The following is a 57,671-nucleotide window of genomic DNA, read 5'->3' as shown; positions in this document are numbered from 1 at the left end:
TTCACTGGAAGATAGAATAGTAAAACATAAATTTCGAAATCTGGCAAAAGATTGTACCTGTCCACCGGACTTTCCAATCTGTGTCTGTGATAAAAAAGCGCAGGTTAAGGTTATAACAAGAAGTCCAGTTCAGGCTTCTAAGGAAGAAAAAGAGGAAAATCCACGTTCAAGAAGTGCGAAAATGAGAGTAGCAGAGAAGATTTAAGAATAAGGAGGTAGTAAAATGTATACGGGACCAGGTTATGGAAGCGAAGTTTCTCAGAGCAATTATCTCAATGAATCATCCTATAATTTTACTAATGTAAAAAAACAGGCCTTCACAATATTATATATATTTATGATGGTTTTTATTAGTATTTCTATTTTGTTATATATTTCTCAAGTTTTAAATATTAATCAAAGTAGTTCTAAATTGCTGCAGTTAGAAGAAAGATTAGAAACTATTAAGTCCAAAAATGAAAGACTGGAAGTAGAATTGGCCAGCAAAACATCTCTGGCAGAAGTTGAAAAAATTGCAAAAACAGAATTGAATATGATTGAAGCAGATAAAAAAGAAACCCTGGTTTATAATAATCAAATCAAAAAAGAAGAAAAATTTATGGCTGATCTTCCAAAAGAAAAGTTTTTCTTAGCGCAAATTTATGATAAAATAATAAGAGAAGTTACCACTGTTCAGGCAGAATCTCTTGAATAGGAGGAATAAATTTGCAGCAACTTGAAAAGAGTGTCAAAAATAGAGTGATCTTCTATTTTGCAATTATATTTATATTATTTATTATTTTGGCTTTAAGACTTGTCTGGATCCAGGTAATAAATAGTGCAGAATATGAACATAAAGCATTAAATCAGAGGGTTAAAGAATTTGTAGTTAATTCAGAAAGAGGAATAATTTATGATAATACCGGCAGGAAACTTGCAGTCAGCTTACCAGCAAAGACTGTGGTTGCTCTGCCGGATAATATTATTAATCCAGAAAAAACCGCTTCAGAACTTGCTGAGATTCTGGATAATGATTATAATACTATTTATAGACGAATCACTTCTAGTGCAGCTGCAATTTTCTTGCAGCGCAAAGTTAGTGAAAAAACATATCAAAAAATTGAAAACAAAAATCTTAAAGGGATTACTTTTACCGAAGAAAGTAAAAGATATTACCCAGAAGGAGAGCTTGCTTCTCATATTATTGGATTTACCGGGGTAGATAATAATGGTCTTAACGGACTGGAACTTTCTTATAATAACTATTTAAGCGGTAAAGCTGGAAAAATGATTGTAGAAAAGGATGCTGAAGGCCGAACAATTCCTAATGGGATAAGAGAGGCTGTTCCAGGTAGGGATGGCTACAATGTCCACTTAACCATCGATGAAGTAATTCAGTATATGGCAGAAAAAGAACTTAAAAATGCTGCTGAAACATTTGATTTTTCGGGTGGGTCAGTGATTGTTATGGATTCGTCGAATGGAGATCTGCTGGCAATGGCTAATACTCCTGCTTATAATCCAAATAATTTTGCTGATTATCCTGAAAAAAACTGGCGCAATAGAGCAATTAATGATGTTTTTGAACCTGGATCTACTTTTAAAATAATTACAGCAGCTTCCGCTTTAGAGGAAGGTGTAATTACTGAAAATGATATTTTAACTGATCCAGGTCATATTTATGTAGAAAATGAAGAAATAAGCTGCTGGAGTAATGTAGGTCATGGCAGCCAGAGTTTTGCTGAGGTTGTAAAAAATTCATGTAATCCTGGCTTTGTAGAAGTTGGTCTAAAAATGGATAAGGAAACCTTTTATTCCTATATCAAAGCTTTTGGTTTTGGAGAACAGACCGGGATTCGGCTGCCGGCAGAAGCAGCAGGAATTATCCCGGAATATAAAAGGATTGGTCCTCTGGAACTGGCAACTTTTTCTTTTGGTCATGGTCTTTCTGTAACACCTATTCAGCTGGCTTCAGCTGTGTCAGCGGTCGCCAATGAAGGTAAATTAATGAGACCACGCCTGGTAAAAAAGGTCGATACAGGCAGTGATTCTAAAAATATAATCAACGAGCCTCAGGTGGTGAGGCAGGTTATATCTAAAAGCACTGCTGACAAAACAAAAGAATTATTAAAACAGGTAGTAGAAAGTGGAACGGGAACTCAGGCTGCTATTGAGGGCTATGAGATTGGTGGTAAAACGGGTACAGCAAAACATTATAATGAGGATATTTATGATTCTTCATTTATTGGAATTGTACCTGCAGAAGGTCGGGATTTAGTTATTTTAACTATTTTATATGATATTAAAGGTGAAACTTATTATGGTAGTCAGACAGCCGCTCCTGTTTTTAGGAATTTAACAGCTAATATTTTAAATTATTTAAATATCAAGCCTGACCGCAATAACGACTTTAATTATAAACAGGAGCAAAGAAAAATAATGGTGCCTGATTTAATAGGAACCGAATTTTTAGCTGCAGAAACAAGTTTGAGAGAAAAAGGATTTAATGTTAAACTAATTGGAGATGAGGGAGTAGTAAAAAATCAGCTTCCTGCGTCTGGAGTAGAAACAAATTATAATTCTACAGTCTGGCTTTTTAGTGAGAAAAAAAGCAGAGAAAATATGATGATTTCAGTACCTGACTTTAGAGGTATGACAGGTATTGAAGCAGAAGAACTTGCCGGGAAAAAAGGTCTTGATTTGATTTTAGATGGTTCTGGGGAGGTAGTTGGCCAGTCAGTTTATCCTGGCAGTAGAGTTAAAAGTTCTAAAAAGATAAATTTAAAACTCCAGTAGTTTAATCTAATAATTTGACCAATTAACTGTGGAGGTAGCTTTAAGATGAAGTTAAAAAAATTATTAAATAATATAGATTTTAAATTAAAAAATGGAAATTTAAATAATGAAATTACGGAAATCAAATATGATTCCCGGGAAATTGAAAAAGACAATTTATTTATTGCTATTTCTGGTTTCGAAGTGGATGGACATCAATTTATTGACCAGGCTATCAAAAAAGGAGCCACAGCAGTAGTTATAGAAAAAGAGCTTTCTAATTATCAGGATGGTATCAGTTATATCAAGGTAGATGACAGCAGAAAAATAATGGCTCAACTTGGTAAAACTTTTTTTGAGAATCCACTTGCAGATATTGAGTTAGTTGGAATTACCGGAACTAATGGTAAGACAACGACTGCCTATTTGTTATATAAGATTTTAAAAGAATACAGCGGAAACGCAGCTCTTTTTGGTACTATTAAAAATATCATTGGAGACCAGGCACTTGATTCAAGCAGAACAACTCCAGAATCAATAGATTTATACAGATATTTCTCTCAAATGAGAAAAAAGGGAGTTAAATACGGGGTAATGGAAGTATCTTCTCATGCTCTGGATTTATACAGAGTAGAAGGTATGGAATTTGCTGGAGCCATATTTACTAATATTAGTCCCGAGCATCTGGATTATCACAAAAATCTGGAGAATTATCTAGCAGTTAAATCTCAATTATTTGCTCAGTTAAATTCAGATCAATATGCGGTGATTAATCTTGATGACCCGAATGCGGATTATATTCAGGAAAAATCAGGGGCAAAGAATTATTTTTATAGTTTATCTTCTTCAAAAGCAGATTTATATGCTTCTGATTATCAACTTCATCAAAGGGGTATGGAATACAGAACAGCCGGTAGAGTTGAGACCCTATTTAAACTGAATTTAGGTGGAGTTTTTAATATTTATAATTCTTTGGCTGCTATTTTAACAGCTGATCTGCTGGGAGTTGACCAGGAAACTATCAAAAAAGCTTTAACTAATATCTCTGCTGTGCCAGGACGTTTTGAAATTATAAATGCAGGCCAGGATTTTCAGATAGTTGTTGATTATGCTCATACTCCTGATGGGATGGAAAATGTCTTAAAAACAGCTGCTGCAATGGATAAGAATAAATTAATTGTTCTTTTTGGCTGTGGTGGAGATAGAGATCACAGCAAAAGAGCTGCAATGGCTGCTCTGGCAGAAAAATATGCTGACTATACAGTTATCAGTAATGATAATCCACGCAGTGAAGATCCAGCAGAGATTTTTGCTGAAATAGAAACTGGCTTTAGTAAGGGATTTAATAATTATGAAATTATTGCTGATCGCATAAAGGCAATTAAAAGAACGATCAAGCTGGCTGAAAAAGACGATTTAGTCATGCTTCTGGGCAGAGGTCATGAGAGGTATCAAATTTTTAAAAACAAAAAAATAGAACTTGATGATCGAAAAGTTGCCTATCAGGCAGCACAGGCAGCAGCAGAAGTGAAAGGGATTTAAATGGAGAATTTAAATTTAAATAAAATAATTGATTTTTCTGGAGCAGAATTACTTCAGGGAACTGGGGAGCAGACAATAGAAGAAATTGTAATCGACAGCAGGGAAGTTAAGGATAATTATTTGTTTATTGCAATTATTGGTGAAGATCAGGATGGACATCTTTATCTGGAGGATGCTGTGAAAAATGGAGCCAGGGCAGTGATTGTTGATCGGGAAATTAAAAGCGATTTTTTAAAAAAATCAGAGGTAGCTGTATTGAGAGTCTCTGATACTACCGAAGCCCTGCAGAATATTGCTCATAATTATAGAAAAAGATTTGCTGATTTAAAAGTGGTAGCTGTAACCGGAAGTGCTGGCAAAACTACTACTAAAGATTTGATATATTCTGTACTATCTCAAAAATATAATTGTTTAAAAACTGAGGGAAACTATAATAATCATATTGGACTTCCTTTAACTCTATTACGTTTAACAGCTGACCAAGAATTTGCTATCCTGGAAATGGGAATGAGTGCTCTGGGAGAAATTGAACTGCTTGCCAAAATAGCAAAACCAGATTTTGGGATTGTAACAAATGTCGCTGCAGCTCATCTAAAACAGCTGGGCAGTCTGGAAAATATTGCCCGGGCAAAAAAAGAGTTAATTGATCAGCTCAAAGAATCTGAGACAGCTATCTTAAATTATGATAACCAATATACCAGAAATATGGGAGAAACTACAGCAGCAGAAGTAATATATTTTGGTTTTGAAACTGGGGCAGATCTGCAGACAGTAGATTATTATTTTGATAAAAAAAAAGAAAGCTTAAATTTCAAAGTAGAATATGGTGATGAGGTTTATAATTTTAAATTTAATAAAGCCGGTAAACATAATGTTTATAATGCAATGGCAGCTATAATTTTAGCATTTAAACTAAATCTTAGGGTATCTGAAATACAGCAGGGGCTCTTGCAGACAAAGTTTTCTTCCAATCGAATGGAGTTTATTGAACTAAATAATGGGGCCCGAATTATAAATGATAGTTATAATGCAAATCCGCTGGCAGTAAAGGCTGCTCTTGATGTTCTAGCTGAGTTAAAGGCAGAGAGGAAAATATCTGTTCTGGCTTCTATGCTGGAATTGGGTTCTGAAAGTAAAGTTAAACATCAGGAAATTGGGGCTTATGCTGCAGCAAAAGAAGTAGATTTATTGATAACAATTGGTAGTCAAGCCAAAAATATCGCAGCTGGAGCCGAGACTAAAATCCAATCAAAAAAAATTATAATTCTGAATAATAATCAGGAATGCATTGATTTTCTTGCTGCTGAAATAAAGAGAGATGATTTAATTTTAATTAAAGGTTCAAGAGCCAATAAATTGGAAGAAATAGCAGCTGAATTACAAAATAAGGAGCTCTAAAATGCAATATATTCTAGCATATCTTTTACCATTAGTTTTAATAATTATTAGTGGTAATCTTTTTATTAATTATATAAAAAAAATTAATTTTGGTCAGCAGGTGCGGGAGTATGGCCCTAAAAGCCATTTAAAAAAGGCAGGAATTCCAACGATGGGTGGGCTTTTAATTATTTCGGTATTCTTACTTATCTCGGTTTTTATTTTGCCGCTAAATTTTGAAATGACAGCAATTTTGCTGACAACTTTTATAATGTCTTTAACCGGTTTTTTAGATGATTTTTTGAAAATAAAATTTGAACGATCCCTGGGGCTTCGGGCCTGGCAAAAAATTGTGCTGCAGACAGCTGCAGCAGCAGTAACAGCAGTGGTGGCTGTTTTTGTAGTTAATCAACACAGTATATTGATTCCTTTTTATGCTTCTTATAATTTAGGTACAGCTGCTAAATTTATACTGGCATTTATTGTAGTTATTGGCAGCTCTAATGCAGTTAATCTTACTGATGGACTGGATGGTCTGGCAGCTGGAATAACCACTGTGGTTACTCTAGCTTTTGCCCTGTTATTATATTTGATTAACCTACCAGAATACACTCTTTTGATGCTGATTATGGCAGGGAGTACAACTGCCTTTCTCTGGTTTAATGCCAGTCCAGCATCAGTATTTATGGGAGATGTCGGTTCACTGGCAATTGGTGCTTTGCTTGGAGCAGCAGCAGTTTTTACAGCCACTGAGCTTTATTTATTAATTATTGGTGGTATTTATGTTATCGAAACTCTTTCTGTTATAATTCAGGTACCATACTATAAAATTACAGATGGTAAACGAGTTTTTAAGATGACCCCAATTCATCATCACTTCGAATTAAGTGGACTGGCAGAAAATAAAATTGTTTTTAGATTTGTGATTATTACAATTTTATTATCACTTTTTGCTCTACTTTCTTTAGTTTAATAAAAATTCAAACTTAAAAAAGGAGTTAGATTCTATTGTCTTTAGATTATAAAAAAGTTGCTGTGTTGGGTTTTAGCCCCCGAACCGGCCTGGAAGTAGTAAAATATTTATCAAAATTTGATTTAAAAATTATTGTTGCTGATTCAAAAAATAGAGAAGAATTAAAGGATTTGATAGTTCAGGTTGAAAGTAAAAAAACAGAATTTGATCTGGGCACTAATGGAGAAAAAATTTTAGAAAGCGAGTTAATTATTTTAAGTCCCGGGGTTCCTTATGACTTAGAGATATTAAAAGAGGCCAGAAAAAAGGGGATTGAAACTATTAGTGAGATCGAATTTGCCTTTAGACAGTCAGAAGCCGAAATTATAGCTGTTACAGGGACCAATGGTAAAACTACCACCACTGAGCTGCTGGGGGCAATGCTGAGTGACTTAGAGGGCAACCAGGTCAAAGTGGCAGGGAATATAGGGATTCCTTTTATCTCTATTATTGATCAACTGCAGCCTGGAGAAAAAGTTGTTCTGGAATTAAGTTCTTTTCAGTTAGAAGCGGTTGAGCAATTTAAAGCAAAAATAGCTCTTTATTTAAATTACAGTCCAGATCATCTGGATCGACATCAGACTGAGGCTAATTATCAGAAAGCCAAAAAAAATATTTTCAAAAATCAAAAAGAAGATGATTTTGCGATTCTTAACTATGACGATCCCTATCTTTTAAAATTAAAAGATGAACTAAAAGCAGATGTTTTAGGTATCAGTTCTGAATTTGAAGCTGCTGATTTATTGATTAATCAACAGCAAGCTTATTTTCGGAAAGAGAATCTTAGTCTGCTTAATTTTGATAAAATTGATTTACCAGGAGAACACAACCGCAAAAACGCTGCTTTCGCAGCTCTAGCAGCTTATCTTGCCGGTCAGAAAATAGACAAAATACAGCAGGCTGCGGAAAATTATAAACTACAATCACATAGAATGGAAGTTGTAGGAAACCAAAAAGACTATTTAATTATTGACGATTCAAAAGCAACTAACCCTGATGCAGCTTTAAAAGCACTTACAAGTCTTGAGCAGGATGTTATTCTAATAGCTGGAGGGCAGGATAGAAATGCTGATTTTTCAAATTTGTTACCTGTGATTAAAGAGAAAGTCAAGACTTTAATTTTACTGGGAGAGACTGCAGATAAAATAGCTTCTCTTCTGACTGACTCCGGTCTGGAAATAATAAAAGCTGAAACAATGGAAGCTGCTGCTCAAATTGGAGCAAAAAAATTATCTCAGGATAAAATTTTGCTTTTATCTCCTGCCTGTCCCAGCTGGGATATGTATTCCAGTTATAAAGAAAGAGGTAATATTTTTCAAAAGAATGTTATAAAAAATATTGATTAAGGAGAAGTTATGCGAAAAAAGCTGCCTGATTTTATTTTGTTATTTACAATTATAGCTCTTGTTTTAAGCGGATTAATAATGATTCTTTCAGCCAGCTCTGTTAAGGCTGAGCAACTTTTTTCTAACAGCTATTACTTTTTTAATAATCAGCTTAAGTATTTAGGAGTAGCACTGGTATTAGCTGCAGTCATTTACAAACTAAAGTATAAAAAATTAAAGGAATTAGCTCCTTATCTGCTTTTGATTTCCCTGGGCACTTTGATTCTGGTTTTAATTCCCGGGGTGGGAACAATGGCCGGAGGGTCCCGGAGATGGTTACCTTTAGGACCAATTAGTTTTCAACCATCAGAACTGGCCAAATTTACTGTAGTTATTTATCTGGCTGCTTATATAGATAAAAATAAAGGTAAAATGAAAAATTTTAAAAATGGGATTTTTCCACCTCTGGTAGTAATCAGTTTAATATCGTTTTTAATTTTACTGGAACCTGATCTTGGTACAGCCGTTACTCTGGCTGCAGTTGCGGCCACTATGATATTTATAGGTGGTATTAAAATTTCTACCTTCATTGTTCTGGGGATAGTTTCTTTGTTCTTATCACTGGCAGCAATCATGGCTGAGCCCTACCGGAGAGAAAGACTATTTACCTTTCTTAATCCCTGGCAGGATCCGCTGGATAGTGGTTACCATATTATCCAATCTTTGCTGGCACTTGGATCCGGTGGATTATTTGGAGTAGGTGCGGGTAACAGCCATCAGAAATTTTTATATTTGCCAGAGCCGGGGACTGATTTTATTTTTGCAGTTCTTGGAGAAGAATTTGGACTGCTTGGAACCTTATTTATTATCAGTCTCTATTTTTTACTTGCCTGGAGAGGTTTAAAAATTGCTACCCGAATTGATGATACATTTGGTTCAATTCTGGCAGTAGGTATAACCTCAATGATTATTATTCAGGCTTTAATAAATATAGCAGTTGTAACTTCATTGATGCCTGTTACTGGTATTACTTTGCCCCTAATTAGTTACGGTGGATCTTCTTTAGTTATTAATTTAGTAGGGCTGGCTCTATTATTAAATATTTCGCGATATGTTGAAGGATGAGATAAATTATGAAAGCAGTAATTACTGGTGGAGGAACAGGAGGACATATTTATCCGGCACTTGCTGTAGCTGAAGAGCTGCAGAAAAGAGGCTGGGAGATTTTATATCTTGGCTCTGATCATAGAATGGAAGCTGAAATTGTGCCAGGAGCTGGATTTGAATTTAAAGCTTTTTCTGTGAGACCCCTACCCAGAAAAATGTCAACAAAGATTTTTAGTTCTTTATATTTTAATACCAGAGCTTTTTTCAAAGCTTTAAAAATAATTAAAGATTTTAAAGCGGATTTTGTTATTGGTACCGGAGGTTTTGTGGCTGGACCTGTTGTTCTGGCCGGAAGTTTGCTGAGAAAAAAAACAATAATTCACGAACAAAATGCCTATCCAGGTATTACAAATAAGCTGCTGGCCAGAGTAGTTGATAAAATCTGTCTGAATTTCTCCGAAGCAGCAGATTATTTAAAGGTGGAAGAAGATAAAATTGAAATTACAGGTAATCCAGTCCGTCCCAGAATTTTAAAAGTTAACCGGGATAAAGCTTATAAAGAATTAAAATTAAATCCAGAGCTAAAGACTATTTTAATTACAGGTGGAAGTCTGGGAGCAGAGATAATTAATCAAAATATTATAGCTCTATATAAATATGCAGTTCAGAATAAGATTCAAATTTTGCATTTAAGCGGCAAAAAAAATTATAGTCAGCTGCTGGCTAAACTTAAAAATAATAATTTAGAACCAGAGAATTCATTATTAAAGATTATTGACTATTTAGATGAAATGGAATATGCCCTGGCAGCTGCTGATTTAATTATTGCCAGAGCTGGGGCAACTGGGCTTGCAGAAATAACAAGCTGTGCAAAGCCCTCTATTTTAATTCCTTTTGCAGCTGCTGCAGAAAATCATCAGCTTGTTAATGCCCAAACACTTCAAGAAAATAATGCAGCTCTAGTTATTGAAGAATCTGAGTTAAATGATAAGCTGTTATTGGATAAAGTAAAAACAATTATTGAAGACACAGAAAAATTAAAATCTATGTCAGCAGCAGCAGAATCAATGTCACAAAAAGATTCTCTGGCAAATATTATTAAAGTTATAGAAAAACTGATTTGAGAAAATTACTGCTGCATTTATAATAAAATTTGATTTAGGGTGATAATTTTGTTAAATAAAAATTCGCATATTCATTTGATCGGTATTGGTGGAGTTTCTATGAGTGGTATAGCAGAAATACTGGCCGAAAGAGGATACAAAGTAAGTGGTTCAGACTTAAATGAAAGTAAATACCTGGATCTGCTTAGAAAGTACCAGGTCAAACTTTTTATAGGTCATGCTGCTTCTAACATTGATGGTGCTGATCTAATAGTAAAAACCAGTGCTATTCCCGATAATAATCCTGAGATTCAGGCAGCCCGAAAAAAAGGTTTAAAAATAGTTAAAAGAGCAGAAATGCTTTCCTATTTAATGAGAGATAAAAAAACTATTGCAGTTGCTGGAACTCATGGCAAAACAACTGTTACAGCGATGCTGGCTGCAATTTTCAAAAAAGCTCAAAAAGATCCTGCAGTAATGGTAGGTGGATTTCTCAAAGAATTAAATGGAAATATGGCAGATGGTGCTGGAAAATATTTTATAACCGAAGCTGATGAGAGTGATGGATCTTTTCTCTATTTTAATCCAGATTTATTATTATTAAACAATTTGGAGCTTGACCACCCTGATTATTATCAGAATCTGGATGAATTTATGAAGATTTTCAAAAGATTTGCCGATAAAAATGACAAGCAGGCATTTCTATTATATAATAAAGACGATAAAAACTTAGATTCTATTTTTTTAAACAGAAATAAATGCAGTAGCTTCTCCTTAAAAAAAGGGAAATTTACAGCAAAAAATATTGAATACAATAATTTTAACAGCTGCTTTGATTTTTATGATTCAGAAGAATTTGCTGCTTCAATTGAGCTTTCAGTTCCGGGAGAATATAATCTTTATAATGCTCTGGCTGCAGCAGCCGCGGCCCGGCATTTAGAAATAGATATTGAAGCAATTAAGACTGCTCTTAAAGAATTTAGTGGGGTTGGTCGCAGATTTGATTTTAAGGGGAAAGTTTTAAATTCTGCTGTTGATATTGTTGATGATTATGCACATCATCCAACTGAGATTAAAGAGCTTTTAAAAACAGTAAAAAATATGGATTATAATAAAATTAGAGTTGTTTTTCAGCCGCATAGATACAGCAGAACCCATAAGTTTTTAGAAGAATTTAGTCATTCATTTATTAATGCAGATCAGGTGTATCTAACAGATATTTTTTCTGCATCCGAAAAAATGAACTATGATATATCTTTAACGGATTTTGCAGAAGAAATTGCAAAAAAATCTGAGGTTGAATGCTGCTATCTGGATGATTTTAACAAAATAGCGGCCAGATTATTAGCTGAAGCTGAAGCGGGAGATATTATTTTAACTGTGGGAGCAGGCGATATTACTGAGCTTCCTGATCTGATTTTAAAAGGTTATTAAAACATTGGAATGACTCAATTTTGTGAGGGATGATTAATGGAGAAAAAATATCAGATTGTGCTGATGCTTCTATTTTTTATATTTTTAACTTTTTTATCTTTTCTTTTTTCTCCTTTTTTTCATGTCAGGGATTTCGTTTTTCATTCCAGAACTGAGATGAACAAAAATGAGTTAAGATCAAACATTACTAAATTTTATGGTAATAATTTGTTGTTTTTGAATGAAGAGGAGTTAAAAAATGATTTATTAAAACATAATTTGATATCTTCTGTTCAAATAGAAAAGTCATTTCCCTCAACAGTTCATGTTGTAATTGAAGCAAGAAAAGCAGTAGCCTGGCTGAAAAACAATGAGCAGAAATTAATGTTTTCTGCAGATGGCATTATCTTAAGAGAAGAGGATTTAGCAGCAGAAATAAATTTGCCACAGCTTGAGGGTTTTGCCTATTATTTTGATAACCATAAAATTCTATTACCTCCTGTGACAGACGATATTTTAAATATTTTTAATAACCTTGATCCAACCTATTTAAAAAAGATAAAAAAAGTTATTTATCAGGATAATGTTTATAAATTATATTTGGAAGAAGGCGGCGGGGTCAACTTAGGTAGAAATGAAAATTTGGAAGAAAAATTTGCGATTTTAAACTCTATTTTAAACAATAATCAGGAAGCTGAAATTGATTACATTAATTTGCAGGTTACAAAACACCCTGTAATTAAGTTAAAATAAGGAAAATTTTTATGAATAATAAAGGAATAACAAAATTTATATTGAATTATTTAAATTGAGCCTTATTAATTAAAAGAAGATAAAAAAAGAAATGTTTGGATAAGAAAGGAGGTAGACTGTTGTGAAAAGAAGAAAGATAGTTACCGGACTTGATATTGGTACTACCAAGATATGTGCACTAATAGCAGAAGTAAGTGGAGATAATAATATAGAGATTATAGGAATTGGTTTAGCTCCATCTAACGGCCTCCGCAAAGGAATTGTAGTTGATATAGATAAAACCAGCCATGCAATTAAAAGTGCTATTCAAAAAGCAGAAAGAATGGCCGGTCAGAAAGTTGATTCTGCTTATGTTGGTATTGCTGGTTCACATATCAAGTCTATCAACAGTCATGGAGTTGTTGCAGTTACTGGAGACGAAAAGGAAATTAAAGAGAGTGATATAAAAAGAGTTATTGATGCAGCAAGAATAATTCCTGTATCAGCTGAGGAGGATATTTTACATGTTCTGCCCAGAGAATTTATAGTAGATGGTAGTCCCGGGATTCAGGATCCTTTAGGGATGTCTGGAGTTCGGCTTGAGGTCGAAACTCATATTATTAAGGGGGCTTCAACCTCAATTCAAAACCTGGTAAAAAGTGTTTTGAGAGCCGGTTTAAGTGTTGATGAGGTAGTGTTAGAACCTCTGGCTTCCAGCCAGGCAGTACTATCTGATGATGAAAAAGATTTAGGAGCTGTTTTAGTGGATATTGGTGGTGGAACCACTGATGTAATTGTTTTTCATGAAGGCAGTATAGCCCATACAGCAGTTATACCTGTTGGGGGCAACCATGTCAGCAATGATATAGCAGTTGGTTTGAGAACTCCTGTTTCTGAAGCTGAAAAAATAAAGATAATGCATGGATCAGTTTTACCATCAGAAATTGATGAAAGCGAAAAAATTGAGGTTCTGGCCGCAAGCGGAAAGGAAAGAAAGAAACTTTCACGCAAAATGCTCTGTCAGGTAATTGAGCCGCGGATGAGCGAAGTGTTTTCACTGATTAAAAAGGAACTGGATAGTGCTGGTTCTGCTGATTTGACACCTGCAGGCATGATTTTAACCGGAGGAGCCTCTTTATTGGAGGGTTCTGAAAAGCTTGCATCTGATATTACAGAATTACCGGTTAGAATTGGAGAACCTGATTATGTTAGTGGGCTGTCTAATGTTATTGATAATCCCGTATATATAAAAAAGGGTGATACTATACCACGAGCAATATTCTCTACAGCAGTAGGTCTGATAGAATTTGCTCTAGAAAATGGAGATGCCAAGAATAGTAAAGTAAGTAGTAATAGCAATAATAATAGTAAAGAGATTGTAAGTGGGTTTTTTACAAAATTAAAAAACTGGTTTAGTGAGTTTTTTTAATAACCGGGAAATTATTTTCTAAGCTTACATATTATCCTTAACGGGGAGGGAATATTAGTGTTTGATATTGGAACAGAAATTGAACAATTTGCAAATATAAAAGTTGTTGGTGTAGGTGGAGGCGGTAATAATGCCGTCAATAGAATGATCGAAGAAGGTCTGGATGGGGTTGAATTTATTGCAATAAATACCGATGCTCAGGCTTTAATGGCTTCCAATGCTGGAGTAACAATCCGAATTGGTGAGAAAATAACCAGAGGTCTGGGGGCTGGTTCAGACCCCGAAATTGGTTTTGAAGCAGCTGAAGAAAATAGAGAAGAAATTGCTCAGGCCATTGATGGTGCAGACATGGTATTTATAACTGCTGGAATGGGTGGTGGAACAGGTACTGGAGCTGCCCCTGTAGTTGCTGAAACAGCAAAGAAACAGGGAGCGCTAACTGTTGGTGTTGTAACTAAACCGCTGACAGTAGAAGGAAAAAAAAGAATGAATAATGCTATTTCAGGTATAGAAGAATTAAAAAATAAAGTAGATACTTTAATTGTAATCCCTAATGATCGTTTGTTAGAAGTTGCCGAAAAACAGACAAGTTTAATGGATGCTTTTAAAATTGCTGATAATGTACTAAGACAGGGTGTGCAGGGGATTTCTGACTTAATCACAATTACTGGTATTATCAACCTTGACTTTGCTGATGTAAAAACTATTATGACTGATGCTGGTTCTGCATTAATGGGAATTGGAAGAGCAGATGGTGATAATCGAGCAACTGAGGCTGCAAAACTGGCTATTGCTTCTCCACTATTAGAAGCTTCTATCGATGGGACTAGAGGAGTATTAATTAATATTACCGGTGGACTGGATCTGGGAATCCATGAGGCCAATGAAGCGGCAAGGGTTATTCAGGAGGTAGCTGATCCTGATGCGAATATTATTTTAGGGGCTGTAATTGACGAGGAATTAGACAATGAAGTTAAAGTTACAGTCATTGCAACCGGCTTTGATTCGGGATCTTCTAAAAAAGAAATAAAAAATACTAAAGATAAAGAAATGCCGGAAGAGGACTTTGAAATGGAAAGTTTTTCCGGTGATGATCTTGATATACCGGCTTTTTTAAGAAATAAAAAAGGATAATAATAATTAAATCCTGATGTAAAACACATCAGGATTTAGATTATCTCTTTCTTTTAAGGTGATGCTGATGACAAAAAAAAATGATACTAATTTTAAACCTTTTGTTATAATCTTTATTTTAATAATTGCTTTTATAATAGGTATTCAGATTTTTGGAGCGGCAAGATTTGAAACAATTCTGGCTGCTCAGGGAGAAGTTATAGACGGTTTTTGGTCAGAAGCGATGATTGTTAGAGATGAAAAAGTTATTAAATCTCCAATTTCAGGTAGAGTAGAGCTTCTGGTTGGTGAAGGAGATCGACTTGCTTCCGGTAGAAAACTGGCAGAAATTGAATCCTCAAATCAACAGCAAAAAATATTTAACAAAGAAGCAGGGATAGTCAGTTTTGCTGTTGATGGTCTGGAAAGTGAAGTTAATGTTGATAATTTAAATCAGATCAACTTAAATAATTTTGCTGATTTGAATGGAAATTATGAGCATCTTTTATCTGGAGATAGGATTAAAAAGAATGAAGCACTGTATAGAATAATTAATAATTTTGAACTTTTCTTGCTAGTTCAGGTTCCGGATTCTCAAGTAGATAGATTTAGAATAAATGAATTATTATTTATAGAACAGAATAATTCTGATGAACTTTTTGAAGCCAGAATTGTTGACATTCGCCCTAATCTAGAAGCCACTTTTTTCTTAATTGAGCTGGAACAGTTTATTCCTCAGTGGACAAATAGAAGAAGAATTGAACTAAATATTATCAAAAATATTTATAGAGGTATTAAAATCCCCCGTAAAGCAGTATTTAATCAACCATCTGGACAGGGGGTCCTAAAGGTTAGTGGCTATAATAAATATGAATTTCAGGAAGTTGTCATTTTAGATGGAAATGACGAGTATGTAATAGTGAGTGGGTTAGAAATTGGAGAAGAAATAATTACGAATCCTGAAGACTTTGATTACGGCAGGGAGGCTTAAGCTTATGCAGAAAGATAAAATAATATCTAATTTAAATAAAGTTAAGGAAAATATAAAAAAAGCAGCAGCTGCTGTAGATAGAGATCATACTGAAGTAAAGCTGCTTGCTGTAAGCAAAAATCAAAAGGTAGATGCTATAAAAATTTTAAATGAAGCAGGAGTTAAAATTTTTGGCGAAAATAGGGTTCAGGAATTAGAAGAGAAGAATGATAAATTTATCTCTGAGAATATTGAACTCGACTGGCATTTTATTGGACATTTACAGAGAAATAAAGTAAAATATCTTATGAGGATGGAAAATTGTAGGATGATTGAATCAATTGACAGCTTAAGACTTGCTAAGGAAGTAAATAAAAGAGCCAGAAAAAATGAGAGAAAAACCTCGGTATTAATTGAAATTAATATTGCCAGTGATGAAAATAAATTTGGTATAACTCCTGACCGGGCAGAGGTTTTTTTAAGGAAGATAATTAATTTTGAACATTTAAAAGTTGAAGGATTAATGACTGTTCTTCCCTATTTAGATAATCCAGAAAAACTCCGCTCATATTTTAAAGATATGAAAAAATTATTTGATCAACTTTCAGAGGATGTTATTCAGTTAAAAGAGCTGTCAATGGGTATGACAAATGATTATCAGATTGCTGTCGAAGAGGGGGCAACTATAGTCCGGGTTGGTACAGCAATATTTGGAGAAAGAGAATACTAATTTTGGAGGCAAATCAATGTTTATATTAGTAAGAGTAATAAGTGCAGTTTTTGAGATTTTAAATTTATTAATTATTGGCCGGGTAATTCTTTCCTGGATTAGACCTAATCCCAGTGATATGCGCTGGCAAAAAGTAATTAAATTTATCTACGATGCTACTGAGCCGATTTTAGGTCCGATTAGAGAGTTATTGCCCCAGGGTGGAATTTTGGGCATTGATATATCACCATTGATCGCAATCTTTGCTTTACAGATTATTCATGGTTTTATTAGAGATATTTTAATTAGTCTAGCAATTTAAAGGTGGGAATCTATGTTTGATCAAGATAAATTGTTAAATCATTTACACAGAGAAGAAGATAGAAGGCTGGGTTCACATGTTTTAGATAAGTGTGAACAGGTTTTAAAATATCATAAAACTCAGGCTACGGATTTTTTGAATCCCTATCAAATAGAAATAGCTATTCCGTTAATTGAGCAGCTTGCAGATATTAATTTCAAAAAAGAAGGTGGCTATCCGCAGGCTGAAAGAAAAAGATTGGTAATTTTTCCAGAATATCTTTTTCCTGATTTAGTTGAAAAACAGATTAAGATTTATCAGCTTGATGGAAATTTTGCTTTTCAAAAATTAAGCCACCGGGATTTTTTGGGTGCTCTAATGGGGCTGGGTCTGCAGAGAAAAGTAATTGGTGATATTCTTGTTCATTCAGATTTTGCTCAGATTGTAGTAGCGGCAGAAATTGAGGACATTATTGAACTAAAATTGGACAAGGTGCATCAGGTTCCGATTGAAGTTAAAGAAATTACTGAATCTGAGATAGTAAAACCTGTACAGCACGAAAAAGAAATATTAACCACAGTTGCTTCTATGAGGCTGGATTCAGTTGCCAGTTCTGGTTTTGGTGATTCTCGCAGTAAAATGTCCAGAGATATAGAAAACGAAAAAGTTAAATTAAACTGGAAAGTAGAATCAGACCCTGCGGCAGAAGTAGAGATTGGTGATTTGATTTCGGTTAGAGGCAGGGGTAGAGTCAAAGTAGAAGCAGAAAGAGGTATTTCAAATAAAGGAAGAATTAAGTTAACTTTAAAAAGATTAACTTAGTTGTAAAGGAGGGATATTTTGAAACTAAACCCGCTTGATATCTATAACAAAGAATTTAAGAAATCAACTTTTGGCTATAATACAACTCAGGTTGATGAATTTTTAGATGATGTAGGAGTTGCTTATGAACGTTTACTTAAAGACCTAAATAATCTTCAGGAAGAGAATCAAGAACTAAAAGAGAAAATTGATAGTTATGAGGATATGGAAGATAAACTCCAGAGTACCCTTGATTCAATTCAAGGAACTGTTTCTGAAAGAATAGAACAGGCTGATAATGAGGCCCGAATGATTAAAAAAGAAGCAAGAATGAAGGCAGAAGAAATCAAGGAAAATGCTAGAAATCAGGTGGCTTCGGAAAAAAGGAAACTGGAGCAGCTGCGGGAACAGAGAAATTTCTTTAAAATTCGCTTTCAAACTTTACTGGAAAGTCATCTGGAAATGTTAAATGAGGATCAGGAAGAATCTCTAAGAGGAGACTTTGATGATTCTAATTTGGAAATAGAAAGCGAAATTGAAAATAGTAGAGATTCTGAAGAAAATAATTAAAATTTTTATCTATCTTATCAATTTTTAATAAACAATATCTAAGAGTGAAACTTGACTTATTTTTAATGATAGTTTATAATTGAGAAAAATGTTATATAATTAAATTGATTTTGAAGGGGAAAGTATCAAATTTCAATTGTTTTTAGCGAACCGGGTCTGGTGGAAGCCGGGAAACAAGAAATTGAGAAGATCACCCTGGAGTCGGTATATGAACAGAGTAGTATACCCGTATTTCTGCGTTAAAGATTGCTAAGATAAAATTAGTAATTTTAAGTTTATTAAATTTTGATTACTGATTTTAATTAGGGTGGTACCGCGGTCTCTCGTCCCTTACAGGACAAGAGACTTTTTTTATTTTTTAATATATTTTTTACAGGAGGTTATAAAAGTAAATGAGTTATAAAGAGACAATTAATTTACCTGATACAGATTTCCCAATGCGGGCAAATCTAAGTGAAAGAGAAGTTGATTTTCAAAAATTATGGCAGGAAAAAGATATTTACGAAAAAGCAGTAGAGAACAGAGAGGGTAATGAATCTTTTATTTTACATGATGGACCTCCCTATGCAAATGGGGATATCCATATTGGTCATGCTTTAAATAAGATTTTAAAAGATTTTGTGACCCGTTTTGCTACCTTAAACGGTTATTATTCTCCTTATGTACCCGGCTGGGATACACATGGGTTACCAATTGAGCATCAGGTAACCAGTGTAATGAGTGATCAGGAGAGAGCAGAACTTTCTATCTCTGAATTAAGAGAAAAATGTACCAATTATGCTTTAAAATATATTGATCGTCAGCGAGAGCAGTTTAAACGGCTTGGTGTCTGGGGAGAATGGGATAATCCTTATCTAACTTTAAATAAAGAATATGAAGTAAAGCAGATAGAAGTTTTTGGAGAAATGGCTAAAAAAGATCTTTTTTATCGAGGTAAAAAACCTGTTCACTGGTGTCCACACTGTGAGACAGCTCTGGCTGAAGCAGAAGTAGAATATGGTGAAGATCGTGCTCCTTCTATTTTTGTTAAGTTTCCAATGCTGGATCAGGTTGAAGTTGGTGGAGTTAATTTAAGCAGTGAAGACAGTTATATTGTAATCTGGACAACTACCCCCTGGACTATTCCTTCTAATATGGCTATTGCTTTTCATCCTGAATATCCTTATGTTGTTGTAGAAGCAGAAAGAGAAAAATTGGTAATGGCCAAAGAACTTGTAGATTCAGTGATGTCTAAATCTGGAATTGAAAATTATGAGATTATTAGTGAAGAATTTAGCGGCAGGGAACTTGAAAATAAAAGAGCTAAACATCCATTCTTTGATCGAGAATCACTTTTAATTCTTGCAGATCATGTAACCTTAGAACAGGGTTCGGGTTGTATTCATACTGCTCCCGGTCATGGACATGATGACTTTATAGTGGGACAGGAGTATGACCTGGAAGTTTATGCCCCGATGGATAATAAGGGTTACTTTACCGAAGAAGCTGGAGATTTTGCAGGTAAACATTATGATGAAGCTAATATTATGGTCACAGATAAATTAAAAGAGAAGAATTTATTGATGAACCTTGACTTTATTGATCATCGTTATCCTCACTGTTGGCGCTGTAAAAATAATTTGATTTTTAGAGCTACAGATCAGTGGTTTGCCTCAATCGATGCAATTAAAGAAGAAACCCTGGCAGCAATTGCAGATGTTGACTGGTATCCTGCCTGGGGTGAAGAAAGAATGACCAATATGATTTCTGAGCGTTCAGACTGGTGTATTTCCCGTCAGAAAAAATGGGGTGTACCTATTCCTATTTTCTTCTGTGATGATTGTGGAGAGGCAGTAATTAATGATGACACTTTAGATTCTGTTAAATCGATTTTTGCAGAAAAAGGTTCAGCTGCCTGGTACGAGCTTTCCGAAAAAGAATTACTGCCAGAAGGGTATAACTGTCCCCATTGTGGAGGCAATAACTTTACTAAAGAAGAAGATATCATGGATGTCTGGTTTGATTCTGGTTCCAGTCATAAAGCTGTCTTAGAAAATAGAGATAATTTAAACTGGCCAGCTCAGGTTTATCTTGAAGGTACAGATCAGTACCGTGGCTGGTTCAATTCATCACTTCTAACAGCTGTAGCTACAGAAGGAACAGCCCCCTATAAAGAGGTAATTACTAATGGGTTTACAGTAGATAAAAAAGGTAATAAAATGTCTAAATCCAGAGGTAATGTAGTTTCTCCCCATAAAGTAATCGACCAGTATGGTGCTGATATTTTAAGACTCTGGGTTGCATCTTCTGATTTTAAAAATGATATTAGAGTTTCAGATAATATCTTAAAACAGAGTTCTGAAGCTTATAGAAGAATTAGAAATACCTATCGTTTCATTTTAGGTAATATCAGCGATTTTGATAGTGAACAAAATTATGTAGAATATGAGGAGCGGAGAGAATTGGATCGCTGGATTATGATCCGGCTGCAGGATTTAATTGAAAAAATAACTTCAGCCTATGAAAAGTATGAATATCACAGGGTTTATCATGATGTTCACAATTTCTGTACTGTAGAGATGAGCTCGCTTTATATGGATATTACTAAAGATCGTCTTTATACAGACGGAACAAATTCTTTAAGCAGACGTTCTGCACAGAGTACTCTTTATGATATAATGATGGCTCTAGTTATTACACTTGCTCCGATAATTCCTCATACATCAGAAGAGGTGTGGCAGTTCTTACCTGAGAAAATGAAATCTGAAGAAAGTGTCTTTTTAACTGACTGGCCAGAGGTTAAGGAAAATTACTATGACCAGGAATTGATTGCTAAGTGGGATAAGCTGCTGGCAGTTAGAAAAGATGTCTCAAAAGCTTTAGAATTGGCAAGAGCCGACAAGAAAATTGGTAATTCTCTAGAAGCAATGGTAGAACTTAAAGGAGCATCTGAAGATCAGCAGCAGTTATTAATTTCAGAAATTGAACAATTAGCTGATCTGTTTATAGTTTCTCAGGCTGAACTTAATGATAATTTAACTGCAGAGAATGCCCATCAGGGTGAAGAAAGTTCTGTTTTAGTTAAAGTTAGTGAGGCCAGAGGAGAAAAATGTGACCGCTGCTGGAAGTATGACGAAACAGTTGGAGAACTTGAAGAACATGAGGATATTTGTCAGCGCTGTGCTGATGTTATTGAAGCAGAAAAGTAAGAAAATAATTGGATATAATCTAAAGTATATATTAAAGCAGTCCTGAAATTTCGGGACTGCTTTTTTTTAATCATTTTTTAATTTTTTGCTGCTATACTCATTGAGTAACAAATGATTGGATATTAGAAATCTACTATTTTAATAGCTAAAAGAGAAATTATTATATTTGCTGTCTAAATATTTTATTTATATTTTTTAGAATACGCTTTAAATTTAGCAAAGGAAGTGTTTTAATGAATATCTTAATTGTCGAAGATGAAAAAGATCTTGCTAAGATAATAAAGAAAAGATTGGAACGAGAAAATTTTACTGCAGAAATAGCTTATGATGGTGAAGCTGCAGTGGACAAAACTATAATTAATGAATATGATTTAATTATCTTAGATATAATGATTCCCAAAAAAGATGGACTGGAAGTATTATCGGAACTTCGAGAATGGAAAGATAAAACCCCCGTATTGATTTTAACCGCTAGAGATAGTACCGAAGATAAAGTGCAGGGGTTAAACATGGGGGCTGATGATTATTTAACAAAGCCCTTTGCTTTTGAAGAACTAATAGCCAGAATAAAAACGATTTTTCGAAGAGGAATTAAAGAACACAGCAATACATTAAAAAATGGAGATTTGATTGTAAATACTGTAGATTATACAGTCAAAAGAGGAGAAGAAATGATTGAGCTGACCAGTAAAGAGTATGCTCTTTTAGAGTATTTAATGCGAAATAGAGGTAATATTTTAAGTCGTTCCCAAATTGAAGAACATGTATGGGGATATATGAGCGGCAATAATACTAATATTGTTGATGTTTATATCAGATTTCTCAGAAAAAAAATTGATGAGGGACATGAGAATAAGTTTCTGGAGACAGTAAGAGGTCGTGGATATCGGATGAGGATTATTAAAGATGAATAAAAATTTTAATTATAAAAAATATCCTTTAAAAATCAATCTAACAATCTGGTATATGGTTATTTTATTTCTAGTTTTAATTTTTTTCAGTTCTATATTATATTTTTATCTGGAAACTCAGCTTTTTGAAGAAGTAAAAAGTATATTAGAGATAGAGATGCAGAAGCTTAAATCAGAAATTGGTGAAACTGATATTAATTCTAATTATTTAATAAATAGTGTAAACAAAGAAAATATAAGCATTTTTGTTTACAACAGTCAGGGAAAATTAATAAATAAAAATTTGGAATCTGAATTTATGCAGGACATTATTTCAGTGGCAGTTAAGAAAAATAAATTCTTTAAAATAATAGAATATAAAAATCAAAAATGGGCCATGCTGACAGCCGCTGTCAATTCAGATACTGATCAAGATTTTACTCAAGTTTATTATATAAATCTTATTTATTCCTTTGCTAGAGAACAGAAAATGCTAGATAATTTAATACTTATTTTACTTATTATGATTCCGCTGACTTTAATTTTAGCCAGTGAAGGAGGGTATTTTTTGGCCAGTAGAGCTTTAAAAGCAATTGACTTGATTTCAGTAACTGCAGAAAAAATAAGTCAGAGTAATCTCTCTCAAAGAATAAGGATTAATAAAGGGAGGGAAGATGAAATAGGCAGACTTGTTAAAACTTTGAATAGCCTTTTAGATAGATTAGAAAACTCTTTTTATCGTCAAAAGCAGTTCAACGCTGATGTTTCGCATGAACTTAAAACTCCTATTTCTGTTATCAAGGCTCAGATTGAAGAAGCTATTGATTCAGAAGAAAAATTAACTTCTGATCAAAAAAATATTTTATTGACAATAAAAAAACAGATAGATCAGATGAATCAATTAGTTTCTCAAATGCTGCTTTTGGCAAAAGTAGATGGAAAAAATATTAAGCCTAATAAAGAAGAATTTGATTTAAATGTTGTAGTAGACACGGTAATAGAAGAAATGAATAATTTAGCTTCTGAAAAAAATATTTCAATCAAAAAAGAAATAGGAGAAGGCAAGGATTTCAAAATAAAAGCAGATTTAAGTCTGATTACTCAGCTTTTATTAAATTTAATTGATAACGCTCTCAAATATAGTAAAGATGGTGGAAAAATAAAAATAATTTTAACTAAGCTTGATGGTTTTTATAGATTAAATATTATTGATAATGGGATAGGCATCGCAGAAGAAGATTTAGATGATATTTTTAAACGTTTTTATCGAGTTGATAAATCAAGATCCAGAGAATATGGAGGTACTGGTCTGGGGCTTTCTATCTGCAGCTGGATTGTCAAAATTCATGGTGGAGAAATCAATGTAAAAAGTTCTTTGAAAAAGGGTAGTGACTTTGAAATATTGCTGCCTGAAGAATAACTGGAGGTGATTGAATTGCAGGAAGAATTAATTGAAAAGGTTGTAAATATTGAGCAGCAGGCACAGAGATTAAAGGATGATCTTACAGTGGAAATTAAAGAACTGGAAGAAAAGTATGAGAAAAGAATGGCCCGGGAAGAGAAGGTAAAGATTGAAGAAAGCACAAAGAAAGGCGAAGAGATAGTGGCAGAAAGCAAAGCAGGAGCAAAAAAATTTGCAGCTAACTTAGAGGAAGAAAGTAAAAATGAGATCAAAAAAATTGAAAATGATTATCAAAAAGTAAAAGCAGATTTATTAAAGAAATATTTTGATAAAATAATTAGTTCAGGAAGGTGAAAACAATGCCAGCTTTTTTTCAATACCCGGCTGTAAATGCAAAATTAAAAGCTTTAAGTAGTAATATGCTTAAAGAAAAAGACTTTCAAAATTTAATTGAGTTAAATTCTGTTCAGGAAGCGTTTAATTACCTTTATAATAATACTTATTATCAAGAACATTTAGAGAAATTTTCAGGTCAGGAAATTCACAGACGTCAGCTTGAACTGAATCTTAAAAAAAGCCTCGTGCTTTCTGAAGATATTATAAAAAAGTTTTCTAGTTCTGACTTGAAAACTTTTATTAAGCATTACTTCAAAAAATTTGAAATTGAAGATTTAAAAATTATTTTGAGAACTATTTTAATGGAAAGCGAAGAAAATTATCTGACTGATAATTTAATTTATATAGATCGAAATAAAAAGATTAATTTTAATAATCTTATTCAGGCTTCTTCTTATAATGAGATTAAAAAAGTACTAAAAAATCTCCATTATGCTGAAATTTTAGATGAATTTTCGGACCAGTACCAGAAAAACAAAAACTTATTTCCAATTGAGATGACTTTAGATTTTTATTATTTTTCTGAACTCAATAGACTGGCTGAGAGCTTTTCTAGTAAAGATAAAAAATATTTTGATGAAATCATTGGAACCCACATAGACTTACTTAATCTCCAGTGGATTTATAGAATTAAAAGATATTACAATTTATCTTCCGGTGAAATTTTAAATTATATTATTCCTTACCATTTTAAAATTAATAGAAAAGAATTACAAAGTATGAGTCAGGAAAACAAATCGGAAAACTTAGTAAAACATATTGCCTATCAACCATATCAACAGCTTCTAGAAAAAGCGATTAAAGATGAAAATGTTATTTTTGAAAGATTCTTTTTAAATTATATATTTAAAAAATTGCATCAGATTAAAACAGAAAGTTTTTTTACTATCTCTAATATACTTGCATATTTATATATCAGGGAATATGAATCAAGGGATATAATAACTGTTCTGGAAGGAATTAGATATTCACTTCCAAAAGACAGGATTAAAAACTTTTTGATTCGAAAGGAGGTGTGATCTTGGGAATTAAAATTATGAAAAAATTTCAGATTCTTGGTTTGAAAAGAAATATTGATTCTATAACTGAGGAGATGATGAGGAACAAAGAGATAGAACTTTTAAAAACTGAAAAATATCATGAAAATTTCAAAAGCAGTCAAATTAAAAACTCTTATAAATCATGTTTTAATAAATTAGATAGGATTCTGGATAGCTTAAACTTAAATAAAATAATTGAAAATATTAATTTCGATAAGTTAAATAAAGTTGATCTGGAAAAGTTCAAAGATTTTATTAGACCAATTCAACAAAAAATTGATAAACTCGAAAGAATAACAAAAAAATTGGATGCAGAGGAAAAACGTTTAAATAATCTTATTAAACATGTTTATGTAATGAGAAATATTGATATAGAACTTCAGAGTTTAAAAAATTTATCTTATATTACTCTAATCTTTAGTAGCTTAAGTCAGGAAAGATATGAGCGCTTAATTGAGAATGTTACTGAGGTTCCTGTGCTTGTTCTTGAAGTTAATAGAGATCAAGATAGAGTATGGTTCTTTACATTTGCTAAAAAGAATTATCAACAAAAAGCACTTGATATTTTGAACTCAGCAAATTTTCAGAGGATTGAATTACCTGAGAGAGTCAAAGGGCAGCCTCGAGAGATATTAAATCAGGCCAGACACAGGCTTAATAAGATAGAAATTATCAGAGATCAAATCAGTTTAGAATTTAAAAAATTAAAACATCGCCATCAAAGTCAGTTATTAGATTATTATCAGCAGTTACTGGTTTTTAATAAAATTACAGATGTTAATAATGATTTTTATGGTAAAAGTGATTATTTTTTTATTACAACTGGCTGGATAAGTGAAGAAAATGAGAAAGAATTTGAAAAACTAATATCAAATAAATATAAAAAAGTAATATATAGCAGCCAGGAAGTTAAAAATGTTGAAGAGGAGAATCCACCAACAATTATTGAAAATCCAGAGTGGATTAAATCATTTTCATCTCTGGTTAAACTTTATGGTCTTCCGAAGTATAACGAAATTGATCCATCGCTATTTTTTGCTTTGAGTTATATTTTATTATTTGGAATTATGTTTGGAGATTTAGGACAGGGCTTTGTATTTGTCAGTCTGGGGTTTGCTATTTATAAAAATAAAATAGATTTCATTAAGAATAAGAATGCAGCCTATATTCTGATTTCAATTGGATTTTCTTCAATGCTTTTTGGTACATTTTATGGCAGTCTTTTTGGACTGGAAGATCTGATACCTGCTCTTATTATTAGACCGATGGATAATATTATGTTTTGGCTCGGTTTTACTGTGATGATTGGTATTTTGCTTTTAATTACCTCGATGATTTTTAATTTATTTAATAGTTTTAAAAATAAAGATTATACAGAGGCATTATTTTCTGATAGTGGTTTAAGTGGTTTAATATTATATCTATTTTTACTTGTAAATTTAGCTTTTTATGGAATCCAGAGTAAACTCTTAATGCCGGCATCTGTTATAGCTGCTGTGTTTATAATATTATTACTGCTTATATTTCTTAAAGAACCACTTGGCAATTTATTAACTGAACAGAGGTTTAGTATAGATAAAAAAATATCTGAGTATATACTGGAATCTGCATTTGAACTTTTTGATACAGTTTTAGGTTATTTGAGTAACACCCTATCTTTTTTAAGAGTTGGAGCCTTTACTTTAAATCATGTTGGGCTGTCTATGGCAGTAATTATTTTATCAGAAATGATAAATAATTACGCTGGTAGTCTTCTGGTTTTAATTGTCGGAAACATTGTTATTATGGTTCTGGAAGGTGTAGTAGTAGGAATTCAAATTTTAAGGCTGGAGTTTTTTGAGATATTTGCTAAATTCTATAGTGGTAGTGGAAGAGAATTAATACCACTTAAGATTAAATGATTTTTAGGATTATTTAACTTTTTTTAAAAAACTCGGTAAAGATTATAAATATTATAATGGGAGGAAATAAAAATGATTTTAACATTAGCTTTATTAAGTTTATTTATTACAGCACTTATAGGGGGAATAATTATGTTTAAGAAAACAGATAAAAAATGGTTAAAGTGTTCAATTTTAAGTATTAATTTAATTTTGTTATTTACTCTGGTAATTCTGGGATCGGATTTGGTTGTACCGGCGAAAGTATATGCTGCTGATCCAGCTCTTAATACAGCTTCTAATTTAGGACTGGGATATCTGGCGGCAGGTCTTGCAGTAGGAATTGCCTCGATTGGTGCTGGAATTGCAGTAGGAATTGCTGGTTCAGCTGCCATTGGAGCAATCAGTGAAAAACCTGAAATTTTAGGTAGAGCCTTAATTATTATTGGTTTAGGAGAGGGAATTGCAATTTATGGATTAATAATTTCTATAATGATCCTGGGAAGATTATAGGTGGTTTATTATGAAAATATACTGCATTAGCGATAATATTGATACCAACATAGGTTTAAGATTAGTTGGAATAAATGGAGTTGTTATCCATGAAGAAGAAAAAGTAATAGAAGAGATTAACCGGGTTAGACAAAAAAGTGATATTGGGATACTTTTAATTACAAGGAAATTAGCAGAATTGGTTCCTGATTTAATTGATGATTTGAAATTGTCTGCGGAGCTCCCCCTGGTGCTGGAGATTCCTGATCGACATGTTGATCCTGAGGAAGAGCCAGAATATATCACAAAATATGTCCAGGAATCGATTGGTATTAAAATTTAATCAGGATCAGCATGACATACTTGATGTATTAATGCAGAGTTAACCATGCGCTTATAAAAGAAAACTCAGCATGACATGCTCGATGTATTAATGCAGAGTTAACCATGCGCTTATAAAAGAAAACTCAGCAAAAGAGGTGATAGATGAGTGGATATTGCAGAAAAAATCATGACCATTAAAACTGAGATTATTGATGAGGTTAAGCAGGAAAATAACAATCAAATTGAAAAGAAACGTAAAGAATTACAGAAAAAATATGATGATTTTCAAGAAGAGCTGGATAATAAGCAGAAAAATATTGTAAATAATTATGAAAATATGGCGGAACAAAAAAGAGAACAGATAATTTCAAGAGCCATTTTAGAAAAGAAAAATCTCAAGAGAAAAAAACTAAATGATTTGATTAATAACTTTATTCAGGAATTACATGAGATACTGGATGAATTTACAGCTGAAAAAGATTATTGTTTATTTATTTTTAATTCTATCAAAGCAGCTGCTAAAGAATTGCCGGATCGTGAATTTACCGTTTTATTAAGAAAAAAAGACAGTGAATTCAAATCTGATTTAGAGGAACTGCTGGAGAAAGAAATGGATGATTACAAATTCGATATGATACTAACTGAGAAAATTAAATCCGGTGGCTTTATAATTAAAGCCAAAAATAATCAGCAGCTGCTAGAAAATACTTTTGCGGCCTTAATTGGTTCATTTAGAGAAGAGATAGCTATAGAATTAAAGAATAATATTTTAACACAGAAGTAGGATAAATGGATTAGGAGTTGGTGAGTATGGAAAAACAGGGAAAAATAACTTTTATAAATGGCCCGGTTGTTGAGGCGAAAGGTATGTCCGGTTATATTATGCGAGAGCTTGTTTATGTTGGAGAATTAAAATTAGTTGGTGAGATAATTGAACTTGATGGCGATTCAGCTACTATTCAGGTTTATGAAGAAACGAGTGGAATGAAGCCTGGTGAACCAGTGTTTTCTACCGGTCATCCACTTTCAGTTCAGCTTGGTCCAGGTATAATTGGAAATATATTTGATGGTATTCAGAGACCTCTGCCATTTTTAGAGAAAAAAAGTGGTCCTTTTATAGAAAGAGGTGCCAAGGTGAGTGCTTTAAATCCGGATGAAGAATGGGAATTAAAAGTCCTGGTTGAAGAGGGTGATTATCTTAAGTCAGGTCAGATAATAGCAGAAATTGATGAGACTTCAGTCATTGTTCATAAAATTATGGTTCCTCCTGGAAAAGAAGGAGAAATTATTGACCTGGTACCTGATGGTAGATACTCTATTGATCATGTAATCGCTAAAATAAGGGATGAAGAAGAAAATATAACTGAAATAAAACTTTATCAAGAATGGCCGATTAGAGAACCAAGGCCTTACAGTGATAGACTTGAATTAGGAGAGCCATTACTTACAGGTCAGCGGGTACTTGATACTTTTTTTCCAATTGCTAAAGGTGGTACAGCTGCTATTCCCGGGGGTTTTGGAGCCGGCAAAACAATGACTCAACATCAGCTGGCCAAATGGTCAGACGCGGATTTAATTATCTATATTGGCTGTGGAGAACGTGGAAATGAAATGACAGATGTTTTAGAAGAGTTTCCAGAACTAACAGATCCTAGAACTGGTAAATCAATGATGGAAAGGACAGTTTTAATTGCTAACACTTCAAATATGCCTGTTTCTGCAAGAGAGGCCAGTATTTATACCGGAATTACTCTGGGAGAATATTATCGTGATATGGGATATAATGTAGCAATTATGGCTGATTCTACTTCGAGATGGGCGGAAGCTTTAAGAGAAATTTCGGGCCGTCTGGAAGAAATGCCTGCCGAAGAAGGTTTTCCAGCCTATCTTCCAACTCGACTGGCAGAATTTTATGAAAGGGCAGGTTATGTAAAAACCCTTGCCGGTGAAAATGAAGGATCCATCTCACTTATTGGAGCAGTATCACCTCCAGGTGCAGACTTTTCTGAACCTGTTACTCAGAATACCAAAAGATTTGTTCGCTGTTTCTGGGCTCTTGATAAATCACTGGCTGCTTCTAGACATTTTCCAGCAGTAAGTTGGCTTGATAGTTATAGTGAATATCTAACAGACCTGGAGCCCTGGTTTAAAGACAATGTTAACCGGGAATGGCTTGAGTTAAGAAGTCGGGCAATGTCTTTATTGAAAGAAGAATCAAGACTGCAGGATATAGTTCAACTGGTCGGCGAAGATGTGTTACCGGATAATCAGCGTTTGATTTTAGAAATAGCAAAACTGATAAAAGTTGGTTTTTTACAGCAGAATGCTTTTGATGACATTGATAGATATTCTGATATCAAAAAACAATACTGGCTTTTAAAAATTATTCTTTATCTTTATGATCAGGCAAAGCCGCTGGTTAAGAAAAATGTTCCAATCAGTCAGCTAAAAAATAATGAGTTATTTAACAGATTATTGAGGTTAAAGAGTACAGTTGCTAATGATGAAGTAGATAAAATTAAAGATTTTCAGAATGAAATAGACGATTTTTATCAGCAGCTTGCTGATGATTATCAATAATAGTGGGGGAGTATATAATGTTAAAAAAAGAATATACTGGACTTGCTAATATTAATGGTCCACTAATTGTAGTAGAAAATATAGATGATGTAGCTTATGATGAGATGGTCGAAGTGACAGCTCCCAATGGTAAAGTAAGAAAAGGAAGAGTTTTACAGGTGGCTTCGAATAGAGCTGTAGTTCAGGTTTTTGAAGGTAGTACCGGTTTAAATATTAACGAAACAAGAGTTAAATTTTTGCAGGAACCAATGAAAATAGCTTTAAGTAAGGATATTTTAGGCAGAGTTTTTAATGGTGTCGGCGAAGCAACTGATAATGGAGGCCAGATTTACTCGGAGAATAAATATGATATAAACTCTAACCCAATGAACCCTTATTCGCGGCAGTATCCAAGAAATTATATTCAGACAGGAGTATCTGCAATTGATGGGTTGATGACCTTAATCAGAGGTCAGAAATTACCTATTTTTTCTGGTAATGGTCTTCCCCATAATCAGCTTGCAGCTCAGATAACAAGACAGGCAAAATTGGGTAAGGAGGATGAAAAATTTGCGATTGTATTTGTAGCAATGGGAATAAAGCATGATGATGCAAGATATTTTATAAATAGTTTTGAAGAAAGTGGAGTTTTACAGAATGTTGTAATGTATGTTAATTTAGCGGATGACCCGTCTGTAGAAAGAATTATTGCCCCCAGGGTGGCACTGACCGCCGCTGAATATCTTGCTTTTGAAGAAAATATGCATATCTTAGTTGTAATGACTGATATGACAAGTTATTCTGAAGCCTTAAGAGAACTTTCATCTCGAAGAGGAGAGGTGCCTGGTAGAAAAGGTTATCCAGGTTATCTTTACAGTGACCTAGCCAGTCTTTATGAAAGAGCAGGAATGATCAAAGGAAGAGAAGGTTCAATAACCCAGATTCCAATTTTAACAATGCCTAATGATGATATAACTCATCCAATACCTGATCTAACAGGATATATAACAGAAGGTCAGATAGTTTTAGAAAGAGATTTATTTCAGAGAGATATTTATCCTCCTATTAATATTTTGCCTTCACTTTCTCGTCTGATGAAGGATGGCATTGGTGCTGAATACACACGTGAGGATCATGCTGATGTTTCCAGCCAATTATATGCTATTTATTCTCATGTTAATGAAGTAAAATCATTAGCTTCAGTAATTGGGGAAGATGAGCTTTCAGAAATAGATCAAAAATATCTTAAATTTGGCAGTGAATTTGAAGCTAAATTTCTCAATCAGGATAAAAAGACCAATCGTAATATTGAAAAAACTCTTTCTTTAGCCTGGGATCTTATTTCAGAACTCCCCGAACATGAACTGGATAGATTATCAGAAGAGTTAATCGACAAATATTATAGGAGGAAAGATGAAAATGGAGAAACTTAAAATATCTCCAACTAAAAGCAATCTTTTATCTACAAAAAGTTCACTTGAACTTGCTGAAGAAGGTTATGAGCTTCTAGATAAGAAAAGAAATGTTTTAATTAAGGAAATGATGGAAAGGATAGATGAAGCAAAAGAAATACAGTCTCAAATCAATCAGTATTTTTATAATGCTTATGAAGCTCTGCAAATTGTGGATATTACCCAGGGAATAAAAACCGTAGAAGAAATAGCAGCAGGTATTGATTTGATAGATAATTTGAAGATCAGAACTTACAGTGTAATGGGTGTTGAAATACCAGAGGTAGAAGAACTGTCAGAAGAAATATCTCCACACTATAGTTTTTATAAAACCAATCTGGCTTTAGATAGGGCCTATAAAAATTTTCAAAGAGTAGTCTATTTAATCAGCAGACTTGCTGAAATTGAAACTTCTGTCTACAGACTTGCAGCTTCAATTAAAAAGACTCAAAAACGAGCAAATGCTTTAGACAACATTTTAATTCCTCGTTATAAAAATACGGTCAAGTTTATTGAAGAAAGATTGGAAGAGAAAGAAAGAGAGGAATTTTTTAGAATGAAGCTGTTAAAAGAAAAATTATAAACAAAACCTCTCTCTTAATTAAGAGAGAGGTTCAGTTTTAATGTCTTTCAAATGTCTGAATCTTATTTTGATTTTATGGAGTTTCAGATTCTGCAAAAAACTCTATTTTTGCCCATTCCATTTTAATAAATCTTCTAATTACAATTAAAGCAACAATTAAAAATGAAATTATCTCGGCAATCCAGACTCCCGCTACCCCATAATTAGAAACAACAATTAAATAATAGGAGAGGGGAATAAAAATAACCCAGAGCCTGATAATTGTAATATACATGGCTCCTTTTGTATCTCCAGCTCCTCTTAATGCTCCAACCATAATAATAACAAATGCTAAAAAGGCCTGATTTAAAGCCACAATCCTGAGTACAGGTGCAGAGTAATTGATAACTTCTGCCTCGGTTGTAAAAATACTGAGGGCAAAAACTGGAAAAACAAGATAAATTAGAGCAAGTCCAGTTCCAAGTAAAGCCCCCATAACTGCAGCGGTTAAGCCGCTTTTTAATGATTCTTCTGGTTTATCTTCTCCCAGATGTTTACCCACAATTGTAGTTGCAGCAATCGCAATTCCAATTGCTGGCATAAATGACAGTGATTCGATATTTAATAAGATTCTAAATGATGCTTCTGCAGTTGTATCAAGTTTAGAAATAAAGATACCATTAAGAAAAAATGCTATCTGCATAAAAAGCTGTTCAATTCCAGCAGCATAACTTAAATTAATTAATGGTTTAAATATTTTACTGCTGATTTTCATCCAACTGGGATGAAGCTTTAAGATTCCTTTATTGCTGGCAAATAAGCCTAAATAGAGAACTGCTGCGACGAAGCGGGCAAAAGCAGTTGAAATAGCGGCTCCTGCAATACCCAGTTCTGGGAAAATCCAGAAACCAGTAATTAAAATATAGTTACCAATAATATTTAGTATATTGGCAACACCTGTGATATACATCGGGGTTTTAGTGTCTCCAGCTCCTCTTAATGATGCTGCTGAGGCAAAGGAAATAAACATAAAAACCTGACCAATAGCTATATATTTTAAATATGTTGTTCCAAAAGCTTTAACAACAGCCGTAATATCATAAACATTTAAAATCAGGTCGGCAAAAAAGAAAGTGAATAAAGTAACTATTATTCCTAAAATTAAGTTTAAAGTTAAATTTTCATTCATTATTTTGTTCATTCGGTTTTTGTTACCCTCACCATAACTGCGGGATACCATTGCAGTAGCTCCTGCATTAAAAGCAGAAAAAACAAAAATCAAAGTAAAAATAATTTGATTGGCAAAGCCAACTGCTGCCAGAGCTTCCTTACCGATAAAGCGGCTGATCATTATGGTGTCTGCCATACCGACAAGGGTATTCAGTGACATTTCAAGCATAGCCGGTAGAGCCAGCATAAAAATTGTTTTTGCTCTGCGGCTGCTGTTTTTAGTTAGTTCTAATTTCATAATCTTTCATCCTTTATTTATCTAGTTGGATGTGAGAGGACATGAATAATAATCATCCATCTCTTATCTTAGCATATAATATAATAATATAAAAGAGCAATTTTTAATTGTTTAAATTATTTTTGTATGTTAAAATTATAGATGGAGTTGAGATTATGTTGATTGCTGTTTTATCTATGATTATTATTTTAATTGATCAGTTAAGTAAATTTTTTATTCGGAGTAATTTTCATCAATTTGAGCGATTATCAATTGTTGGTGATTATTTACATATAACTTTTATTAAAAATAGAGGAGCAGCTTTTGGAATTCTTAAAGGTCAGCGTAGTTTCTTCATTTTAATAACAGTCTTTTTTTTAATATTTATTATTTATATTTATCAAAGTGAGTTGAAACAGACACCTGCAGTTAAAACAGCAATTGTTTTTTTACTGGGGGGGAGCATCTCAAACCTCATTGACCGGTTGTTGCTGCATTATGTGACTGATTTTATTGCTTTTAATCTATTTGATTTTTACCAGCTTCCGGTTATTAATATTGCAGATGTTTTTATATTTTATGGAGTTTTGATACTAATTTATAAATTACTTTTTTCGGTGGATTGAGGTGTTTAAATGGAGGAATATAGTCTAAAAGCAGATAAAAAAGTTCAGGGAATGAGAATAGATAAATTTTTAGCAGCTGAGTTAGATGATTTATCCCGCTCTTATATTCAAAAACTGATCGAAAGCGGGAAAATAACTGTCAATGAAAATGAAGTTGATAAAAGTTATAAAATTACTGCAGATGATTTTTTAAAAATATTTATAGAAGAAAAAGAAAGCGAAATTAAGGCAGTTGAGATGGAGCTGGATATAGTATATGAAGATTCAGATATAGTCGTTATTAATAAAAATGCAGATCGAGTTGTTCATCCGGCACCAGGCCATTATGATGATACCATTGTTAATGCTCTGCTGGCACATGTGGATAATTTATCTGCAATCAATGGGGTGAAAAGACCGGGGATTGTTCACCGATTAGACAAGGATACATCAGGACTTTTGATAGTGGCTAAAAACGATAAAAGTCACAAGGAACTGGCGCGGCAATTTAAAAACAGAAGTGTAGAAAAATATTATTATGCCTTAGTTGAAGGAAATTTAGCTTACGAAAAAGGAAAAATTGATGCACCGATTGGTAGAGACCCCAATAATCGCAAAAAAATGGCGGTTCGTAAACACAACAGCAAAAATGCAGTTAGCCGTTTTAAAATTATTGAAGAATTTAAACATCATACTTTAGTAGAAGTAAAAATCGAAACTGGTAGAACTCATCAAATCAGAGTTCATTTTTCTTATCTTGGACATCCCGTGGTTGGGGATAAACGATACGGCTCTAAAAATCAGCTGGGGGCCAGAAGACAGCTTTTACATGCTAAAAAATTGATTATTACACATCCCTTTAGCGGAGAAAAAATGGAGTTTGAGGCTTCTTTAAAATCTGATTTCAAAGCAGTACTTGATAAGTTAAGAACAAAAAAATAAAATTTTAAGGCAGGAAAATTTAGAGTTTGATAGAAAATAATTTATAGAAAATAATTTGAGGAGGAGATTAGATTGTATAATTCAATTAAACTTAGCGAAAATGTACACTGGGTTGGAGTCAATGATAAAGAAACTGATTTATTTGAGTCTTTGTGGCCTTTACCGGAGGGGATTTCTTATAATTCATATGTGATTAATGATGATAAGGTAGCATTAATAGACACAGTTAAAATTAATTATACAGACACCTATTTAGAAAAAGTAAAAGATGTAATTGGAGACAAAAAGGTTGATTATTTAATTATCAATCATATGGAACCAGATCATTCGGGTTCAATTAAATCTATGCGGGAGACCTTTCCGGAAATGAAAATTGTAGGAAATGCTAAAACAATGAATTTTTTAGAAGGATTTTACGGAATTACAGAAGGTACCATGGTTATTGAAGACGGAGATGAACTTGATTTAGGATCCAGAACTCTCAAATTTTATCTGACTCCAATGGTTCACTGGCCGGAAACTATGATGACCTTTGATCAAAAGGATAAAATTTTATTTTCTGGAGATGCTTTCGGAGGTTTTGGCTCCTTAAATGGATATTTATTTGATGATGAGGTTAATATTAAACATTTTGAAGAAGAAATTAGAAGGTATTTTTCTAATATTATTGGTAAATATGGTCCGGTTGTGCATAGGTCTATTTCCAGATTGCGTCAGGAAATTGATGAAATCGGAATGGTTGCCTCTACCCACGGACTTGTCTGGCGCAATGATCCTGCTCATATAATTGATGAATATGATAAATGGAGTCAGCAGCAGACAGAAAAAGGTGTGGTAGTAGTTTATGGATCAATGTATGGAAATACAAAAGTAATGGCAGAAGCAGTAGCTCGTTCTTTATCTGAAAATGGAATTGAGCAGATTAAATTATTTGATGTTTCCCGCAAAGATGTTTCATTTATAATCAATGATATCTGGAAATATAATGGTATTGTTTTAGGAAGCTGCACCTATAATACTAAAATCTTTCCACCAATGGAATATCTGCTTAAGAGTTTAGAAAGCAGAAACTTAAAAGCACGAGTACTTGGAATATTTGGTTCTTACAGCTGGAGTGGTGGTGCTCTAGACAGATTAGAAGATTTCAAAGAAAAAGTTAACTGTGATCTGGTGGAGCCTGTAATTGAATCACAATTTGCCCCTGGAGGCGATATTTTAGAAAAATGTTATCTACTGGGCAAAAATGTTGCTGAACAGGTAAAAGAAAATAATTAAATTTAATCATCTTGGAATTAAAATATTAATTAATCTACTCTGTTTGCTCTATAATATTTCTAAAAAGAGCAAATTGAACAGAGTAGATTATTTTTTTAAAATAATATTCAAAAAATTAAAGGAATTCAATTAACTATTGTAGAAGTAATAAAATACGGAAATTTCTTTAAAGTACAATGTCAGAATATTTAAATCAATTATCATCACATCATATTCAATAAAAAACTGAAAGGTTGGTGGAAAAATTGAGTAAAATTACTAGTAAGGACATTAGAAATTTTTGCTTTATATCACATGGAGGTGCGGGTAAATCAACACTGACTGAGATGCTGCTCTATAATGCAGGAGTGATTAATGAGCCCGGCAGTGTTGATAAAGGAAATTCCCAATCCGATTTTAGTGCAGTTGAGAAAGAACATCATCATTCAGTTCATAATAGTTATTTTAATTTTGAATGGCATAATAAATTATTTCATTTTATTGATACACCCGGTTATGCTGATTTTCGAAGTGAAGTAATCAGTGCCTTAAGAATGGTAGAGAGTGCGGTGCTTTTAGTTGATGCAGCAGCCGGAATCGAAGTTAATACAGGCTATGTCTGGGATTTAGCAGAGAAAAATGATCTGGCAAAGGCTGTATTTATTAATAAAATTGATAAAGAGGATGCAGATTTTGATAAAGTTGTTGATGAACTTCGTTCTACATATGATGACAGTTTTGCGATTGTAACTATCCCGCATTATGAGAATGGAAAATTCGAAGGGATAATTGATTTATTAGATGAAAAATTATATAAAAATGTAGACGGAAAACATAAGGCTTTTCCGGTACCAGATTCAGAAAAAGAAAGAGTAGAAGATTATGAATTAAAACTAACCGAAGAGATAGTTGAATTAAAGGAAGATTTAATGATTAAATATCTTGATGGTGAAAAAATAACTATTAAAGAATTAACTAAAGCTTTTGAAGAAGAGGTTGCAAGTGAACAGTTAGTTCCTGTTTTTGCAGGATCTGCAATAGAAAACTGTGGGGTAGCTAAATTTTTAGATGATTTAACAAAAATATTCCCTTCAGCATCTGAAGTACATTCCGATCATTTAGTTGAATCAGGAAAAACACTGACACCAGAACCGGATAGTAAATTCAGTGCTCAGGTATGTAAAACAATGGTTGATCCCTACATTGGTAAATTATCTATCTTTAGAGTCTTTTCTGGTAAATTAGAAAGGGACGATTTAGTTTATATTCCAAATATTGATGAGGAAATTAAAGTTACTAAACTGTATAAACTTAATGGAAAAGACCAGGATAATGTTGATGACTTAACTGCAGGAGAAATTGGAGCTGTAGCAAAGTTAGAGGAGCTGGAAACTTCCTTTACTATGAGAGACCCAGCAACAGATATCTATTATCATGAATTAGAATTCCCCAAGCCAATGTACAGCCGGGCTGCCTTTCCAGCTGAAGGAATCGATGAAGAAAAAATGGCTTCTGCTTTACATCGGTATAGTGATTCCGATCCAACATTTAATGTTAATTATAATAAAGTGACCAAGGAATTAATTTGTGATGGAATGGGTACAATCCATTTTACTATGGTTAAAGAAGAATGTCAGCGCAAATATGATATTGATTTTACAATTCAGGAGCCAGATGTTGCTTATAGAGAAACTATTCAAAAAAAGGCAGATGTAGAAGAAAAATATAAAAAGCAATCCGGTGGACGTGGTCAGTATGGACATGTACTGATGAAGGTTGAGCCGCTTCCACGAGGTAGAGGTTTTGAGTTTCAAGAAGAAATTTTTGGTGGTGCAATTCCAGGACAGTATATACCTGGTGTCGAAAAAGGAATTATTGAAGCCAAAGAAGAGGGAGTACTGGCTGGTTATCCTGTAGTTGATTTTAAAGTTATTTTATATGATGGTTCTTATCATGATGTTGATTCTTCAGAAATGGCCTTTAAAATTGCAGCTTCTAAAGCATTTAGAAAAGCACTGGCTCAGTCCAAATGCGTTTTATTAGAGCCAATTATGTCTGTTAAGGTTACGGTTCCTCAGGACTTTATGGGAGATATAATGGGTGATTTCAACTCCAGACGTGGTAGAATTGAAGGTATGGAGCCTCAGGATGGAGTTCAGATTATTAAAGCTAAGGTGCCGCAGTCAGAAATGTTTAACTACGCTGTAGAGCTGAAATCAATTACGGGTGGTTATGGTTCATTTGATATGGAATTTTCTCATTATGATAAAGTTCCAGGAGATATCAGTGAAAAAATTATAGAAGAGGTTAATGGAAAAAAATCATAACCATAAAATAAAAATAATCAAGACCAGCTTTCACAGCTGGTCTTTTTTCAGTTTATATTATATAATAATTGCTGGAGGCAGAGATATGGAATTTATTTTAATTATTTTATCATCATTACTATTTACAATACCATACTATTTCCCCGCTTTATTTTTTTTAAGCTGGTTTGCTTTTATCCCTTTAGTCTATTTGATTAGAGATTATGATTACAATCATTCTTTTATCATTGCTTTACTGGTAGGGTTTTTAAACTCTGTTTTTTCTTTTTACTGGCTTTATCATCCCCTCAGTACAGCCCTTAAAATGCCATTTTCTTTTAACTTATTCATTTTATTTATTTATTTTTTACTTTCAGCTTTACCACTTGCTGTCTGGGTTTTAGTGAATAAATTTTTGCAGCCGGAACATTCGTACAGCCCGTTTATTGCTGCTTTAAGCTGGACAGTTTTAGAATATTTACGTTTTGAATTTTTTAATTTTAATCCGTTTAATTATTTTGCCTATACTCAAAGTTCTTTTGCTTTAATTGTTCAGTATGCTTCCTATGGTGGAATCTTTATTGTTTCCTTTATTTCAGTTTTAATTGCTTCTTATTTTGTAAAGATTTATTTAGAACCTGCCTGGAAAAAATTTCTGCCGCTGCTTTTAATTTTTTTGATTTTAATCGCTGTTCCTTTTTTTATACAACCAGCTACTGATGCAGAAATAAATAGCCAGTCAGTTGACTTACTGGTCTCTAATTCTGAGCAGGGAAATAATATTTTTGAAAAAATAGAAACAGAGATTGATAAGCTCTCAGTTCTGGTAGAAAATAGCGAGAGTAAATTTATTTTTACCCCTGAAAAAAGTCTCAGCTTTGATTTAATTAGAAATAATTATTATAGAGATCAGTTTTTTTCTCAACTGGGAAATATTACAGAACCTTTCTATTTACAGTTAGGTGCTCAGGCAGCAGCAGAGGAAAGCTACAATGCTGAAGTTCTTAACTCGCTTTTCTTAATCTCAGGAGAAATGGAAGTTATTAATCGCAATAATCAGGACAGAAATATTATTGCAGGTCTTAATTTCCCTTATTTAAGGGAGATAACTGATTTTCTGACAGATTATTTAAATTTCAGTGTAAAGCAGACTGAATCTCCTGATACGGCAGTTGTTGTTGAAGCAGAAGAGCTCCATTATATCAATCTTTTTGCAGAAGAAATTTTCATTCCCCTTGTTTCCAGAGAAAAAAGCTATACTCAGGGACAGAATCTAATTGTTCATTCAGCAGCTGAAGCTAAAATTAATTCTGCAGTGTATAATAATTTTAGCTTTGCGGCAGCAGTCTATAGAGCTGCAGAAACTAATACTGATTTGATTAGAGCTATTAGAGGTGGTTTTAGTGGTTATATAAATGAACGGGGAAAGGTAGTAAAGAAGCTTAGAATAAAAAACAGCAGGGAAACGTTTGATCTTGTTTTACAAAAAAAGGAAAGTTATTACCAGAAATATCCAGCCAGAATAATTAATATCATCATTATTCTTTTTTCTGCAATTTCTTTAATTAAAATTATTATTATAGTTAAGAATAAATGGAGCAGCAGAAATTAATCTGCTGCTAATTTTTTTAATAATGTTTTATCAGCCGGGTCAATATAAATTGTTTGATATTTTTCGTAGTAAACTAGGCCTGGTTTTGCTCCTTTAGGTTTATTTACATTTTCTACGGGAGTGTAATCTATCGGTACATTTGTAGATTCTCTTGCTTTGCTGTAATAGGCGGCAACTGCTGCTGCTTCAGTTAATGTTTGATCCGGAACATCTTTATCAGTGTCTCTTTTAATAATTACATGAGAGCCAGCTATTACTTTAGTATGCAGCCAGATATCACCATCATTGGCAACTTTTTTAGTCAGTCGATCATTTTGCTTATTATTTCTACCCACCAGAATCTGGTAACCATCACTGGAAATGAATTTTCGGGGCGGAAGTTTTTTATTGCTCTTATTTCTTTTATTCTGTTTCTGTTTTTTAATATAATTTTCTTCTTTCAATTCTTCTTTAATCTCTTCTAAGTCATCTAAATTTTCTGCCTGTTCAATATTCATACTGACCTGTTTTAAATATTTTTCTTCATGCCTGAGTTTAGCAATTTCTCTTTTTAGATGTTTAACACTCTTTTTAAGTTTATTGTATTTTTTATAATACTTTTGAGCATTTTCAGAAGCAGATTTGGAAGGATCAAGTTGAATTTCTATCTCATTTTGATCTTCACTGTAATAATCATTGACTACAACTTTTTTATCACCTCGATCTATCTGGTAAATATTAGCCGTAATTAACTCTCCCATTTTTTTGTATTTTTCTGCATTTTTGCTTTCCTGCAGCTGTTTTTTTAATTTTTTCTGTTTTTTAAGATTTTTATTTAAATAATTGTTAACTACTTTATTTAATTCTCTAATTCCCCGGTTCAATTCTTTATCTTTTAAAAATTCTCTAAAATAATAATCCATCATCTGGTCAAGGTCGTCAAATTCTTTGAGCTCTTCCGGGTTTCTATGTTTAAGGATAAAGGCAGAAATATAGTCTACTTCCTCTTTTGTTATACCAATAACTGGATTATAAATACCCTTTTTAAACTGAGCAAAAAGAGCGAGCATTGATTCAGCAATTTTATTTTTTTCTGAATCAGATAAATCATTATAATTTTCAGAGGGGTCAATACCAGCTCTGAAAACTACTTCGCGAGCTGAATAGGGGCCAATTCCTCTAAAGTTATACATCACGGCTCTAAAAGCTGCTTGAGAAAATTCTTCTTCAATGATTTGTCTAAATTCTTCTTTGCTGTTTAGTTCAAGTGGGTTTAACTTATCCTGACCCGGTGGATATTGATATTTTATTCCTGGATATAACTGCCGCTCAGAGTTTTGCTTTTCAGTAATTCTTTTCATTGCATCAAGTACCATTTCATTATCATCTAAAAGAATTACATTACTGTATTTACCCATAAGTTCGGCAATTAAACTGAATTTTTTTCCTCTTTTTTCAATATCAATTCTGATCATTCTTTCAAATTTAGGCTGCACTATCTGCTGAATATATGAATTCTTTAAGTATTTGCGGAGCATCATACAGAAGTCAGGTGGATAAGAGGGAAAGTCAAAATCTAATTTAGTTAAATTCATTCTTGCTCCCTGAGGATCAGTAGAAATTAATAGTTCTAAATTCTGATTATTATTTCTTAAACGGATAATTAGATACTTTTTGTCTATTTGGTAAGCCTTTTCGATTCGGGCACCTGTTATTTTTTCTTTTAAATTATCTTTAAGTGCAGACAACATAATTCCATCAAAGGCCATCAAGATCACTCCATTCTTTAATATATTTCTTTAAGTATAAAAGAAACTAAGCTCAGAGTCAATCAAACAAACTATTGTTTGAGACAAAGAACTCGTTCATCCCTTGTCAAAAAAGTAATGCTGTGGTATCATTAATAAAGATAAGGAGCGAAATTATTTTAGTTAAATAAGTTTTTGGGAGGTATAAATAAATGGATGTTAATTTAATTAATATTGGTTTTGGTAATATTATTGCAGCAAACAGGGTGATCGCAGTAGTAAGTCCAGAATCAGCACCTATAAAAAGAATTATTCAGGAAGCACGCGAACGAGGAATGTTAATAGATGCTACTTATGGACGTCGGACAAGAGCAGTTATTATTACAGATAGTGACCATGTGGTATTATCTGCAATTCAGCCAGAGACTGTCTCACATCGTTTAGAAGACGATAAATAAAGTGGAGGTATAAATAAATGACAAAGGGCTTACTATTTGTATTATCCGGGCCATCAGGTGTGGGGAAAAATACAGTACTGGACGAATTATTTAAAGATTTTGATGGAGTTTCATATTCTGTTTCTGCAACGACAAGAGAAAGAAGAGATGGTGAAGTTGAGGGAGAGGATTATTTCTTTATTTCTGAAGAAGAATTTAAGGAAATTAGTGAAGATGATGGTTTTATAGAAAGTGCAGTTGTACACGGCCATTATTATGGAACTCCTAAAAAATTTGTAGATCAGAAATTAGAAGAGGGAGAAGATATAATTTTAGAAATTGATACTCAGGGTGCTGAGCAGGTTAGAAAAAAGTACCCAGAAGCAGTTTATATTTTCCTGCTGCCTCCATCTTTAGAAGAGTTAGAAAATCGACTTGATAAAAGAGGATCAGAAAGTGATAAAAGCAAAAATATTCGTTTAAAAAATGCTCGTCAGGAATTAAAAGAAGTACATAATTATGACTATGAAGTTATTAATGATAATCTAACTGATACAGTTAGAAAAATAAAAAAAATCATCATTAAAGAACAAAAAAGGAGAGATTCGCAATGATTACTGAACCCTCTGCAGAACAGTTAATGGACAAAGCGGATAGTTTATATACAGTTATTATTTTAGCATCAAAGAGAGCAAGACATCTTAATGAAGGCGGACCAGAAATCATGGAAAATTATCGCAGTCATAAGTTAGTTTCCCGGAGTTTAGAAGAAATTGAAAAGGATAAGCTGACATATGAAAAGAAAAGTGAGGATTTATAGATTAATTAAGATTATTCAATAACCTATTTCTTGAAATTACATTGTAAAGGAGTAATAAAATGTCTGCAAATATTGTTTTAGGAGTGACTGGTGGAATAGCAGCTTATAAATCTTTACAGGTTGCAAGCATGTTAACAAAACTAGATCATAATGTCTACACCATTATGACTGAAGCCGCAACAGAATTTATTAAGCCAATTACATTTCATTCGCTAACTCACCTGCCGGTAGAGAGTAAATTATTTAGTACTACGACCAGTGAAGTTAAACATATAGGTCTGGCAGATAAAGCAGATTTGTTTTTAATAGCACCTGCTACTGCTAATTTTATTGCGAAAGCAGCTGCCGGTATTGCAGATGATTTGTTAACAACAGTAATTTTGGCTACCCAGGCTCCAATTATGATTGCACCCTCGATGAATGTCCATATGTTCGAGAATCCTGTGGTGCAGCGAAATATGCTGGCTTTAGAGGAGTTAGGATATAAAATCATTACACCTGAAGCAGGCTATTTAGCCTGTGGTTATACAGGTCAGGGACGTTTACCTGACCCTCAAAGGTTGGTAGAAGAAATAAAAAAAGAACTTTCTCAGAAGGATCTTCAAGATAAAAAAGTACTTATTACAGCGGGTCCGACAAGGGAAGCAATAGACCCTGTTCGTTTTCTAACAAATTACTCCAGTGGGAAAATGGGTTATGCTTTAGCTAAGGCTGCCTCCTATAGAGGTGCAGAAGTAAAGCTGGTTTCTGGACCAACTGAACTGGAGTGCCCTTTAGGTGTGGATCTAATAAAAATAGAAAGTGCTGCCGACATGAAAAAAGAGGTATTTAAAGAAGCTGACACTGCAGATATTATTATTATGGCTGCAGCAGTCGCTGATTATCGACCTCAGGTATACAGTACTCAGAAAATAAAAAAACAGAGCAGAGATTTAAGCCTGGACTTGGAAAGAACAGCTGATATATTAACTGAGCTTGGGAAAAAGAAAAAAACCTCACAGTTATTAATAGGTTTTGCAGCTGAAAGTGAAAATTTATTGGAAAATGCCCAGCAGAAGTTGAGAAAAAAGCAGGCGGATTATATTATTGCAAATGAGATTAGCGATAAAAACACTGCATTTGGCAGTGATAAAAATCAGGTCAGCATTTTAAGTGAAGAAGGCAGTACTAAATTGCCATTAATGGAAAAAGATAAACTGGCCGATAAGATTTTTAATTATATAATTGATGCAGAAAGAAAATAAAAAATACTCAATTTACATTTATTATATTTTATGACAAAATTAAATAAACAATAATTGACTTAGGTTGAAAAATCAAATATAATGTATATAAGTCTAAAATTATTTTTGTAAATATTCTATTAATTGAAAGCGGAGGTGATTTTAAAAAACAAATAAGTAAAAATTAAATAAATTTTATACCAAAAAAGAGGAGGAAGAAGATAGTATGAAAAAAATTACTTTAACAACTTTTATTATTTTAGCATTAATTATGTCGGTCTTTGTAACAGGGGTTATGGCACAGGAGCAGGGTGGAACCTTAGTTTTTGGTCGTGGAGGAGATACAGTAGGCTTAGATCCTATTCAGGTTACTGATGGTGAATCATTTAAAGTAACCCAGCAAATTTATGATACCCTTGTTGACTATACACCCGGCACAACTGAAGTAGAACCAGCTCTGGCAACAGACTGGGAAGTATCGGAAGATGGATTAACATGGACATTTAATTTAAGAGAAAATGTAGAATTTCACGATGGTAATCCTTTTACTGCAGAAGATGTCAAGTGGAACTTTGACCGCTGGCGTTTAGAAGATCATCCCTATCATATTGGGGGAGAGTTTACCTATTATGGTTATATGTTCCAGGGGTTCCCCGGAATTATTCAGGAAGTTAATGTAGTAGATGACTATACAGTAGAATTTGTTCTTTCTGAAAAACAGGCTCCTTTCTTAAACAATCTGGCTATGGTTCCTTTTGGAATCGCAAGTCCAGAAGCTGTAAAAGAGCATGGGGAAGATTACTTTAAGAACCCTGTAGGAACTGGTGCTTATACATTAGAAGAATGGCGTCAGGGAGACAGAGTTATTTTAAAAGCTAATGAGAATTACTGGAAAGAACGTGCTTATCTTGATGAAATTGTTTTCCGTTCAATTCCTGATAACTCTGCTAGATATATGGAATTACAGTCCGGATCTATTGATATGATGGATGGAGTAAGTCCAGAAGATGTTGAAAGTGTAGAAAGTTCTGATGAACTTAAACTTTCTTTAAGACCAAGTATGAATGTTGGTTATTTTGCTATGAACTTTAATTTTGAGCCTTTTGATGATGTAAGAGTTAGAAGGGCTTTCAACCACGCAATTGATAAACAGGCAATTATTGATGCTTTTTATGCAGGGTTGGCAGAGCCAGCAAAGAATCCAATGCCGCCTTCTATCTGGGGCTATAACGATAATATAGAACCTTATGAATATAATCCGGAAAGAGCAGAAGAATTATTAGCAGAAGCTGGTTATGAAGATGGTTTTGAATTTGATCTCTGGTATTTACCTGTGCCAAGACCATATATTCCTCAGGGTAAATTTATTGGTCAGGCTATTCAAAGTTATTTAAGCGATATTGGAGTAACAGCTAACCTGGTTACTTATGATTGGAGTACCTATCTTGATAAAACTGAACATCAGGAAGCTCCGACATATATGTTAGGTTGGACTGGTGATAATGGTGATCCAGATAACTTCTTATATGTGCTGTTAGATAAAACAAATAGTAATAATGCCTATGAAAGTGATGAACTGCATGAGGTATTAGTTGAAGCACAAAAGACTATGGATCATGAAAGAAGAGTAGAACTTTACATGGAAGCTCAGGAAATTATCCACAAAGATGCTCCGTGGGTACCTTTAGTTCACTCTACACCACCAATTGCTTTAAAAACTGATATACAAAATTATATTCCTAATCCAACTGGTACAGAAAAGCTGCATAGAGTTTGGTTAGAAGAGTAGGAAGAATATAATTTAATAATAAAATTAGTCTGCGGCCTTTTTAGGCCGCAGATTAACTTTGAATAGGAAGGTGTAATAAGGAAATGATTAACTATATTATTAAAAGATTACTTGCCTTAATTCCGATCTTGATTGGGGTGGCGATTATAGTTTTTTTGATTGTCCATTTAATTCCTGGAGATCCTGCTCAAACGATGCTTGGAGAAAGAGCTACGGATGCAGCGTTGGAGCGATTACGAGAACAAATGGGGCTGAATGATCCTCTGCCGGTTCAATTCTGGCGTTATGTTAAAGACCTTTTAAGAGGAGATTTTGGAAGATCTATAATGAGCAATAATCCGGTTAGTACAGAATTAGCACAGAGATTTCCGGCAACTTTAGAATTATCATTTTTTGCAATGCTATTTGCAGTTTTAGTCGGAGTTCCGGCTGGGATATTTGCTTCAATAAAGCAGAATTCCTGGTTTGATAATATGAGTATGATGATAGCTTTAATTGGTGTCTCGATGCCAATCTTTTGGTTAGGTTTAATGTTTATCTGGCTTTTTGCTGTAGAATTAGGCTGGTTTCCTCCTTCCTCGAGAATCGGGGTAGGTCTGGAGTTTGTTCCTATTACAAATTTATATGTTATTGATAGTATTATTCAGCAAAATTTTGCTGCTTTTAAAAATGTTTTGCATCATCTTGTTTTGCCGGCAGTTGCTTTAGGTACAATACCGATGGCAATAATAGCCAGAATGACACGCTCTTCAATGTTGGAGGTTCTAAAAAAAGATTATATCAGAACTGCTTTTGCCAAAGGTCTAAAGAAGAAAATGGTTATTTTTAAACATGCTCTAAAAAATGCAATGGTCCCAATTATTACTGTTGTTGGACTTCAGTTTGGAGTTCTACTCGGTGGGGCTGTGATGACTGAAACAATATTTTCCTGGCCTGGACTTGGCAAATATCTTGTAGATGCAATATATGCCAGGGATTTTCCAATTGTACAGGGAGGAATCTTATTTTTTGCAGGAGTTTTTGTTATAGTAAATTTAATTGTTGATCTATCATATGCTTTAGTAGATCCAAGAATTCAGTATGAGTAGGAGAGGAGAATAAGTAGATGTCAGATAAAAAAGAGAACAGAGTAATGACTAAAAACACAAACCCCTGGTTTGAAGCCTGGCGGAGATTATTACAGAGTAAGATTGGGATAGCTGGATTAGCTGTTATTATATTTTTAATTCTTGTTGCTTTACTGGCCCCGGTTTTGGCACCTTATGATCCTTTCGAACAGAATATTTTGGCTAGATATAAGGCGCCATCCTCAGAACATTTACTGGGTACAGATGAAATGGGAAGAGATATTTTAAGCCGTATTATTTATGGATCCAGAATTTCTCTGCAGGTTGGTTTGCTTTCTGTAGCTATCGCTTTAGTATTTGGGGTAAGTTTTGGTTTAATAGCAGGTTATTATGGCGGTAAACTGGATATGTTGATTATGAGGTTTATGGATATTATGCTCGCCTTTCCGAGTATCTTATTAGCAATTGGAATTGTAGCAATTTTGGGTCCGCAATTAAAAAATGCGATGATTGCAATTGGAATAATTAATGTTCCTCGTTTTGCCAGAATTGTAAGGTCATCAGTTCTTTCAATTAAAGAAAGTGAATATATTAGTGCCGCCCGTGCCTTAGGTGCTGGTGATTTCAGAATTATTTTTAAACATCTACTGCCAAATGCAATGGCCCCGTTAATTGTTCAGACAACTTTAAGTATAGCAACTGCTATCCTGGAAGCTGCAGCTTTAAGTTTTCTTGGACTTGGTGCACAACCACCATCTCCAGAATGGGGTGCTATGTTGAGTGATGCCCGGAGTTCTTTACAGAGAGCCCCCTGGGTAGCAACTTTTCCAGGTCTGGCAATAATTTTTGGTGTTTTAGGTTTTAATTTACTCGGTGATGGTTTACGTGATGCACTGGATCCAAAAATGAAAAATGTTTAAATAGTCTTAAGCAGGGTGATTAAAATTATTGATCCAGTTATGATTACATTTTTTTCTCTGGAGATAAGGTGGTATGGTTTTCTGATTGTATCAGCCCTTCTTATCTCGCTTTTTATTTTAAATTATCTTTTAAAAAAAGAGAAAAAAGTAAATTTCGAATTCTTTTTAGACTTTATAATATTAGCTTTTCCTCTGGGAATACTTGGAGCCAGATTATATTATGTGGTTTTTAATTTTGAATATTATATTAAGAGGCCGGCAAAAATTCTGGCCATCACTGATGGAGGCCTGGCAATCCACGGTGGATTGATAGTGGGAGTAATAGTTCTTTATCTGTTGGCGAGAAAAAGAGATAAAAAAATTCTGCTGGCACTGGATTATTTAGCTCCTCTGACTGCTTTTTCTCAATCAGTTGGACGCTGGGGTAATTTTGTTAATCAGGAAGCTTATGGTCAAATTGTCAGTGAAGGCTATTATGATATTTTCCCGGATTTTATAAAAAGACAAATGTATATTGAAGATTTATATAGAGAGCCAACTTTTTTATATGAGTCAGCAGCAGATTTTATGCTATTTGTTTTCTTGCTATTTTATCTGCGTTCTGATTTTAAAAAAGATGGAGAAGTATTCTCTCTTTACCTGATTTTTTATTCTGTAATTAGATTTTTTATAGAAGAACAGCGAACAGATAGTTTATTTATTGCTGATTTTAAAGTTGCAAAATTAATCAGCTTAGTTTTGATATTTATCGGACTTTCTTTATTCTATTACATTCGCAAAGTGCAAAATTCTGTCTAACTTGACTAAATTGACAGCATAAACTTTATATGCTAAACTAAATTTATTAACTGTAATTTCTTAAATATAATTCTAAGAATTGAATATGAATAGATGAAAGGTGATAATATGACACGGAAATATTTGTTTAGCTCAGAGTCTGTAACTGAGGGACATCCTGATAAAGTTGCTGATCAGATATCTGATGCTGTTCTGGATGCAATCCTCACAAAAGATCCGGATGCCAGAGTTGCCTGTGAAACAATAGTTACAACAGGTTTAATTTTGATTGCAGGAGAAATAACTACCTCCTGTTATGTTGATTTAAAGAAAATTGCTCGTCAGACAGTAAAGGAGATTGGTTATACAAGAGCTAAATATGGTTTTGATGGAGAGACCTGTGCAGTTTTAACAGCTATTGATGAGCAGTCTGGTGATATTGCTCTGGGAGTAGATCATTCTCTTGAGGAAAAAGAGGGTAAATCCGATTCAGATCTTGGGGCTGGAGATCAGGGTTTAATGTTTGGTTATGCTTCTAATGAAACTGAAGAGTTAATGCCTCTGCCAATTATGCTGTCACATAAACTTGCACGCAGGTTGGCTGAAGTTAGAAAAAATGGACCTTTAAAATATCTGCGACCTGATGGTAAAACTCAGGTTACTGTGGCTTATGAAGATGATAAGCCAGTAGCGGTAGATAAAGTTTTAATTTCTTCTCAGCACAGTTCTAAAATAAGTCAGGAACAGATAAAAAAGGATATTACAGAATATGTAATCAAAGAAATTATTGATGCTGATTTATTAGATGATAATACTGAAATTTTAGTTAATCCAACCGGGAGATTTGTTATTGGAGGTCCGAATGGAGATGCTGGTTTAACCGGTAGAAAAATAATAGTTGATACATATGGAGGAACTGCTCATCACGGTGGAGGAGCTTTTTCTGGCAAGGATCCAACTAAGGTTGACCGTTCAGCATCTTATGCCGCTCGTTATATTGCTAAAAATATAGTAGCAGCCGAGTTAGCAGAAAGATGTGAGGTTCAAATTGCATATGCAATTGGAGTAGCAAAACCTCTTTCCGTAATGGTTGATACTTTTGGTACTGCAAAGATTTCTGAAAACAAATTAGAAAAAATTATAAAAGAAGAATTTGATTTAAGACCGGCCCAGATAATTAAAAATCTAAATTTAAGAAATCCAATTTATAAACAGGTAGCGGCTTATGGTCATTTTGGACGCCATGATTTAGATTTACCGTGGGAAAAAACTGATCGAGTGGATAGTTTGCGAAAAAAAGCTGATTTATAATAAAGTAAAGATCATAATTATTGCTTAAGATGCCGAAGGTTTTTACCTTCGGCTTTTTACAATTCAGGAAAAACGAAAATGATTTTATTTTATAATATTTATTTACTAAATTAAGAAGGGAAAAATTATGAAGGATATAGTAAAGGTTGTGGTTGATCTACCTTTAAAAACAATAAATAGAGAATTTGATTATCTTTTGCCAGAAAAGTTAAAATCTGAGTTAGAAGTGGGGCAGATTGTCAGAGTTCCTTTTGGACGCAGAAAATTGTCAGCTTTTGTGACTGGGTTTAAAGCCAAAACAGATATAAAAAAGTCAAAATTAAAAGAGATCGAGTCGCTCTTATATAAACAGAGTTTTTTTGGGGACGAATTATTAAAACTATTTTACTGGACAGCAGCTTATTACCATGCTTATCTGGCTCAGGTTATTAAAAAAGCTTTACCACCTGGAATTACTGAACAAAAAATCAGAAAAAAAGAGGTGGAATTCCTTAAATTAAACTCAGAAATTACTGATTATAAAAATGAGCTTGATAAATTAAAAATACGAGCACCGAAACAATATTTAATTCTAAAATATTTATTGGAAAACAGTGAACAAAAACATAAATTGAAAAAAGTTGTTGAATCTGCAGAAACTTCTCGTCAAACTGTTTTCCGTTTAATAGACAAAGATTTAATAACTTTATATACTGATGTTGAAGAAAGAATTCCAGAGATGAATATTTATTTAAAAGAAGCAGATGAATATAATTTTCCGCTTCAGCAGCAGGAAAAAGAACTTATAGACCAGCTCACAGATAATGATTCAGAAAACAATTCATATCTTTTAACTACAGAAAATGGCCAGAGACGGTATAACTTTATTATTAAACTGCTGGTAAAACTGCTGGCAGAAAAGAAAAATATTATACTCTTAATTCCAGAGATCGAAAAAGATCAGATATTTCTGGCACAATTAAATAATCAGTTTGGTGATAATATAGCCTTTATCCACAGTCAATTATCCAGAGGTGAACGTTTTGATCAGTGGCAGCAGATAAAAAATGGAAAGGTAAAAATTGCTGTAGGTGCTAGATCGGCTATCTTTGCTCCTTTTTCTGAGCTGAATGCTGTAATTATTATGGAAGAAAATAATGAAAGTTATAAAGCTCAGGAACATCCCTTATATCATGCCAGACAGATTGCAGTTAAACGTTTAAAAAAGAATAATTCACTTCTGCTTCTGGAATCACCTTTTCCGTCTCTGGAAAGTCAATATCATGCTTTGGCAGGGGAGTATCAGCAAATGAAATTGAACCCCAAAAAAAGTAAAATACTGACAAAGATTATTGATATGAAAAAGGAAGTAGAAAAGGGTAATCTTGGTGATTTGAGTCAGGATTTAATAACAGAAATCAAAAATCAGCTAAAAAAAAATAATAAAATAATCTTATTTTTAAATCGACGTGGTTCTGCAAATTATCTAATCTGCAGAAAATGCGGTCATGTGCTTAAATGTGATAACTGTGATATTTCTTTAAATTATCACAGGGAGCAGCATCAACTCCGCTGTCATTATTGTGGTTTAAAAAAAGAAGTGCCTGATAACTGTCCGGAATGTGGAAGTCGTTTTATTTCGCAAGCTGGAGTTGGAACTGAAAAAATTATTGAACAGTTAAAAACTCTTTATCAGGATTTAAAGATTGTCAGAGTTGATAGTGATTTAAAAGAAAGGGTAGTAAAACAGAGGTTAAAGAATTTTAAAAAAGGAGAAATTGATATTTTAGTTGGAACTTCAATTTTGATAAAAAATCAATTTTATGATCAGCTTAAATTTTTAGCTGTTATTTCTGCAGATACCGCTTTAAACAGTTCTGATTTTAGAGCTGCTGAAAATAATTATTCTCTGTTAATGGAATTAAAATCCCTGCTACTAAATAAGTCAGACAGCAAGTTTTGGCTGCAGAGTTATGATCCTGATCATTACAGTATTCAGGCTGCTTTAGCCCCTGATAAATATTCTTTTTATCAGAAAGAAATTAAAATTAGAAAGCAGAGGAATTATCCTCCTTTTTGCAGACTTCTAAATATTATAATTAGTGCAGAAGCTGAAGAAAAGGCTGCAGCTCAAAGTAAAAAGTTATCAACTTTTTTGGATAATTATAAAGATAAGTATCTGGAGAAATTGGGTGCTTCACCTGCAGTTTTAAGTAAAATTAGAAATAAATATCGCTGGCAGTTGATTTTAAAGTTTAATTCGATGCGCAATCGGGAATATATTATTCAGTTAATAGAAAAAAAGTTTATTGAAAAAAATGACAGTGATTCGGTTGAAATTCGTATTGATGTAGATCCCTATCAAATGTTATAATATAATTTAGGAGGTAGATATCATGGCTCTTTTAAAGGTAAGAGAGATTGGAGATCCAGTTTTAAGAAGTAAAGCAAAAGAAATAGATGCTGTAAGTAAAAAAACTAATGATTTAATAGATAATCTTTTTGATACAATGTATGCAGAAGATGGGGTGGGTCTAGCAGCTCCCCAGGTTGGAATTTTAAAAAGAATAGCTGTAGTAGATATCAGAGAAGAAAATAAAATTGTTTTAATAAATCCTGAAATTATAGAAACCGAGGGTAAGGCAATTATGGAAGAGGGTTGTCTCAGTATTCCCGGTGAAACTGGTGATGTAATTAGAGCTGAAAAAATTAAAGTAAAAAGTTTAGATAGAGAAGGTAAAGAAGTTGAATTTGAAGCAGAAGGGTTTGAAGCCAGAGCAATTCAACATGAAATTGATCATTTAGATGGAGTCTTATTTGTTGATAAAATTGTAAAAATTGCGGAGTGATTTGATGAAGATTATATTTATGGGAACACCTGAATTTGCAGTTCCTTCCCTGTTAAAATTAAATAATGACCAGCAGGTTGAAATTGAAGCTGTAATTACTCAACCTGATCGTAAAAGTGGGAGAGGCCAGAAAGTTCATTATTCTGATATTAAAAAGAAAGCACGGACTTTGAATTTGAAAATTTTACAGAGTGAAAATGTAAATCAACCAGATTTTCTGGCTAAATTAAGAGCAATGGAACCTGATTTTATAGTGGTAGTAGCCTTTGGGCAGAAGTTAAGCCCGGAATTACTGGCAATACCGGAATGCGGATGTATTAATCTTCATGCTTCTTTACTGCCTGAATACAGGGGTTCCAGTCCAATTCATAAAGCAATAATAGATGGAAAAAAAGTTACTGGAAATACTACCATGTATATGGACGAAGGCTGGGATGATGGAGATATTATTTATCAGCAGGAAGTTGAAATCAAAGAAGATTATACTGTGGGCGATCTGCATGATGAACTGGCAGATAGAGGAGCTGAACTGCTGCTTAGGACACTAAAAGATGTTAAGGCAGGAGAGGCTCCCCGAATTCCCCAGTCTGATTCTGAAGCAACATTTGCCTATAAAATTGATAAATCTCTGGGTGAAATTGATTGGAATCAAAGGGTAGAGGATATCTATAATTTAATTAGAGGGGTTAATCCCTGGCCTGGAGCTTACACAGAGCTTGATGGTAGAAAAATTAAGATCTGGGAAAGCAAAATCAGTGATCTTGAAGATAGTGATTTTGAGCCGGGAACAATTATCCGAGCAAATCATGCTGATGGGATACAGGTTCAAACAGCTGCTGGGGTTTTATCAATAGAAAAACTGCAGCTTCCCGGTGGAAAAAAAATGAATGTTCAGGATTTTTTAAATGGACATCAAATCGAAACAGGAAATAAATTTACTAGTGCTTAATTTATAAAGGAGGTAGATCTATGTATCCATTATTCTTTGATCCAACAATGATTATAATTATTCCCGCTTTATTACTTGCGGTATATGCACAGTATAAGGTTAAACACACATTTAGTAAATACAATGAGATCAAACTTAATTCAAATCTAACTGGTGCTGAGGCAGCCAGAAAAATTTTATCAAATAATAACTTAAAAAATATCGAAATTCAAAAAACTGATGGTAAATTAAGTGATCACTATGATCCGAAAAATAAAACTCTTAATTTATCATCTGATGTTTATAACAATAATTCAATTGCAGCTGTTGGAGTAGCTGCCCATGAGGTGGGACATGCTATCCAGGATAAAGAAGATTATAAACCACTTTCTTTAAGGGCATCTTTAGTTCCCGCTGCTAATATTGGTTCCAGTTTTGGACTGCCGCTTGCTATATTCGGTTTTTTTATTCGAGCTGACTTTTTGATTATGACTGGATTCGTGCTTTTTTCTGCTGCATTTTTGTTTCATCTGATAACTTTACCTGTAGAATTTAATGCCAGCAACAGAGCAATTAGTAATTTAAAAAGTACAGACTTACTAACTGAGTCAGAAATTAAAGGCGCCAAAAAGGTTCTAAAAGCAGCAGCGTTTACCTATGTAGCTACAACTCTGGTCGCCCTGGCAAATATGATCAGAATTTTACTTTTAGCAGGTTTAGGTGATGATTAATTGAAGAATTTGAGACTGGAAATTTTAAAGGCACTGCTTAGAGTTGAAAAAGGGAGTTATTCCAATTTGCTGCTAAATTCTAAATTGGAAAATATTGATGATCAGAGAGATAAAAATTTATTTACAGAAATTTTTTATGGTGTAATTAGAAATAAATTGTATCTTGATTATATAGTTAAACAATTTTCTAAGACTCCACTGTCAAAAATGGATGAAGAAGTTTTAATGGGGCTGAGAATTGGTGTATATCAGCTCTTTTTTCTTGATAAGATACCGGCAAGAGCAGCAATTTTTGAAAGTGTAGAAGCTGTAAAAATTTTACTACCTGTCAGCAGAAAGGGAGCTGTTTCTTTCACCAATGGTGTTTTAAGAAATATTAATCGAAAACAGGAAGAGATACAACTTCCCCTTAAAAAAGATGATCCTGAAAAATTTTTATCAATAAAATATTCTTATCCTATCTGGCTTGTCAGACGTTTTATTAAAGATTATGGTTTAAGCAAAACTGAAATGATTTTAAAGGCAGGAAATAAGAGGGCAGAAGTGATTTATCGCCATAATTCTTTAAAAGTGGACCAAAAGGAATTTATTGATTTGCTGGCAGAAGATCAAATAAAATATGAAAATACTTTTTTAAATTCTTTTTATAGGCTTAAGGAAGTTAATAATCCTGCAGCTACCCGGGCTTTTAAAACAGGAGCTGCCTATATTCAGGGAACATCTGCAGGACTTGCTTCTTTATTATTAGATCCTCAAGTAGATATGGAGGTCCTTGATCTTGCTGCTGCTCCGGGCGGAAAAACCTCGCATTTAGCTGAGTTAATGAACAACACCGGTCAGATTACAGCCCTGGATATCAGTCAGCATCGTTTAAATCTGGTTAAAGAAAATTTGTCCAGACTGGGAGTTAAAAATGTTAATTTAAAAAAGGGTGATGCTGCTGAATATGAGGATAACAAAAAATATGATAAAATTCTGGCAGACTTACCATGTTCAGGCCTGGGACTTATTGCTTCTAAGCCGGAGATTAAGTGGGATAAAGATGAACAAGTTATCAAGAGGATGGCTGAACTGCAGTATAAGATTCTGAGTAATAATCTGGATAAACTTAAAATTGGGGGAGAATTATTATATTCCACCTGTACTTTAACCAGGGAAGAAAACCAGGATTTAATAAAAAGAATTTTATCTGAAAATAAAGATTTTGAATTGATAGATATTAATAAAAAATTGAGTAAAGTAAGTAGTTTAAACCTGGAAAAGAATAATGAATTTTTAGAACTTTTGCCGGGAGAAGTCGATTCAGAAGGCTTTTTCTATGCATTATTAAAAAAAGTGGAGAGTGATTAAATTTACGATGAAGGATTTAAAAGAATTAAATAGAAGTGAATTAATAGATGAATTAAAAGAGGCAGGTTTTCCTTCTTATAGAGGTGAACAAATTTTTAATTGGCTTTATAAGAATGGTGTATCCAGTACAGAAGACATGAAAAACATTCCTAAAAAGATGCGTAATTTTCTCGATGAAAACTATAATTTGACTGATCTAGAAGAAATAAATAGAAGTGTAGCTGCTGATGGTACTGTTAAATACTTATGGCAGTTATCTGATGGAGAAAATATTGAGGGAGTTTATCTTCCTTTCCCTGAGTCAGGACGTCACAGTGCCTGTATTTCTACTCAGGTAGGTTGTGGACTTGGATGTTCTTTTTGCGCCACTGGAATTGATGGTTTAAAAAGAAATTTAACCGCAGGAGAAATTGTTGATCAGGTAATTAAGGTTCAGAAAGATATCAGCGGTTCCAATTTTGCTGACCCAAGATTAAGCAATGTTGTTTTTATGGGAATGGGAGAACCACTTGCTAATTTTAATAATTTAATGAAAGCAGTAGAGATTATAAACGCTGATAATGGTTTAAATATTGGAATGCGGAAAATGACTATTTCTACAGCCGGTTTAGTTCCTGAGATTAAAAAGTTAGCGGAGTTTAATGATCAAATTGGACTTGCTGTCTCTCTGCATGCTCCAAATGATCGTCTTAGAAATAAAATAATGCCCATCAATAAAAAATATAATTTAAACCAGCTTTTAACAGCTGTAGTGGACTATATTGAAAAAACAGGCAGAAGAGTAACCTTCGAATATGTGTTAATGGACAGTGTTAATGATAGTCCAGAACTGTCTGTGCAGCTGGCTGAACTGCTGCGTGGAATAAACTGTCATGTAAACTTAATACCTGCTAATCCAGTGCCGGAACTGGGTATTGAACGGCCTGTACAAAAGGTAATAGATAGTTTTTATGGAACTTTACAGAGTAATGGAATTCAGGTTACTCTGAGAAAAGAGATGGGAACTCAGATTAATGCAGCCTGTGGTCAGTTAAAAAGAAAAGAAAAATAGAAGCTGAAATAGGTGTTTGCAAAATAGGCAAAGAAAATAGTAAAAAACTGTAAATAAGTAGATTGGATTCAATTTTAAGAATTTAAAAATTGAATGAGAAAATG

The 57,671-nt window shown here is 33.5% G+C and carries 52 protein-coding genes and 1 other annotated feature (1 of these 53 running past the window's edge); of the genes, 50 read left to right on the top strand and 2 right to left on the bottom strand.

From position 1 onward, the window contains the following. The 30 genes from rsmH to C7958_RS10150 all read left to right on the top strand — a co-directional run. Positions 1-205 carry the 3' portion of a 16S rRNA (cytosine(1402)-N(4))-methyltransferase RsmH gene (gene rsmH / locus C7958_RS10295; RefSeq protein WP_111572592.1) on the top strand. It extends 728 nt beyond the left edge of the window, so only the last 205 of its 933 coding nucleotides appear in the window; its start codon lies off the left edge, out of view; it ends in the stop codon at positions 203-205. An 18-nt stretch (positions 206-223) separates the two neighbouring features. Further along, the gene (locus tag C7958_RS10290; RefSeq protein ID WP_111572591.1) at positions 224-694 is read left to right on the top strand and encodes an FtsB family cell division protein; all 471 of its coding nucleotides are present in this window, start codon (positions 224-226) and stop codon (positions 692-694) included. A gap of 11 nt (positions 695-705) precedes the next feature. Further along, a complete protein-coding gene (locus C7958_RS10285) occupies positions 706-2,775 on the top strand; it encodes a PASTA domain-containing penicillin-binding protein (protein ID WP_111572590.1) in 2,070 nt (689 codons plus the stop codon). A gap of 45 nt (positions 2,776-2,820) precedes the next feature. Then, positions 2,821-4,296, top strand: coding sequence for a UDP-N-acetylmuramoyl-L-alanyl-D-glutamate--2,6-diaminopimelate ligase (locus tag C7958_RS10280; RefSeq protein ID WP_111572589.1), 1,476 nt, complete (start codon positions 2,821-2,823; stop codon positions 4,294-4,296). Then, the gene (locus C7958_RS10275) at positions 4,297-5,694 is read left to right on the top strand and encodes a UDP-N-acetylmuramoyl-tripeptide--D-alanyl-D-alanine ligase (RefSeq protein WP_111572588.1); all 1,398 of its coding nucleotides are present in this window, start codon (positions 4,297-4,299) and stop codon (positions 5,692-5,694) included. A gap of 1 nt (position 5,695) precedes the next feature. After that, on the top strand, positions 5,696-6,646 hold the full coding sequence (gene mraY, locus C7958_RS10270) for a phospho-N-acetylmuramoyl-pentapeptide-transferase (RefSeq protein WP_111572587.1): 951 nt from the start codon (positions 5,696-5,698) through the stop codon (positions 6,644-6,646). 35 nt (positions 6,647-6,681) lie between these two features. Next, positions 6,682-8,031: a UDP-N-acetylmuramoyl-L-alanine--D-glutamate ligase gene (gene murD, locus C7958_RS10265; RefSeq protein WP_111572586.1), complete on the top strand. Its 1,350-nt coding sequence runs from the start codon at positions 6,682-6,684 to the stop codon at positions 8,029-8,031. A 9-nt stretch (positions 8,032-8,040) separates the two neighbouring features. Then, on the top strand, positions 8,041-9,135 hold the full coding sequence (gene ftsW / locus C7958_RS10260; protein WP_111572585.1) for a putative lipid II flippase FtsW: 1,095 nt from the start codon (positions 8,041-8,043) through the stop codon (positions 9,133-9,135). Between the two features lie 8 nt (positions 9,136-9,143). Then, positions 9,144-10,241: an undecaprenyldiphospho-muramoylpentapeptide beta-N-acetylglucosaminyltransferase gene (gene murG, locus C7958_RS10255; RefSeq protein WP_111572584.1), complete on the top strand. Its 1,098-nt coding sequence runs from the start codon at positions 9,144-9,146 to the stop codon at positions 10,239-10,241. Positions 10,242-10,280: 39 nt separating this feature from the next. Continuing rightward, complete coding sequence (gene murC, locus C7958_RS10250) at positions 10,281-11,654, top strand: UDP-N-acetylmuramate--L-alanine ligase (RefSeq protein WP_243834325.1); 1,374 nt, start codon at positions 10,281-10,283, stop codon at positions 11,652-11,654. A 36-nt stretch (positions 11,655-11,690) separates the two neighbouring features. Next, positions 11,691-12,386 (top strand): cell division protein FtsQ/DivIB, encoded by a 696-nt coding sequence (locus tag C7958_RS10245; RefSeq protein WP_111572583.1) that lies wholly within the window; start codon positions 11,691-11,693, stop codon positions 12,384-12,386. Positions 12,387-12,507: 121 nt separating this feature from the next. Further along, complete coding sequence (gene ftsA / locus C7958_RS10240) at positions 12,508-13,794, top strand: cell division protein FtsA (RefSeq protein WP_111572582.1); 1,287 nt, start codon at positions 12,508-12,510, stop codon at positions 13,792-13,794. Between the two features lie 57 nt (positions 13,795-13,851). After that, entirely contained in the window at positions 13,852-14,928 is a 1,077-nt protein-coding gene (gene ftsZ / locus C7958_RS10235) for a cell division protein FtsZ (protein WP_111572581.1), read from the top strand. A gap of 67 nt (positions 14,929-14,995) precedes the next feature. Next, entirely contained in the window at positions 14,996-15,898 is a 903-nt protein-coding gene (locus tag C7958_RS10230) for an HlyD family efflux transporter periplasmic adaptor subunit (protein ID WP_111572580.1), read from the top strand. Between the two features lie 4 nt (positions 15,899-15,902). Further along, a complete protein-coding gene (locus C7958_RS10225) occupies positions 15,903-16,607 on the top strand; it encodes a YggS family pyridoxal phosphate-dependent enzyme (protein ID WP_111572579.1) in 705 nt (234 codons plus the stop codon). A gap of 16 nt (positions 16,608-16,623) precedes the next feature. Next, the gene (locus C7958_RS10220) at positions 16,624-16,908 is read left to right on the top strand and encodes a YggT family protein (RefSeq protein WP_111572578.1); all 285 of its coding nucleotides are present in this window, start codon (positions 16,624-16,626) and stop codon (positions 16,906-16,908) included. Positions 16,909-16,920: 12 nt separating this feature from the next. After that, entirely contained in the window at positions 16,921-17,709 is a 789-nt protein-coding gene (locus C7958_RS10215; protein WP_111572577.1) for a YlmH family RNA-binding protein, read from the top strand. 18 nt (positions 17,710-17,727) lie between these two features. After that, a complete protein-coding gene (locus C7958_RS10210) occupies positions 17,728-18,258 on the top strand; it encodes a DivIVA domain-containing protein (RefSeq protein WP_111572576.1) in 531 nt (176 codons plus the stop codon). 101 nt (positions 18,259-18,359) lie between these two features. Beyond that, positions 18,360-18,592 (top strand) — a binding site (T-box leader). A gap of 58 nt (positions 18,593-18,650) precedes the next feature. Beyond that, the gene (gene ileS, locus C7958_RS10205; RefSeq protein ID WP_111572575.1) at positions 18,651-21,446 is read left to right on the top strand and encodes an isoleucine--tRNA ligase; all 2,796 of its coding nucleotides are present in this window, start codon (positions 18,651-18,653) and stop codon (positions 21,444-21,446) included. 233 nt (positions 21,447-21,679) lie between these two features. Next, entirely contained in the window at positions 21,680-22,360 is a 681-nt protein-coding gene (locus C7958_RS10200; protein WP_111572574.1) for a response regulator transcription factor, read from the top strand. Continuing rightward, the gene (locus tag C7958_RS10195) at positions 22,353-23,756 is read left to right on the top strand and encodes a sensor histidine kinase (RefSeq protein ID WP_111572573.1); all 1,404 of its coding nucleotides are present in this window, start codon (positions 22,353-22,355) and stop codon (positions 23,754-23,756) included. Before C7958_RS10200 ends, C7958_RS10195 begins: the two co-directional genes overlap by 8 nt. 15 nt (positions 23,757-23,771) lie before the next feature. After that, positions 23,772-24,092, top strand: coding sequence for a hypothetical protein (locus C7958_RS10190; RefSeq protein WP_111572572.1), 321 nt, complete (start codon positions 23,772-23,774; stop codon positions 24,090-24,092). A gap of 5 nt (positions 24,093-24,097) precedes the next feature. Further along, a complete protein-coding gene (locus C7958_RS10185) occupies positions 24,098-25,153 on the top strand; it encodes a V-type ATPase subunit (RefSeq protein WP_111572571.1) in 1,056 nt (351 codons plus the stop codon). A 2-nt stretch (positions 25,154-25,155) separates the two neighbouring features. Beyond that, positions 25,156-27,075: a V-type ATP synthase subunit I gene (locus C7958_RS10180; RefSeq protein WP_111572570.1), complete on the top strand. Its 1,920-nt coding sequence runs from the start codon at positions 25,156-25,158 to the stop codon at positions 27,073-27,075. 72 nt (positions 27,076-27,147) lie between these two features. Beyond that, the gene (locus tag C7958_RS10175; RefSeq protein WP_111572569.1) at positions 27,148-27,567 is read left to right on the top strand and encodes an ATP synthase subunit C; all 420 of its coding nucleotides are present in this window, start codon (positions 27,148-27,150) and stop codon (positions 27,565-27,567) included. A 10-nt stretch (positions 27,568-27,577) separates the two neighbouring features. Next, positions 27,578-27,889, top strand: a complete 312-nt coding sequence (locus C7958_RS10170; protein ID WP_111572568.1) for a V-type ATP synthase subunit F — start codon at positions 27,578-27,580, stop codon at positions 27,887-27,889. A gap of 147 nt (positions 27,890-28,036) precedes the next feature. Then, a complete protein-coding gene (locus tag C7958_RS10165) occupies positions 28,037-28,654 on the top strand; it encodes a V-type ATP synthase subunit E (protein WP_111572567.1) in 618 nt (205 codons plus the stop codon). Between the two features lie 26 nt (positions 28,655-28,680). Next, complete coding sequence (locus C7958_RS10160) at positions 28,681-30,450, top strand: V-type ATP synthase subunit A (RefSeq protein WP_111572566.1); 1,770 nt, start codon at positions 28,681-28,683, stop codon at positions 30,448-30,450. A 17-nt stretch (positions 30,451-30,467) separates the two neighbouring features. Then, complete coding sequence (locus C7958_RS10155; protein WP_111572565.1) at positions 30,468-31,862, top strand: V-type ATP synthase subunit B; 1,395 nt, start codon at positions 30,468-30,470, stop codon at positions 31,860-31,862. Continuing rightward, a complete protein-coding gene (locus C7958_RS10150; RefSeq protein WP_166668520.1) occupies positions 31,849-32,463 on the top strand; it encodes a V-type ATP synthase subunit D in 615 nt (204 codons plus the stop codon). Before C7958_RS10155 ends, C7958_RS10150 begins: the two co-directional genes overlap by 14 nt. Before the next feature lie 73 nt (positions 32,464-32,536). Here C7958_RS10150 and C7958_RS10145 read toward each other — a convergent pair whose 3' ends face one another. After that, positions 32,537-33,910, bottom strand: coding sequence for an MATE family efflux transporter (locus C7958_RS10145; RefSeq protein ID WP_111572563.1), 1,374 nt, complete (start codon positions 33,908-33,910; stop codon positions 32,537-32,539). A 107-nt stretch (positions 33,911-34,017) separates the two neighbouring features. Here C7958_RS10145 and lspA point away from each other — a divergent pair, with 107 nt between their 5' ends. The 5 genes from lspA (at position 34,018) to C7958_RS10120 (ending at position 40,608) form a co-directional block, all read left to right on the top strand. Beyond that, the gene (gene lspA / locus C7958_RS10140) at positions 34,018-34,515 is read left to right on the top strand and encodes a signal peptidase II (protein WP_243834323.1); all 498 of its coding nucleotides are present in this window, start codon (positions 34,018-34,020) and stop codon (positions 34,513-34,515) included. Between the two features lie 9 nt (positions 34,516-34,524). Then, entirely contained in the window at positions 34,525-35,436 is a 912-nt protein-coding gene (locus C7958_RS10135; RefSeq protein ID WP_111572561.1) for an RluA family pseudouridine synthase, read from the top strand. Between the two features lie 72 nt (positions 35,437-35,508). Continuing rightward, positions 35,509-36,711 carry an FprA family A-type flavoprotein gene (locus tag C7958_RS10130; protein WP_111572560.1) on the top strand — a complete coding sequence of 401 codons (1,203 nt, stop codon included), beginning with the start codon at positions 35,509-35,511 and terminating at the stop codon, positions 36,709-36,711. 245 nt (positions 36,712-36,956) lie between these two features. Beyond that, positions 36,957-39,017: an elongation factor G gene (fusA, locus tag C7958_RS10125; RefSeq protein ID WP_111572559.1), complete on the top strand. Its 2,061-nt coding sequence runs from the start codon at positions 36,957-36,959 to the stop codon at positions 39,015-39,017. An 85-nt stretch (positions 39,018-39,102) separates the two neighbouring features. Then, positions 39,103-40,608 carry a copper homeostasis protein CutE gene (locus C7958_RS10120; RefSeq protein WP_111572612.1) on the top strand — a complete coding sequence of 502 codons (1,506 nt, stop codon included), beginning with the start codon at positions 39,103-39,105 and terminating at the stop codon, positions 40,606-40,608. On the opposite strand, the gene C7958_RS10115 is transcribed toward C7958_RS10120, so the two are convergent. After that, positions 40,605-42,356 carry an Rqc2 family fibronectin-binding protein gene (locus C7958_RS10115; protein WP_111572558.1) on the bottom strand — a complete coding sequence of 584 codons (1,752 nt, stop codon included), beginning with the start codon at positions 42,354-42,356 and terminating at the stop codon, positions 40,605-40,607. The two genes, C7958_RS10120 and C7958_RS10115, sit on opposite strands and share 4 nt — an antisense overlap. 191 nt (positions 42,357-42,547) lie before the next feature. Here C7958_RS10115 and remA point away from each other — a divergent pair, with 191 nt between their 5' ends. The 15 genes from remA (at position 42,548) to rlmN (ending at position 57,567) form a co-directional block, all read left to right on the top strand. Then, positions 42,548-42,793, top strand: a complete 246-nt coding sequence (remA, locus tag C7958_RS10110; protein WP_073156162.1) for an extracellular matrix/biofilm regulator RemA — start codon at positions 42,548-42,550, stop codon at positions 42,791-42,793. Between the two features lie 17 nt (positions 42,794-42,810). Beyond that, a complete protein-coding gene (gene gmk, locus C7958_RS10105) occupies positions 42,811-43,386 on the top strand; it encodes a guanylate kinase (protein WP_111572557.1) in 576 nt (191 codons plus the stop codon). After that, positions 43,383-43,592, top strand: coding sequence for a DNA-directed RNA polymerase subunit omega (gene rpoZ, locus C7958_RS10100; RefSeq protein ID WP_111572556.1), 210 nt, complete (start codon positions 43,383-43,385; stop codon positions 43,590-43,592). Before gmk ends, rpoZ begins: the two co-directional genes overlap by 4 nt. A 59-nt stretch (positions 43,593-43,651) precedes the next feature. Then, the gene (gene coaBC / locus C7958_RS10095; RefSeq protein ID WP_111572555.1) at positions 43,652-44,836 is read left to right on the top strand and encodes a bifunctional phosphopantothenoylcysteine decarboxylase/phosphopantothenate--cysteine ligase CoaBC; all 1,185 of its coding nucleotides are present in this window, start codon (positions 43,652-43,654) and stop codon (positions 44,834-44,836) included. A gap of 205 nt (positions 44,837-45,041) precedes the next feature. Further along, positions 45,042-46,604 (top strand): ABC transporter substrate-binding protein, encoded by a 1,563-nt coding sequence (locus tag C7958_RS10090; RefSeq protein ID WP_111572554.1) that lies wholly within the window; start codon positions 45,042-45,044, stop codon positions 46,602-46,604. 83 nt (positions 46,605-46,687) lie between these two features. After that, positions 46,688-47,692: an ABC transporter permease gene (locus C7958_RS10085; protein WP_111572553.1), complete on the top strand. Its 1,005-nt coding sequence runs from the start codon at positions 46,688-46,690 to the stop codon at positions 47,690-47,692. Positions 47,693-47,709: 17 nt separating this feature from the next. Then, complete coding sequence (gene nikC, locus C7958_RS10080) at positions 47,710-48,591, top strand: nickel transporter permease (RefSeq protein ID WP_111572552.1); 882 nt, start codon at positions 47,710-47,712, stop codon at positions 48,589-48,591. A 15-nt stretch (positions 48,592-48,606) separates the two neighbouring features. After that, positions 48,607-49,389 (top strand): prolipoprotein diacylglyceryl transferase, encoded by a 783-nt coding sequence (gene lgt, locus C7958_RS10075; protein ID WP_181453822.1) that lies wholly within the window; start codon positions 48,607-48,609, stop codon positions 49,387-49,389. A 108-nt stretch (positions 49,390-49,497) separates the two neighbouring features. Continuing rightward, positions 49,498-50,679, top strand: a complete 1,182-nt coding sequence (gene metK, locus C7958_RS10070; RefSeq protein ID WP_111572551.1) for a methionine adenosyltransferase — start codon at positions 49,498-49,500, stop codon at positions 50,677-50,679. 127 nt (positions 50,680-50,806) lie between these two features. After that, positions 50,807-53,032, top strand: a complete 2,226-nt coding sequence (priA, locus tag C7958_RS10065) for a replication restart helicase PriA (RefSeq protein WP_111572550.1) — start codon at positions 50,807-50,809, stop codon at positions 53,030-53,032. 22 nt (positions 53,033-53,054) lie between these two features. Then, positions 53,055-53,507 (top strand): peptide deformylase, encoded by a 453-nt coding sequence (def, locus tag C7958_RS10060; RefSeq protein WP_111572549.1) that lies wholly within the window; start codon positions 53,055-53,057, stop codon positions 53,505-53,507. 4 nt (positions 53,508-53,511) lie between these two features. Next, positions 53,512-54,456 carry a methionyl-tRNA formyltransferase gene (gene fmt / locus C7958_RS10055; RefSeq protein ID WP_111572548.1) on the top strand — a complete coding sequence of 315 codons (945 nt, stop codon included), beginning with the start codon at positions 53,512-53,514 and terminating at the stop codon, positions 54,454-54,456. Between the two features lie 20 nt (positions 54,457-54,476). Beyond that, entirely contained in the window at positions 54,477-55,166 is a 690-nt protein-coding gene (locus C7958_RS10050) for a zinc metallopeptidase (RefSeq protein ID WP_111572547.1), read from the top strand. After that, positions 55,167-56,516, top strand: a complete 1,350-nt coding sequence (rsmB, locus tag C7958_RS10045) for a 16S rRNA (cytosine(967)-C(5))-methyltransferase RsmB (RefSeq protein ID WP_111572546.1) — start codon at positions 55,167-55,169, stop codon at positions 56,514-56,516. It abuts the gene before it with no gap. Between the two features lie 7 nt (positions 56,517-56,523). Further along, the gene (gene rlmN / locus C7958_RS10040) at positions 56,524-57,567 is read left to right on the top strand and encodes a 23S rRNA (adenine(2503)-C(2))-methyltransferase RlmN (RefSeq protein ID WP_111572545.1); all 1,044 of its coding nucleotides are present in this window, start codon (positions 56,524-56,526) and stop codon (positions 57,565-57,567) included. Positions 57,568-57,671 lie beyond the last annotated feature (104 nt).

The sequence above is a fragment of the Halanaerobium saccharolyticum genome, from assembly GCF_003259895.1.
In the GTDB taxonomy this organism is placed as follows: domain Bacteria; phylum Bacillota; class Halanaerobiia; order Halanaerobiales; family Halanaerobiaceae; genus Halanaerobium; species Halanaerobium saccharolyticum_A.
Note: the sequence above shows the minus strand (reverse complement) of the source record. Positions and strands in the feature narration are given on the sequence as shown.

What these genes read in the sequence shown, in the direction of transcription:
- gmk (WP_111572557.1), top strand. Translation starts at nt 42,811, where the DNA reads ATGACAAAGGGCTTACTATTTGTATTATCCGGGCCATCAGGTGTGGGG.
- C7958_RS10225 (WP_111572579.1), top strand. Translation starts at nt 15,903, where the DNA reads ATGCAGAAAGATAAAATAATATCTAATTTAAATAAAGTTAAGGAAAAT.
- C7958_RS10115 (WP_111572558.1), bottom strand. Translation starts at nt 42,356, where the DNA reads ATGGCCTTTGATGGAATTATGTTGTCTGCACTTAAAGATAATTTAAAA.
- rlmN (WP_111572545.1), top strand. Translation starts at nt 56,524, where the DNA reads ATGAAGGATTTAAAAGAATTAAATAGAAGTGAATTAATAGATGAATTA.
- coaBC (WP_111572555.1), top strand. Translation starts at nt 43,652, where the DNA reads ATGTCTGCAAATATTGTTTTAGGAGTGACTGGTGGAATAGCAGCTTAT.
- C7958_RS10185 (WP_111572571.1), top strand. Translation starts at nt 24,098, where the DNA reads ATGCCAGCTTTTTTTCAATACCCGGCTGTAAATGCAAAATTAAAAGCT.
- C7958_RS10120 (WP_111572612.1), top strand. Translation starts at nt 39,103, where the DNA reads ATGGAATTTATTTTAATTATTTTATCATCATTACTATTTACAATACCA.
- C7958_RS10290 (WP_111572591.1), top strand. Translation starts at nt 224, where the DNA reads ATGTATACGGGACCAGGTTATGGAAGCGAAGTTTCTCAGAGCAATTAT.
- nikC (WP_111572552.1), top strand. Translation starts at nt 47,710, where the DNA reads ATGTCAGATAAAAAAGAGAACAGAGTAATGACTAAAAACACAAACCCC.
- C7958_RS10085 (WP_111572553.1), top strand. Translation starts at nt 46,688, where the DNA reads ATGATTAACTATATTATTAAAAGATTACTTGCCTTAATTCCGATCTTG.
- rpoZ (WP_111572556.1), top strand. Translation starts at nt 43,383, where the DNA reads ATGATTACTGAACCCTCTGCAGAACAGTTAATGGACAAAGCGGATAGT.
- C7958_RS10155 (WP_111572565.1), top strand. Translation starts at nt 30,468, where the DNA reads ATGTTAAAAAAAGAATATACTGGACTTGCTAATATTAATGGTCCACTA.
- C7958_RS10175 (WP_111572569.1), top strand. Translation starts at nt 27,148, where the DNA reads ATGATTTTAACATTAGCTTTATTAAGTTTATTTATTACAGCACTTATA.
- C7958_RS10090 (WP_111572554.1), top strand. Translation starts at nt 45,042, where the DNA reads ATGAAAAAAATTACTTTAACAACTTTTATTATTTTAGCATTAATTATG.
- C7958_RS10145 (WP_111572563.1), bottom strand. Translation starts at nt 33,910, where the DNA reads ATGAAATTAGAACTAACTAAAAACAGCAGCCGCAGAGCAAAAACAATT.
- C7958_RS10230 (WP_111572580.1), top strand. Translation starts at nt 14,996, where the DNA reads ATGACAAAAAAAAATGATACTAATTTTAAACCTTTTGTTATAATCTTT.
- metK (WP_111572551.1), top strand. Translation starts at nt 49,498, where the DNA reads ATGACACGGAAATATTTGTTTAGCTCAGAGTCTGTAACTGAGGGACAT.
- def (WP_111572549.1), top strand. Translation starts at nt 53,055, where the DNA reads ATGGCTCTTTTAAAGGTAAGAGAGATTGGAGATCCAGTTTTAAGAAGT.
- C7958_RS10200 (WP_111572574.1), top strand. Translation starts at nt 21,680, where the DNA reads ATGAATATCTTAATTGTCGAAGATGAAAAAGATCTTGCTAAGATAATA.
- C7958_RS10275 (WP_111572588.1), top strand. Translation starts at nt 4,297, where the DNA reads ATGGAGAATTTAAATTTAAATAAAATAATTGATTTTTCTGGAGCAGAA.
- C7958_RS10215 (WP_111572577.1), top strand. Translation starts at nt 16,921, where the DNA reads ATGTTTGATCAAGATAAATTGTTAAATCATTTACACAGAGAAGAAGAT.
- murG (WP_111572584.1), top strand. Translation starts at nt 9,144, where the DNA reads ATGAAAGCAGTAATTACTGGTGGAGGAACAGGAGGACATATTTATCCG.
- mraY (WP_111572587.1), top strand. Translation starts at nt 5,696, where the DNA reads ATGCAATATATTCTAGCATATCTTTTACCATTAGTTTTAATAATTATT.
- ftsW (WP_111572585.1), top strand. Translation starts at nt 8,041, where the DNA reads ATGCGAAAAAAGCTGCCTGATTTTATTTTGTTATTTACAATTATAGCT.
- priA (WP_111572550.1), top strand. Translation starts at nt 50,807, where the DNA reads ATGAAGGATATAGTAAAGGTTGTGGTTGATCTACCTTTAAAAACAATA.
- C7958_RS10150 (WP_166668520.1), top strand. Translation starts at nt 31,849, where the DNA reads ATGGAGAAACTTAAAATATCTCCAACTAAAAGCAATCTTTTATCTACA.
- C7958_RS10220 (WP_111572578.1), top strand. Translation starts at nt 16,624, where the DNA reads ATGTTTATATTAGTAAGAGTAATAAGTGCAGTTTTTGAGATTTTAAAT.
- C7958_RS10160 (WP_111572566.1), top strand. Translation starts at nt 28,681, where the DNA reads ATGGAAAAACAGGGAAAAATAACTTTTATAAATGGCCCGGTTGTTGAG.
- C7958_RS10135 (WP_111572561.1), top strand. Translation starts at nt 34,525, where the DNA reads ATGGAGGAATATAGTCTAAAAGCAGATAAAAAAGTTCAGGGAATGAGA.
- C7958_RS10050 (WP_111572547.1), top strand. Translation starts at nt 54,477, where the DNA reads ATGTATCCATTATTCTTTGATCCAACAATGATTATAATTATTCCCGCT.
- C7958_RS10195 (WP_111572573.1), top strand. Translation starts at nt 22,353, where the DNA reads ATGAATAAAAATTTTAATTATAAAAAATATCCTTTAAAAATCAATCTA.
- ileS (WP_111572575.1), top strand. Translation starts at nt 18,651, where the DNA reads ATGAGTTATAAAGAGACAATTAATTTACCTGATACAGATTTCCCAATG.
- fmt (WP_111572548.1), top strand. Translation starts at nt 53,512, where the DNA reads ATGAAGATTATATTTATGGGAACACCTGAATTTGCAGTTCCTTCCCTG.
- C7958_RS10280 (WP_111572589.1), top strand. Translation starts at nt 2,821, where the DNA reads ATGAAGTTAAAAAAATTATTAAATAATATAGATTTTAAATTAAAAAAT.
- remA (WP_073156162.1), top strand. Translation starts at nt 42,548, where the DNA reads ATGGATGTTAATTTAATTAATATTGGTTTTGGTAATATTATTGCAGCA.
- C7958_RS10170 (WP_111572568.1), top strand. Translation starts at nt 27,578, where the DNA reads ATGAAAATATACTGCATTAGCGATAATATTGATACCAACATAGGTTTA.
- C7958_RS10245 (WP_111572583.1), top strand. Translation starts at nt 11,691, where the DNA reads ATGGAGAAAAAATATCAGATTGTGCTGATGCTTCTATTTTTTATATTT.